Origin of the sequence: Polaromonas sp. AET17H-212, from assembly GCF_002379085.1 — a bacterium.
Taxonomy (GTDB): Bacteria; Pseudomonadota; Gammaproteobacteria; order Burkholderiales; family Burkholderiaceae_C; genus Polaromonas.
Genome location: NZ_NBZW01000002.1, coordinates 1 through 56,441, shown reverse-complemented (window position 1 = coordinate 56,441; position 56,441 = coordinate 1). Strand labels below are relative to the sequence as shown.

Genomic DNA, 56,441 nt, shown 5'->3' with positions numbered 1-56,441 from the left:
CTGGGTCCTTCCGCTTCGCTCCAGGCAACCTGCGGTGCTCGACAAAAGCGGGGTCTCGCTCGAACTCGCTTCGCTCAGACAATCGCGAGCCCTGATCCGCTTTTGCCTGCGCTCCTCGGCCCAGCCCGACGGGTTGGGGGGAACGGATACCGAAAACCAATACCGATACGGGGAGGCGAGGACGCGCAAAGCGCGTCCTCGCCGGAGCCCGATTCCGTACCCGAACCCGCTTCCGGTCCCACCACCCTTCTGGCTGCGCCGAGGAGCGGAGGTCCAGACGGATCAGGACGGGCGATTGTCTGAGCCGAAGGCGAGTTCGAGCCCGGCCCCGGCTGGACCGAGCACCGCAGGTTGCCCCCGTAGCGCAAGCGAAGGGGGACGCAGACAGCAGGGTCGCCTTTTCTTTGCTTACTTTCTTTTGGCGAAGCAAAAGAAAGTGAGTTGCCGCCGGGCAACCCCCGGCTTGTTGGCGGACCACGGAAGCGCGGACAGACTCGCTCCGGGCGTTGGCGAAATCAACGCCCAAGGTACACCTCGATCACGCGTTCATCCGCCTGCACCTGATCCAGTGTCCCCTGCGCCAGAACCGATCCGTCACACAACACCGTGACGATCTCCGAAATCGTCCGGATGAAACTCATGTCATGCTCCACCACCATCAGCGAATGTTTGCCCTTCAGGGTCAGGAAGAGCTCGGCGGTACGTGCCGTCTCCTCATCGGTCATGCCTGCCACCGGCTCGTCGAGCAGCAGCAGTTTCGGGTCCTGCATCAGCAGCATGCCGATCTCCAGCCACTGCTTCTGCCCGTGGCTCAAATTGCCGGCCATGCGACCCACACTGTCGGCCAGGTGAATCGTCACCAGGATTTCGGCCAGCCGGTCGCTTTGCGCCGAGTCGAGCCGGAAGAACATCGACGACTTCACGCCCTTGTTGGTCTTGAGCGCAAGTTCGAGGTTTTCAAACACCGTGAGCTGCTCGAACACCGTGGGCTTCTGGAACTTGCGGCCGATGCCGAGCTGGGCGATCTGCGGTTCGGTGTGGCGCAGCAGGTCAATCGTGCTGCCGAAGTAAACCGTGCCTTCGTCGGGCCGGGTCTTGCCGGTGATGATGTCCATCATCGTCGTCTTGCCGGCGCCGTTGGGGCCGATGATGCAGCGCAGCTCGCCCGGTGCAATGTCGAGCGAGAGTTTGTTGATGGCCTTGAAGCCGTCGAAGCTTACGCTCACATCTTCCAGGTACAGGATGCGGCCGTGGGTCACATCGACTTCGCCTGGGGTGGCGATGCGGCCCGTGCTGGCGTTGCGCCCGCCTGACTCGGTGTTGGACTTGCTCGCCTCCAGCGCCGCGCGGCGTTGTTCAATACGTGCGGCACCCTGCTCCAGAAGATCTGGCGTCATTTCTCACCCCCTTTGCGGAGTTTTTTGACCAGGCCAACCACTCCATTGGGCAGGAACAGCGTGACCGCGATGAACAGCATGCCCAGGAAATACAGCCAGTACTCGGGATAGGCCACCGTCAGCCAGCTCTTGGCGCCGTTGACAATGAAGGCGCCGAGAATGGGGCCCACCAAGGTGGCACGCCCGCCGACCGCCGCCCAGATCGCCATCTCGATCGAGTTGGCCGGGCTCATTTCACTCGGGTTGATGATGCCCACCTGCGGCACATACAGGGCGCCGGCAATGCCGCACATCACGGCCGACAGGGTCCAGATGGTCAGCTTGTAGCCGATCGGGTTGTAGCCCGAGAACATCACACGGGTCTCGGCGTCGCGGATCGCCTGCAGCACCCGGCCAAACTTGCTGCGCACCAGCCACCTGGCAAACAGGAAGAAACCGAGCAAGGTCAGACCGGTGATGACGAAGAGCCCCATGCGCATGGTGGGTGTGGCAATCGGTGTGTCGAGAATGCGCTTGAAGTCGGTGAAGCCGTTATTGCCGCCGAAGCCGGTTTCATTGCGGAAGAACAGCAGCATGGCCGCGAACGTCATGGCCTGCGTGATGATGGAAAAATACACACCCTTGATGCGCGAGCGGAAGGCAAAGTAGCCAAACACGAAGGCCACCACGCCAGGCACCAGCACGATCAGGAACAGCGTGGCGACAAAGCTGTCGCTGAAGGTCCAATGCCAGGGCAACGCTTTCCAGTCGAGAAACACCATGAAGTCGGGCAAGTCGCTTTTGTAGTTGCCGTCGCGGCCGATCTGGCGCATCAAATACATGCCCATGGCGTAGCCGCCCAGCGCAAAGAACAGGCCGTGCCCCAGCGACAAGATGCCGGTGTAGCCCCAGATCAGGTCCATGGCCAGCGCCACAATGGCGTAACACATGATCTTGCCGAGCAGCGCGACCGCGTAGGTGCTCATGTGGAACATGTTGGTCTCGGGCACCATCAGGTTCAGCACCGGCGCCAGCGCGCAAACCAGGAGCAGCGACACGATGAAGGCGCTCCAGCCAGCCCGTGTGAGCAAGGGGTCCTTGGCCGGCAGTGTGATCGAAGGTATGGATGGGGTCATGTCATGCTTCCGCTGAGCGGCCCTTCATTGCGAAGATGCCCTGCGGACGTTTTTGAATGAAGATGATGATGAGCACCAGCACCGCAATCTTGGCCAGCACCGCGCCGGTCCAGCCCTCGAGGAATTTGTTCAGGATGCCCAGGCCCATGGCGGCGTACACGGTGCCGGCCAGCTGGCCCACGCCGCCCAGCACCACCACCATGAAGGCATCGACAATATAGCCCTGGCCCAGGTCCGGGCCGACGTTGCCGACCTGGCTCAGCGCGCAGCCGGCCAGGCCCGCAATGCCCGAACCCAGCGCAAAGGCATAGGTGTCCACCCGCGCCGTGTTCACGCCCATGCAGGAGGCAATCGGCCGGTTTTGTGTGACGCCGCGCACAAACAGGCCGAGCCGCGTCTTGCTGATCAGCCAGGCCATGCCCAGCAGCACGGCAATCGCAAAACCGATGATGACCAGACGGTTGTAGGGCAAGGACAAATTGCCCAGCACCTGCACGCCGCCGCTCATCCACACCGGGTTTTCGACACCGACGTTTTGCGCACCGAAGATGGAGCGCACCAGCTGCTGCAGCATCAGGCTGATGCCCCAGGTGGCCAGCAGCGTCTCGAGTGGACGGCCGTAGAGAAAACGGATCACGCCGCGCTCCAGCGCCGCACCCATCAACGCCGATGCCATGAAGGCCGCAGGCACCGCCGCCAGCAAATACCAGTCAAACAAGCCGGGCAAATACTTCTGGAACAGGCCTTGCACCACGTAGGTGGCGTAAGCGCCAATCATCATCAGCTCGCCGTGCGCCATGTTGATGACGCCCATCAGCCCGTAGGTGATCGCCAGGCCCAGCGCCACCAGCAGCAGGATGCTGCCCAGGCTGACGCCGCTGAACACCGCGCCCAGCTTGTCGCCCCAGGCCAGCGCGGACTCGACTTTGCGCAGCGAGGCCTGCAGCGCGCTCTTGACTTCGGCGTCGTCCTCTTCCGCCAGGCGCGCGATCAAAACGGTCTTGCTGATCGGGTTGTTGCTGCCCGACAGGCGTGCAGCCGCTTCCAGCCGTTTGGCCTTGTCGCTGCTGCTCAACAATATGGTGGCGCGCACCATCTCCAGCTCGGTCTTGAGCGCAGCGACTGTTTCAGCTGCGTAAGCTTTTTCGATGAGCGGCAGGCGCGATTCATCACTGCCGCTGGCCAGCACCTTGATGGCATCAGCTCGCACCTTCTCGTCTTTGGAGAACAGCTTGAGCGCAGCCAGCGCCGTGTCCAGCTCGCCGCGCATCATGTTGTTGTTGATCACGTCTTCGGCGCCTTCGGGTACTTTCACTTCTGCGCCGGTGACGGGGTCAAAACCCTTGTCGTCCTTGATCACAAACACCTTGTCCCCGGCGGTCTTGACAGCATCGTCAGCCAGCGCCTGGATGAAGGCGGCGGTTTTGTCATCGGGGTTGGCAGCGGCCTTGTTCAATGCCTCGGCGCGCGCCTCTGTCTCGCCGAGTGCCATGCCTTTTACCTCGTCCGCGCTCAAGGCATGGGTGCCGGCAGCTATAAAAAACGTAGCAAACAAAAGGAATGTGCGAATCATCATGAGAAGAACCTGTAGGTTGGGCACAGCAGCCAGCCGATACTTGCTTGGCGTTGTGCCCAGGCTGCAACTTCCTTGAAAACCATGCACCGGAGTAGTGCAAGAAGTGGGCCAGACCACAAAAAAGCCGCACCTGTTCTGCAAGACCAGGTGCGGCTCGCACCGCAGGCCCCAAAACCTGCGGCGGCGACCTTACTTGGAAGCCACCTTGGCTGGCTCGTCAGGCTTCTTGTCGTTGCCTTCGATGTACGGGCTCCATGGCTTGGCTTTCACCGGGCCGGGCGTCTTCCACACCACATTGAACTGGCCGTCGGCCTTGATCTCACCGATAAACACCGACTTGTGCAGGTGGTGGTTCTTCTCGTCCATCTTGGAGACGATGCCCGACGGTGCCTTGAAGGTCTGGCCGGCCATGGCGGCGATCACCTTGTCGGTGTCGGTGGACTTGGCTTTCTCGACCGCCTGCTTCCACATGTTGATGCCGATGTAAGTGGCTTCCATTGGGTCGTTGGTCAAAGGCTTGTCCTTGTGGCCGGCAATGCCCTTGGCCTTGGCGTAGTCCGACCACTTCTTGATGAACTCGGTGTTGGCCGGGCTCTTGATCGACTGGAAATAGTTCCAGGCCGCCAGGTGGCCCACCAGCGGTTTCGTGTCCACGCCACGCAACTCTTCTTCACCCACGGAAAAAGCGACCACCGGCACGTCCTTGGCTTTCAGGCCGGCGTTGCCGAGTTCCTTGTAGAAAGGCACGTTGGAGTCACCGTTGATGGTGGAGACCACCGCCGTTTTACCGCCGGCAGAAAACTTCTTCACGTCAGCCACGATGGTCTGGTAGTCCGAGTGGCCGAACGGTGTGTATTTTTCGTCGATGTCGCTGTCCTTGACACCCTTGCTTTTCAGGTAGGCGCGCAGAATCTTGTTGGTCGTCCGTGGGTAGACATAGTCGGTGCCCAACAGGACCCAGCGCTTGGCACCGCCGCCGGCCTTGCTCATCAGGTAGTCCACCGCAGGAATGGCTTGCTGGTTGGGGGCCGCACCGGTGTAGAACACGTTTTTGGACAGTTCTTCACCTTCGTACTGCACAGGGTAGAACAGCAGGCCGTTCATTTCCTCGACGACTGGCAGCACCGACTTGCGCGACACCGAGGTCCAGCAGCCGAAAATCACGGACACCTTGTCCTGGCCGAGCAGCTGCTTGGTTTTTTCAGCAAACAGCGGCCAGTTGGAAGCCGGGTCCACAATCACCGGCTCGAGCTTCTTGCCCAGCACGCCGCCCTTGGCATTGATTTCGTCAATCGCCATCAGCACCGTGTCTTTCAACACGGTTTCCGAAATGGCCATGGTGCCCGACAGGCTGTGCAGAATGCCCACCTTGATGGTACCGCCCGACTGGGCATGGGCTGGCAGAACCGAGAGGCCCGCCAGGGCGACGGCGGCGCTCAGCGCCTTGAGGGTAAAACGACGTTGCATGTGTGCTTCTCCGGTAGGTAGGTAGTTCGCGTTTCGCCTCGCACAACCGCCGGACGGAGGCTTTTGCGAAGCGATGAAGCGATTCTGGAGACCGGAAAAGGATTGGGGAATACGCCGGGTGGCGTATGCCGGCGAGGATCACAACGCGTGCTGGTTCGCCGCCAAACGTGGTTCCGGGGGCTGACGCCGGTTGTGGCGCAGGAACTGGGGCCCTCCACCCGGCGCCGGCCTGGCCTTCCCGGACAGGGCGCCCAGGCACCGGCAGCAGCCAGCCACGCGGGAACGGGCGTATCGTCTTTTCCATTGGCCAGTCGCACCCCGCCTTTGACATTTATCTTCATCCGGTTCAGGATGGGACAATGCTCATCAAATTTTCACCCTCACTGTTTGCGGCGATTGCTGTTTCCATTTTTTTGCCCGGTTGCCAATCCATGGGGCAACCCGCCAACCAGCCGCCCTTCGGTTCGTTGGCGCAAATCACCTCCATCTCACCCGACACCAGCCAGGTCCTTCACCCGGGTCAGCAAGTCAGGCTAAAGATCGACGTCAGTTATGTGCTGACCTCGGCATCGGGAACGATCAAGCTTCTCGTTCTGGCGGCCGACAGTTCGGAGCTTGGCCAGGATGTCAAGGCGATCACGAAGGGAAACGGGAAATCCACGCTGGAAACCCAATTCACCGTGCCGGTCACGACCGAGATTCGCGTGTTTGCGCCGCTGGTTGTTCAGGGAGAAAGCTCGGGCTCCGCAGCGGACGGCCGGTCCTACAAGGTGCTCCCCCGTTGAGGGTGGTTCCGGCATTTCCCGGCACCTGACCCTGCGAATTATTTTTCCGTCAGGGCTGCCGCCAGGCCGAGGTCAAGGTGCCTCGGGCGGCTCCGGATCCTCCGCCTGCCGCGCCCTGGCAAACAGATCCCAGGCCGCCATGAACATCGCCGCGATGGCAGGGCCGATGACAAAGCCGTTCAGGCCAAACAGCGCCATGCCGCCCAGCGTGGACACCAGCACCACGTAGTCGGGCATCCGCGTGTCTTTGCCGACCAGCACCGGGCGCAGGATGTTGTCGACCAGGCCGATCACCAGCACGCCGAAGGCGATCAGCACCACGCCCTTGACGATCGCCCCCGTCGCCAGGAAATAAATCGCGACAGGCAGCCACACCATGGCCGCTCCGACAGCCGGCAGCAGCGACAAAAAGGCCATCAGCGTGCCCCACAGCACCGGCGCATGCACGCCCAGCACCCACAGGATCAGGCCGCCCAGCGCGCCCTGGATCAGGGCCACCACGATGTTGCCCTTGACCGTCGCGCGAATGACAGTGGTGAATTTGGTCGACAGCTTGCGCTTGACATCCTCATTGAGCGGCACGGCATCCTTGATGCGCATGACCAGGGCCGAACCGTCGAGCAACAGGAAGAACAGCAGGTAGAGCATGACAAAAAAACTGACGAAAAAATCGAAGGTGCCTTGCCCGATGTTCAGCGCCTGCGTGGCGAAAAACTGGCTGCCCTTGGTCAGCCCTTCGGTGATCCGCTGTTGCACCAACCCGAAGTTGTTCATGCCGAAGCGGTCGAGCAGGCCGGTGATCCAGGCCGGCAAGGCCTCATAGACCTGCTGGAAGTAACGCGCCACACTGAGTTCACCCGACTGCATGCGCTGGTAGACGCTGCCGCCTTCCTGGATCAGCAGCCCGGTCACGATGCCCACTGGCAGGATGACCGCCACCAGGATGATCAGCAGTGTCAGCAGCGCAGCACCCACACGCCTGGCCGGCATCGCCCTGAGCACGCGCAGGTACAGCGGCTTGAACATGATGGCCAGCACCGCGCCCCAGAACACCGCGCCGTAAAACGGCCAGAGTATCCAGAGGAAGGCCACCGAGACGGCCAACAGCAGAAGCAGGAAGGTCTTGTCTTCAAGCGCGGTGGATTTCGCTGCGTCGGGGAGGTTCATGGGTTCACGGTTCCTGGCTGGGTAAATGAGTGCCGCCTGCCACTCAGGTGGCACCGGGAAGGCCGGTTTCCGTTTGCGCGGTGACGCTCTGCCTGATGATCGCCTCCATCGAATGGCTCGCTCGCCAGTCCAGAGGTTTGCAGCCTGTGGGACAGGCCGGACAGCTGCTGTCAGCGGGCAACCCGAACCGCCTGATCAGCGCAAAGAAATGTGTCCCGCTCCTCCAGCGATGTAAAGTCACGCAACACCGTGCAACCTTGCTGGCGCCGACACGTCGATTGGCGTTCAATGGAGTTCATGTTTGCCACTATCGTCAGGAAACCGATGACTTTGACCACAACCTCACGGGGTGCATCCCGTACCCTTTTCGCCCTCGCCACCGCAGCGGCGGCCCTGCTGGCGCCCGTGGCGCACGCCCAACCTGCCGCGACTACGCCAGCCGCTCCGACGGCGGTGCAGGTGCAGTCTGCGCCGTCCACCTCCATGGTCTCGACGGCCTCGGCCGCTACCGAACCCAGATACACCGCCGGAGACATTGCACGGGCCTTCAGCTTCATGGACACCAACAAGGACGGCAAGATCAGCCGCGAAGAGGCCTCCGGCTTTCGCGGCGTGGCCAGGCACTTTGATGAAGCCGACACGAACAAGGACAGCGCCCTGTCGCATCAGGAATTCGAAAGCGCGTTGAACCAGGCCAAAAGCCGCTGACAGGGGACCACGGCGAGAACGCTATTTTATTGATAGCACTTACTGATTATCTGTATGGGGCTGCAGCCGTTTTTGGCATAACGTTCCACGGCCTGCGGCGTACCCGCCAGAACAAGCCTCATTGACGCCCTAGGCCAAAAGACCTAATCTTTCCCCGTCGCGCACAACGCCGCACCAGCGCGCTTGCCGACCCCTGCCGCGGAAAGAAATCCATGCCGTCTGACGCTCCGCACGCCGAAGAAACGCTCAATCAGAAGCTGGAGCCCATCGTGTTGCGGGCCCTGCACCGCTTTCGCGCCCTGCTTCCCCGCGAAGTCGAACTGGCACTGGAACTCTCCCATGAAGACCCCTGGCTGCGCGCACACGCCGACCGGCTCGAGCACGCCCTGTTGAGCGCCTGTATCGTCGCGTGGCAGTCGATGGTGGGCCTGGCAACGCAGATCGTTGTGGAGATGACCGAGATACTGCTCGATGACGTGGTGCTGGACCCCGATGCCGACAAGCTGCAGGGCGGGCTGCCGCCCCGGCGTTACGCACGGCTGGTCATCAGCAACAGCAGCCGGGCGGCCACCGGTCCCTTCCACACACTGGTGCCGGCGCCGGCGCAGACCGACGAGAGGCCTGCCAGCGCACGCCGCCTGCCGCTGCCGGAAGTGCGCGACATCATTGAGCGACACCAGGGCATGATCAACGTGTCACCCGAGCCCGGTCGCGGCACAGCCTTCGACATCTACCTGCCGGCCGCCGTGCCGCTGGAAACCGCGGCCGGTATGGACGCTGGCAAGGAAACGCCCCAAGTCGTCTATGTCGACGACTACGAAGCCATGCGGGCGCTGGTCAGCGACACGCTGCCCCAGGCGGGCTTTCGCGTCACCTGTCACGAAAGCGCCCGGCAGGCGCTGGCCGCCCTGCAGGCCGACCCTTTCGGCTGTGATGTGCTGGTGACCGATTACCGGCTGCAGACTCACACGGGGATAGACCTGCTCAGGCAGGTCAAGCTGCTCCGGGCCGACCTGCCCGTCATCATCATTTCCGGCTACATGGACAGCGCGCTCGAAGCCCGGGCGTACGAGGAGGGTGCAGCGCTTGTGATCAACAAGGGCGACGATCTCAGCAGCCTGTGCGTCGCGCTGCACCGACTGCTGGGCCATGCGCCACGCCCGGCCCTGGTCAGCTATTCCGACTGGGCCAGGCTGTAAATCCTCGGGAGCGCCTGGCGCGACGGGCGGCCCGGCCGGGCTGTAGGACAATATCGCCGGAAGGCGCCCTGTCAGCCAAAAGGACAACGAAATCGAAGGTGACGCGTTATAAAGTAGTTAACCAAGCACCGGACCCAGGCCCGGCCGATTACCTAGCTCCCAAGGTCACATCATGAACATGAAACAATTGCGTCAACTTCGTGCGCTGCCCCTCGTTTTGGCGTTTGCTTTCGCGGCAGGCTCCACCTGGGCCGAGAAACCCGAATGGGCCGGCCAAGGCAAAGGCAAAGGCGGCAAGCAGGAACAAAATGAACGTTCCGATGGCAAGTCGGACAAAGCTGGCCGGGGCGACAATGGAAACGGCAGCAACAAAGGTGCCCAGCAGGCCCGTCCGGCGCAACAAGACGTCCGCGTAGGCGCTTACTTCGGCGACCAGCAGCGCGTGGTGATCCGCGAGTACTACGGCAAGCAGTACAACGCCGGTCGCTGCCCTCCCGGCCTGGCCAAGAAAAACAATGGCTGCATGCCCCCGGGCCAGGCCAAAAAATGGGCCATGGGCCAGCCGCTGCCGCGTGACGTGGTGTTTTACCCGGTGCCCAATTCCGTGCTGATCCAGCTGGGTACCCCCCCTGCCGGCCACAAGTATGTGCGCGTGGCCAGCGACATTCTGCTGATCGCCGTGGGCACCAGCATGGTGGTGGACGCCATTCAGGATCTGGGTCGGATGTAAACGCCCCGAGGCGGGCTTGCTGCTGCAGGCCCGCCGCCCGAAGGCGCGCCCCTCGATCAGCGCGCCTGGCTGAGCACCCGCTGCAGCGTCTGCAGCAGTTCGTCGTTCGAGGTTTGCGCCTTGACCAGCACGGCAGCGGCCCGGGTTCCCTGGGCGCGGTCCACCTCGCTGGCCGAAAAAACCACAACCGGCGGCGGCCGCTCCAGCGCTTCGATGTCGGCCAACAGATCCCAGCCTGATTCACCGGGCAGGGTCAGATCGAGCAGGACCAGGTCGTAGGTCTGCGCCAGCAGGCACGCGCGGGCTTCCTGCAGCGTGGCGGCAAATTCAAAGGTGGCGAAGTCCTGCACGATCGCTGCCGTGATGCGCTGGATATCCAGATCGTCCTCCACATGCAGGATGCGGGGCTTGCCCTCGGCCATGCCGTCCATCGCATGGCGCAGACTGCGGATCAACAGGTTTTCATCAATCGGTTTTTCGAGCCAGCCAGACACCGTCAGCGGCTGGTTGTTGAACTGAATCTGGCCCTCCCCGGCCATGGCCGACACCACCACAATCGGCAGGTCACGCGTGCCGTCCTGGCTGCGCAGGGTACGGATCAGCGAGATGCCATCCTGGTCGGGCAGCTTGAGGTCCAGCGTCATCGCGGCATACCGGTTGACCGCCAGATGAGCCATCACCTCGGAGGCGCTGTAAACCATGTCGCTGTCAAAGCCGCCCTTGTCCAGCATCATCGCGATCAGGCGGGCAATGTCCCGGTCGTCTTCGCAGATCAGCACGCATGGCCGGGTGCAGACCCGGGCCTGGGCTGGAAGACGCGGCGCTGCCTCTTTCCATTCGGGCAGTTCAAAGAAAAAGGTGGATCCGATTCCGGCTTTGCTGTCAAAACCCATGCTGCCGCCGAGGCGTTCGACAATCGCCCTGGAAATATTCAGGCCCAGCCCGGTGCCGCCCTTCTGGCGCGTGTCGGACGAATCCGCCTGGGAGAATTTCTGGAAGATGCGCTTGCGGAATTCTTCCGGAATACCCGGCCCGTGGTCACGCACTTCCACCCGCACGCCGAGGCCGGCGCGTTTGACATGGACCTCCACCATCCCGCCCGGCGGTGAAAATTTCACCGCATTGGACAGCAGGTTGGTCACAACCTGGGCCAGGCGGTCGCTGTCCACCTGGACCCGCAGCTCACCCTCCGGGAAATCCAGGCTCAGACTGACGTTCTGCGCCGCCCCAAAACCTTCGTTGGCCGCCAGCACCTGTGCCAGCAAGGGCTGGAAATCCACCACCTGCAAGTCCAGGCGCATCTTGCCGGACTCGATTTTTTCGATGTCCAGGATGTCGTTGATCAGACGGATCAGCCGCTCGCAGTTGTTCCTGGCAATGTCCACCAGGGTCTTGACGGACGCCGGCAACTCGCCGGCCACGCCGCCGGAGATCAAACCCAGCGAACCGCGGATGGAGGTGAGCGGCGTGCGCAGCTCGTGACTGACCGTGGAGACAAACTCGCTTTTCATGCGGTCGATGCGCTTGAGCTCGGTCACGTCGGTCGCCAGCGAATAAAACCCGATGACCTCACCTTCTTCCTTGCCGTCGCCGTAACGCGGGAAATAATTGACCACGTAGTCGCGGTAGTCGCCGCGCGCGGTCTTCTGGGTGCGTTCGTAGACCACCGGGTAACCCGACAGGACCTCGTCGACCCGGGCGCGCACGACCTGGTAAAACTCCTCGCCCATGACCTCGAGCAGGGTCTTGCCGTCGATCTGCGCATGCGACAGGCCGAAGCCTTCTTCATAGGCCCGGTTGTGAAAGCGAAAGCACTGCGCCTTGTCGACATAGGCGATCAGGGCCGGCACGGTGTCCGTGATCTCGCGCAACTGCATCTCGCTGGCACGCAGCGCGTTGCTGACGCGGTGCATCTCGGTGGTGTCGCGGCCGGTTCCGCGGTAGCCGGTGAAGCGGCCGGAGGCGTCGAAAACAGGGACACCGCTGATGCACACATGGCGGATCTCACCCTGGGCGTCGAGCCGCGTGACTTCAAAATCACGAAAAACTTCGTGCCTTTCCAGCTGCGCCCTGTGTGCGGCCCAGACGCTGTCGTCCATCTGCACATAAGGCAGTTCCCAGCGCGTTTTTCCGGTGGACTTGTCACCCTTGAACGCCGCCGTGTGGGTGCGGCGCCCTTCCGCGGAAATCCGCACGAAGCGGAAATCCGCATCCTGCTCCCAGAACCAGTCCGACGACAGCTCGGTCAGGGCGCGAAAACGTTCCTCACTCTCGCGCAGGGTGTGTTCGGCCTCTTTTCGCTCGGTGATGTCCTGCACCTGGGAAATGAAGTGCAGCGGCTTGCGATCGGGGTCGCGCACCAGCGAACACGTCAGATAGGCCCAGACAATACGCCCGGACTTGTGGAGATAGCGCTTTTCCCACTGGTAGGTTTCAATCTCGCCGGCCAGCGCCCTTTTTCGCTGCAGCAAATCCCATTCGACGTCCTCAGGATGGGTGATGTCTTGAACGGTGCGGGCCAGCATCTCGGCCTCGGAGTAACCGAGCATCTGGCAGAAAGCGCTGTTGACCTTGATCCGGCGCGAATCGACGGCGATCAGCGCCATGCCGATCGCCGCATGTTCGAAAGCACTGCTGAACTGCTGGTCGCCGGCGGAGAAGATATCGTTGTCACTGCTGATCAGTGAACCCGCCGAATCCCGGGCTGCCCGGCCGGTGTCCCTGAACAGATGGCGTGAGCGGGGAAGGGCCAGCGCAATGCCCGCGTCTTCTGCGGAAACATCTTCCCCCGGCAAGGCATGGCCCTGGTCGCTTCCGAGCGTGAAATAAAACGTGCTGCCCTCACCCAACACGGAACTTGCCCAGATCCGCCCGCCGTGACGAATGATGATGCGCTTGACCGTGGCCAGGCCGATGCCGCTGCCGGCAAACTCTTCCGGCGAATGCAGGCGCTGGAAGGTGCCGAACAGCTTGTCGGCGTAAGCCATGTCGAATCCCGCGCCCTGGTCCCGGACAAAATACACCGGCGGCTGGTCGGCCACGGTTTCACGGCCGACCACGATCTCCGTGCGGGTCTTTTTCGCGCTGAACTTCCAGGCGTTGCGGATCAGGTTCTCAAGAACCTGCCGGATCAGCGCGACGTCCGCCCGGGCCAGCATGCCGGGCTCGACCGTCACCCGAACGTCGCGTCCGGGCTCGCTTTCTGACAATTGCGCGACGACCCGGGTCGCCTCGGCACCGAGGTCCACGCTCTGCCAGTTCAGGCTGGTGCGCGACAACTTGGCCAGCAGCAGCAGCCCGTCGGTGAGTTCGCCCATGCGGCGCACACCACCGCGTATCCGGCTCAGGTAGTGACCCGCGCGTTCGTCGGCCTGCGGCGACACCGCCTTTTGCAGCAAGGCACAGTAGCCGTCGATGGAACTCAGCGGGGAACGCAGGTCGTGCGCCACGGAATAGGAAAACGCCTCCAGTTCCGTGTTGGCCGCCTCCAGCTGGGCCGTCCTGCGCGAGACCCGGTTTTCCAGGTCGACGTTGAGCCGGACAATTTCGATCTCGGCGCGCTTGCGCTTGCTGATGTCGGTGATGGTGCTGACAAACCCGGACGGAGCGTCGCCGGCCCGGTCAAACAGCGGCCTCACATTGATCAGGGCCCACAAATCACTGCCGTCGGGCTTGCGGTAACAGAGCACCACGTTCGACTGCGGCAAGCCCGTGCGCCTGGCCACCATACTGGGCCGTTCGTCCTCGGTCATCAACGAACCGTCTTCGCGCAGCGTCTGCCATGTCGGCCCGAGTAGCGTCTCCCCTCTCATCTGGGCCAGAGTCAGGCCAAGAATGCGCTCGGCACTGGCATTGCAGTCGAAGATGCGTCCCTCGGCATCGCGCATGATGATACCTTCGGCCAGCGCACCAACCACGCTGCGAAAGCGGGCTTCACTGGCCACCAGCGCAGCTTCAGTCTGCTTGCGGGCGGTGATGTCGGTGCCCACGCCGCGGTAGCCCTTGAACTTCCCGTCCATGTCAACCACAGGCTCACCGCTGATGGAGAAAAAGATGTGCTGGCCGTCCAGGTCCACGCGTTCGTATTCGAAATCGCGGAAGGTTTCATGGTTTTCCAGCTGCGCACGATGCACCTTCCAGGCCGCCTTGTTGCGCGGGTTGTCGTCAATGTCCCAGCGCCTCCTGCCGATGTAGTCGCTGATCTGGGCCTGGCCTCCCGCATCGGCGGGTAGCCTGCCAAAGCGGGTCGCGCCGCTGGACATCCGGGTGAAGCGGAACTGGTCGTCCAGTTCCCAGTACCAGTCGGAGGAAAGCTGGGTCAGGCTGCGAAAACGTTCCTGGCTGTAGCGCAGGCGGGCCTCGGCGGCAAGACGTCCCGTGACGTCCCCGCTGGTGACCAGGATATGGGTGACGGCGCCGCTGGCGTCCTTCAGCGGGACCTTGCGCATGTGAATGCGGATGGCACCGCGGTGTCTTGTCGCGGCCAGACGGTCGGGCAGGTCCTGCATGACGCCCGCGGCGATCAGCTCCAGGTCGGCGGCGTGCATGCGGTCTGCATCCTCTTTAGGCCAGAGGGCGTGCACCGTGCGGCCCATCGCCTCTTCGCGGGTCACCCCGTACAAAGCCTCGGCCGCCTTGTTCCAGCCCACTATCCGGAACCCGTCCTGCACGGACTTCAGTTGGAAGGCGATAGGAAGGTTGTCAACCACTTCATCGAGAAAGCCGGCGGCTTGCCGCTCGGCTTCCTCCGAGCGCTTGATCGCGCTGATGTCGTGCACCGTCCCCCGATAACCGAGGAAGCGGTTCTGCTCGTCAAAGACCGGGATGCCACTGACCGATAGGTAGTGCGGCAGTGCGTCGCCGAGCTTGCGCATGTATTCGAAATTCCGGAACGGCTGATGGGCATCCAGCAAGGCGCGGTGCGCCTCCCAGGACCCACTGAGAGGCACCGCACCGGCAAGCTCCCAACGGCACTTTCCGATGTGATTGTCCCGTTCAATATCGAGCTCAACGGCCGCCTGCTCGCCGGAAAACCTGACGAAGCGATACGCCGCATCCTGTTCCCAGTACCAGTCCGCCGAGATCGTGGCCAGATCGCGCAATCCCTGCGCGCTGCTCCTGAGTAAATCGGCCTCGCGCTTTTGTTCGGCAAGCGCCCGATTCAGCAGGTCGTGGGCGCTTTCAAGTTCAAGCAGCCGCGCCTTTAGGCGACGGTTTTCTTCGGCAAGGTCTGCGTTACCCTTCACGCCGGAGCCTCAGGGTGGCCAGCAGCCTGCTGCAGGCAAGCTGGCGCGCCCCGCGCCGCCGGTGCGACCGGATAACCATTGGTTCACGAACAGAGTTGTTCCTCATGCCTTGTCTGCGCCTTTCATTACAAGGTTTGAGCGTATTGCGGGCTGTGTGCCAGCCGTGCAGGAGAGTGTGCGCCTCCGCGGGGGATTTGAAATAGGGATAAGTCCGTGGTGTGTGTCGGCCACGCCGCGCAAAGGCCGCCGCAGACTTCGCGGAAAAGCCCTTCCCGCAGCTCCTGCATCAAGGCTGCAGCGGAATCTTCATGGCGCGATCAACCGGAACCGCCGCGACGCTGTTTTGCGGCGAGCCTTCAATCACCCGGTCCGAGTACGTCAGGTACACCAGGGTGTTGCGGGCGACATCGACCATGCGCACAATCCGTATCTTCTTGAAGACCAGCGATATCCTCTCGCTGAAAACCTCTTCCTGCTGCGGCAGCGATTTGACAAACGAAACCGGCCCCACCTGGCGGCAATCAATGGAGGCCTCCGACTTGTCCTCGGCCAAACCCACGGCCCCCTTGATGCCGCCGGTTTTGGCCCGCGAAACGTAACAGGTGACACCCCTGACCTTGGGGTCATCGTGGGCATCGACCACGATCTTGTGATCGGGCCCGATGAACTTGAACACGGTATCCACCTCGCCAATGCCCTGAGCCTGGACGGGTGAGAAGATGCCGAGCAACAACGCGGACAGGACGGACAGGGTGGACTTCTTCATGGGATTTCCTTCAGCGTGAACATCCCCGACTATAGCCACGCCCCCTCCGTGGCGGCGCGGGCTGTCCGGCCGGCGCCCGGGTGACCAGGGCCAGGCTGCCAGGGAGTAGCATTGGCCCTTGCGCCCCCTCCCACCCTTGCCTCTGAGGAAGTCCCGATTGCAAAAGCTGCTTTTCATTACCTGCCTGCTGATCACCGCGCCCCTGCTGCAGGCTGCCGGCGAACCCGCACCGGCGAACGCCCACCCCCTGACGGGCACCTGGTCCTGGTCGCTGTTCGGCGGCAGTTGCACCGAGACGTGGCATTACCGCAGCAACCGCACGGTGCTCAGCACCAGCGGGCAGGAAGTGGCCGAAAAAACATACGAGGTCGCGAAAGTGGCCGACGCCAGCGGTTTCTACAAGCTGGTGGAGACCGTGGTCCGGCAAAACGACAAGAAGGACTGCTCCGGGGCGCTGCTGGAAGGGCCGGGTGAACAGATCACCCGCTTCATCCAGTTCAACCCGCAACGCAACAAGATGCTGGTCTGCGAAAAGGCGTCACTCAAGGCCTGCTTTGGGCCCGTGTCAAAAATGGAGTGATCGCCGGCCGGCAGTGGAAGGCCAGGTGAGACCTGCCCCGACTCGACCCGGCAAGCCGGAGCCAGGCCTCAGACCTGATCGCTGCGGACGCGCCAGCGCGCCGGCGCCGCGTCGCCGCTGGCCGGACCGGCGTCACAGGCGGGCTGCGCCTGCTGGCATAGCGGCGATAAAGCCTGGCCGCCAGACCGGAGGTGATGGCGAAAACAAGCAGCTTACGAAGCATGAAGTACCTCCCGGATTTAAAAAACGCCGAACAACATCAAGAGGAGGATGACGCTGATCGGCACACCGAGTAACCAGGCAATGATGGGCATGTGATTTCTCCTTGTTAAGCAAGAAACACAAAGATAAACACCTCTCGCCGCCGCGAGTGCCGGAAGCGGACCCCAACAAAGGTAGGGCCAGACCTACATTGCCGCGTTGAACAGCACACCCGGGCGCGGGACACATGCCTCAGAGCTTCGGTATATTGGGGCCTTGCTCACTACCCTGCCCGGCCAGACTTTCCTTTTTGAAGCCACCATGAAAAAGCTCTCCAAATATTTCTTCCGCGGACTGATCACCATCCTGCCGCTGGCCCTGACCCTGTACCTGCTCTTCGTCATGCTGGCATGGATGGAAACTGTGGCGCTGTGGATCCTGCGGCCGCTGTTCGGCGACTTCTACATTCCGGGCATGGGGCTGGTGGTCGGCATGCTGGGCATTGTGCTGATTGGCTACCTGGTGTCCAACCCGCGCGTGCGCAAGGCGTTGCTGTTGGTCGAGCTGCCGTTCACCAACCTGCCGGTTGTCAAAAGCATTTACTCGTCGCTCAAGAGTTTTGCCGACTACTTTTCACCGACGGGCAAGCAGGGCGAACAAAGCGTGGTGATCCTGCGCATGCCGGACAACGGTCTCGAAATTGTGGGGTTGATCACGCGCCGCAGTTTTGCGGATCTGCCCGCGGGCTTTTTGCCGGGGGAACGGGTGGCGGTGTATCTGCCGATGGGCTACATGATTGGCGGCTACACCGTCTTTGTGCCTGTCGAATGGGTGCAACCGATAGCGATGACGGTTGAGGAAGCGATGCGCTCGTCGATGTTCGCATGGATGGCGCGGCCGCCGAGTTCTGCGGACAACGCGCCCCGGCCTTGAGCCGGCTTCTGACTGCTATCAATAAAATAGCTGTTGGCGCCCGCCCCTCAAGGGCTGGCGGCCAATATGATCTAAAAAAAAACTTAGTGGCTGCGCGAAGGGCCTGGGCCGCGGCCGGCAATGTGCCGGAACGTGATGCGGCCCTTGCTCAGGTCGTAAGGCGACAGTTCCAGCGACACCTGGTCGCCCGCCAGAATGCGGATGTGGTTCTTGCGCATCTTGCCGGAGGTGTAAGCCACCAGCTTGTGGCCGTTGTCCAGCGTCACGCGAAAGCGCGAGTCCGGCAGCACTTCGTTGACCAGTCCGTGCATTTCAATCAGTTCTTCTTTGGCCATGATGAAAACTCCTTGCGAATTTGAAAATAATCTGTGGTGCAGGCGATCGGGCTGAGCCTGTCAGGCGCAAACCGGCGACGTGCGCTCGTGAATCCAGCCCAGCGCGTGTTCGGTAGCGTAATGCACGGCACCAGCCGCGCTGTCAAAAAGCCCGTTGAACCGCAGCACGCGGTCGTGCGTGGCACTGCCGCGCCCGGAGCGGATGGAGACCGACGCCGCGTAAAGGCCTTCGCCCTGCGGTTTGGCGAGCGGCGAGACAAGGTACTTGCCCACCGCGATGTTGGTGTGATCGATGTTCATAAAATCCGTGCCGGGTATTTTTCCCGGCTTGATAAATAAGGAAATAACGGCTTGCAAGCAAGCCCGCGCGTGTTCGGGTCCTGACCGCCAGGCTTTACAACATAAAGGACTGGCTGGTTGAGCCTTGCGTGGGCACCGTTGGGGGAGGTGCTCGCCGGAAATGGAACAGTGTTTGAGAGGGTTCAGCGCTGTAGGGGCACTGAAAACACTGTGAATTCGGGCTCTTGGAAGCGCCGCATTTGAGAAGGAAGCCGCGTGGTAAGGGGGCTTCGATGTAAAAAGCTGATGCTTTACCGAATCACGTATTGTAACCGTTACCACGCCTGCATGCACAAAGCCAGCCCAAGGGCCGCACACCAACATGAGTGGGAGGATCTTCTCCCGACCAGCCGGGGCCGCGGAACCGGCTTTGCCGGGCCGCAGGCGCAGCGGCCCTCCTGGGGCAGGGAGTTACACGCAGTGAACAACCGTGGGGGCGACTCAGTCTTCAAACTGCGGGTGCAGCAGCCGGATCCGGCTCATGGCCATGCCGGCCGCCGCGGTGCGGGTTTCGACCCCGAGTTTGGCAAACACCCGCTCCAGGTGTTTTTTCACCGTCATCGGGCTGGTGCCCAGGATGTCGCCGATATCCCGGTTGATCTTGCCCTTGACCACCCAATACAGCACCTCGGCCTCGCGCGCCGTGAGTTTGAAGCTCAGGCTCATGGCCTGGATCACGGATTCATCGGACTCCTCGCGCATGATGATCAGCCAGTCGTCGTCTCCGGTTTGCTGGTGCAGGCGAAAGGTCAGACGCCGCGCGCCGGGCGCCGGGCTCGGGCAGGTCAGGCGCGGCGGCTCGATCTGGCGTTCGGCATCGGCCAGATGGCGGCGCAGCCAGTTCTGCACCGGCTCGGGCGTCTGCGGCGCGCTGGTGCCGTAATACTGCTGCAGCAGCTCGCGCGCCAATGGCGTCTGCCACATCAGCCTGCCGTCACTGGCGCGCACCGTGATGGTGGCGTAGCCAAAGGCGTCCAGGGCGTTGCGCGCCTGGCGCTTTTCGCGCGCGCTCTGCAGGTGCACACCGATGCGCGCCAGCACTTCCTTGGGCTTGATCGGTTTGGTCACATAGTCGACGCCGCCCGATTCCAGCGCGGCGACCAGGTATTCGGTCTCGGTCAGCCCGGTCATGAAGATGATGGGAATGTGCGCGGTGCGGGCATCGGCCTTCAGGCGCTTGGCCACCTCGAAGCCATCCATGCCCGGCATCATCGCGTCGAGCAGCACGATGTCGGGCAGGGCCTGGGCGGCACGCTGCAAGGCGGCCTCGCCGTGGGTGGCCACCAGCACGGTGTAGCCTGATTCATCGAGCGCGTCGTGCAGCACCGACAGGTTGTCCGGCACGTCGTCGACGATCAGCACCACGTCGCTGTTGGCGCGGTCCAGCGTCTGCGCGAGGGTGCGGTCGCTCATGTCGGCACCTGGCGGAGCTGCTGGCTCATGGTCTCGAACTGGAACTGGCGCGCCAGGCCACGCATCTCGGCGGCAAACCCGGCGCTTTGCGGCTGTGATTTCTCGATCTCGTCCAGGGTGTTCATGATGCCGCGAAAATAGCCGAGGTTGACCACCTCGCGCAAGGCGTCAAGCTGCGCCGCCGGCGGGTAGATGCGCGGCAGCGTAGGAGCGGGCGGTGCCGCCGGGGCCGGCAACGGCGCTTCCAGCCAGACCAGCGCCAGGCGCCGCTCCAGCCAGTCCAGCAGCTCGCTGTGGCGCACCGGCTTGAGGATAAAGTCCTCCAGGCGGATGCCCACATCGTTGTCCAGCCCCTTGTCGAAGGCGTTGGCCGACACGATGGCCAGGTGAATCCCGGCATGGCCCGCGGCACGCACGCGGCGCAGCGTTTCCCAGCCGTCGATGCCCGGCATGGCCAGGTCCATCAGGATGATCTCGGGCCGGTAGCCGGCGGCCAACAGGTCCAGGCAGTCATGGCCGCTGGCGGCCGTGCGTATCTCGAAACCCAGCGGCTGCAGCACATTGACCAGCAGCTCGCGGTCGGCCTCCTCGTTGTCCACCACCAGCACGCGCCGGCGCGGGCCGGCGTAGCCGTAACGCGCCTTGTGCGCGCGCGACGACGGCGCCGGCAGCGCCGCACCGGGCGCCAGCCGCACCTCGGGCAAGAACAGCTTGACACGAAACACCGAGCCGACATCGGGCGTGCTGGCCACCGTGAGTTCGCCGCCCATCAGGTCGGTCAGCATCTTGGCAATCGTCAGGCCCAGGCCCGCGCCGGGCGCCGCAGGACCGGGTGTGGCCGCCCGCGTGAAGGGTTCGAAAATGCGCTCGATCTCCTGCGCCGACAGGCCGGGGCCGGTGTCCTCGATCTCGATGCTGGCCATCTCGCGCGCGTATTTCAGCCGCAGGCTGATGCGCCCCCGGGCCGTGAACTTGACGGCGTTGCCCAGCAGGTTGATCAGGATCTGGCGCACACGTTTTTCATCGGCGCGCACCACCACCGGCAGCGTGCCTTCGGACTCGAAGTGAAAGGACAGGCCCTTGGCCTGGGCCTCGAGTTCGAACATGCCGGTCATCTCCTGCACAAAGTCGGTGAAGTGCATGGGTTTGACGTTGAGCGTGAGTTTGCCGCTTTCGATGCGCGCAATGTCCAGCGTGCCTTCGATCAGCGAGAGCAGGTGTTCGCCGCCGCGCTTGATCACGCCCACCGCCTGCTGGCGGTGCAGCGGAATCGACGTGTCTTCGCCCATCAGCTGCGCATACCCCAGGATGCTGTTGAGCGGCGTGCGCAGTTCATGGCTGATCGCGCTGATGTAGCGGCTCTTGGCCTGGTTGGCCAGGTCGGCCACCCGTTTGGCCTGCTGCAGCGCCTCGTCGGTCTGGCGGTGCGACTCGATTTCCTTCATCAACAGATGGGTCTGGCGGTTCGACTCTTCCTGCGCCACCTGCCGGCTCTTGTGCGCCAGCACCAGCCACCAGGCCACTAAGCCGGCGATCACCAGCAGCGCCATGTAGGCCTTCAGGAAGCCGGAGCGCAGCGCCGATTCGGAGGCGGCCTGCAGGTCCAGCAAGGCGCGCATTTCCTGGTGGTACAGCAGGCCGAACACGCTCGCCAGCAGCGGCACGATGACCAGCATCAGCAGCAGGAAGTGCCCGAGCCCGGTGTCCAGGTACGGCCAGATGCGGCGCGGCAACAGCCAGCGCAGGGTGGCCGACCATTGCGCCGACAGGCTGGCCTGCGGCTTGCACAGATCGCCGCAACGCGCGTCCAGTGTGCAGCACAGCGAACAGATGGGCCCCTGGTAGGCCGGGCAATGCGCCATGTCCGGGCCTTCGTAGTCGCGCTCGCAGATCACGCAGCGCTTGAGTGCACAGGGTGTGGAATGGCCCTGGGCATCGGCCCCCGGCGCTTCGCCCTGGCGGGCAATGTAATAGCGCCCTTGCGTGGCCCAGGCAATCAGCGGCGAGGTGATGAAAGCCGTGCCCAGCGCAATGACCGCAGAAAAAGCCTGGGCCAGCGGGCCGAACAGGCCCAGATGCGCGGTGACCGACAGCAGCGAGGCCAGCGCCATCGCCCCCACACCGACTGGGTTGATGTCGTAGAGGTGCGCGCGCTTGAACTCGATGCCCTTGGGCGACAGGCCCAGCGGCTTGTTGATGACCAGGTCGGCCACCACCGCCATCATCCAGGCGATCGCGATGTTGGAGTACAGGCCCAGCACATCGCCGAGCGCCTGGAACACATTCATCTCCATCAGCATGAAGGCAATCAGCGTGTTGAACACCACCCAGACCACACGACCCGGGTGGCTGTGCGTCAGGCGCGAAAAGAAATTGGACCAGGCCAGCGAGCCCGCGTAGGCGTTGGTCACATTGATCTTGAGCTGCGAGATCACCACGAACAGCGCGGTGGCGGCCACGGCCCAATCGTAATGCGGAAACACGTATTCATAAGCCGCCAGGTACATCTGGTTCGGGTCGACCGCGCGCTCCAGCGGCACCATGTGCTGGATCGCCAGGTAGGCCAGAAAGGCGCCGCCCAGCATCTTGACCACGCCGAGCAGCACCCAGCCCGGTCCTCCGGCCAGCACGCCGGCCCACCAGCGGCGGCGGTTGGCCGCCGTGCGCACCGGCATGAAACGCAGGTAGTCGGCCTGCTCGCCCATTTGCGTGATCAGCGCGATGCCGACCGTCAGGGCGGCACCAAACAAGTGCAAATCGAACCCTGAACTCGTGCCTCTTTCACCTTTGTAGTGCGTTATTCCGGCGAAGGCACCGGGATCACGCACCAGAACATACACAAACGGCACCACCAGCATGATCAGCCAGAGCGGCTGCGTCCAGACCTGCAGCCGGCTGATGGCCGACACCCCGTGGGTGACCAGGGGAATCACCACCAGCGCGCAAATCAGGTAACCCCAACTGGGCGGAATACCCAGCGCCAGTTCCAGCGCATAGGCCATCACCGCCGCCTCCAGCGCAAAAAAAATGAAGGTGAAGGACGCGTAGATCAGCGAGGTCAGGGTCGAGCCGATGTAGCCGAAGCCGGCGCCGCGCGTCAGCAGGTCCATGTCCACGCCGTAGCGGGCGGCGTAAACGCTGATCGGCAGGCCGGCCATGAAGATGATGAGGCCGGTGGCGACGATGGCCCAGAAAGCGTTGGTGAAGCCGTATTTCACCAGCAGGGTGGCACCCACCGCTTCCAGGATCAGGAAGGAAGCCGCGCCAAACGCGGTGTTGGCGACCCGCCACTCGGACCACCGGCGAAAGCGCTGCGGCGTGAAACGCAGCGCGTAGTCTTCCATGGTTTCGCTGGCGACCCAGCTGTTGTAGTCGCGCCTGACCTTGATGATGCGCTGCACCGGCGCCTCGGCCTCCCCGGCCGGCAGCGGCGCAGGCGCCCAGGGCGGCACCGCCTGCGCAGGCAGGGGCAGCGGAGCGGCCGGGGTGTCCATGGGGCGGGGGCATCAATAGGTCATAAGGCGGAACCTCTGCAAGTGCAGATTCCATGCCACAGAGGGAAAACCAGCGCCGCGCGCCTTGCGCCTGTGGCACCATTCTTGCACCCAGGCGGAGCGTCCACTGCTGCAGCCGACACCGGAGAACCCATGGAACTGACCCCCCGAGAAAAAGACAAGCTGCTGATTTTTACCGCTGCGCTGCTGGCCGAACGCCGCCAGGCCCGCGGCCTGAAACTCAACTATCCCGAAGCCGTCGCGCTGATCAGCGCCGCCGTGATGGAAGGTGCACGCGATGGCAAAACCGTGGCCCAGCTCATGAGCGAAGGCCGGACGATTTTGACCCGCGCCGACGTGATGGACGGCATCCCCGAGCTGATCCCCGACATCCAGGTCGAAGCCACCTTTCCCGACGGCACCAAGCTGGTCACCGTGCACCAGCCGATTGTCTGACCCTTCACCCACACCCACACCATGGCCCGCCTCATGAACATTCGAAATGCTCTTAAGACAGTAGCTACTCTCGCAATAACGGCGGGGGCTGGCGCCTCATTTGCCCATGAAGGTCACGCGATGGCGGGCACGCACTGGCACGCCACGGACGTCTGGGGTTTTGTCGCCATGGCAGGCGTGCTTGCGGTCGCCATCTGGCTGCACAACGGCGACAAGTGAGGCCCCCATGATTCCAGGCGAACTGTTCACCGAAGGCCCCGAGCACGTGCTCAACGCGGGCCGGCGCACCCTGACCCTGGTGGTGCAAAACACCGCCGACCGGCCCATCCAGGTCGGCTCGCACTACCACTTTGCCGAGACCAACGGCGCGCTGGCCTTCGACCGCGCAGCCGCGCAGGGCATGCGGCTCAATATTGCCTCTGGCACGGCGGTGCGTTTCGAACCCGGACAACAACGCACGGTGGAGCTGGTGGACTATGCCGGTGAACGAAAAATTTACGGCTTTCGCGGCTTGGTGCAGGGAAAAGTCTGATGCCCCCACATTCATCACTTTGTGTATTCACTGCCCCCCGAGGGGGTGCTGGCCTCCCTTGGGGCGGCCCTACGGGAGTCCGTTGATGGCAACGATTGGCAGACGCGCTTACGCAGAAATGTTCGGCCCCACCGTGGGCGACCGCCTGCGCCTGTCCGACACCGATCTGGTGGTCGAGGTCGAGGCCGACTACACGCTGCGCGCCGGCAGCTACGGCGAAGAGGTCAAATTCGGCGGCGGCAAGACGATTCGTGACGGCATGGCGCAGTCCCAGAAAACACGCGCAGAGGGCGCGATGGACTGCGTGATGACCAACGCGCTGATCATCGACCACTGGGGCATCGTCAAGGCCGACATCGGCCTCAAGGGTGGTCGCATCGCGGCCATCGGCAAGGCCGGCAACCCCGACACCCAGCCCGGCGTGGACATGATCATCGGCCCCGGCACCGAGATCATCAGCTGCGAAGGCATGATCGTCACCGCCGGCGGCATCGACTCGCACATCCACTTCATCTGCCCGCAGCAAATCGAGGAAGCGTTGACCTCGGGCGTGACCACCATGCTGGGCGGCGGCACCGGGCCGGCCACCGGCACCTTTGCCACCACCTGCACACCCGGGCCCTGGAACATCGAACGCATGCTGCAGGCGGCCGATGCCTTCCCGATGAACCTGGGCTTTCTCGGCAAGGGCAACGCCAGCCTGCCGGCCGCGCTGCATGAGCAGATCGATGCCGGCGTGATCGGCCTGAAGCTGCACGAAGACTGGGGCACCACACCCGCCGCCATCAGCAACTGCCTGGACGTCGCGGATGAGACCGACACACAGGTCGCCATCCACAGCGACACGCTCAATGAAAGCGGTTTTGTCGAGAACACGATTGCCGCCACCCAGGGCCGCACTTTGTGTGCCTTTCACACCGAAGGCGCGGGCGGCGGCCATGCCCCCGACATCCTGAAGGTCGTCGGCGAGCAGAACTTTTTGCCGTCGTCGACCAACCCGACCATGCCCTACACCGTCAACACGCTGGACGAACATGTGGACATGCTGATGGTCTGCCACCACCTGGACCCGGCGATTGCCGAGGACCTGGCTTTTGCCGAAAGCCGCATCCGCAAGGAAACCATTGCCGCCGAAGACGTGCTGCACGACCTCGGCGCCATCAGCATGATGAGCAGCGACAGCCAGGCCATGGGCCGCGTCGGCGAGGTCATCATCCGCACCTGGCAAACGGCGCACAAGATGAAGCTGCAGCGCGGCAAGCTGCCGGGCGACAACGAGCGCAACGACAACTTCCGCGCCAAACGCTACATCAGCAAATACACCATCAACCCGGCGATTGCACACGGCATCGCGCATGAGGTTGGCTCGATCGAGCTCGGCAAGTGGGCCGACCTGGTGGTGTGGAAGCCGGCCTTCTTCGGCATCAAGCCGGCGCTGATCCTCAAGGGCGGCTTCATCGCCATGGCCGCGATGGGCGACCCGAATGCGTCCATCCCGACGCCACAACCGGTGCACTACCGCCCGATGTTCGGCGGCTTCGGCGGCGCGATTGCCAAAGGCTCGCTGACCTTTGTCTCGCAGGCCGGTCTGGCCGGCGGCATCAAGGAACGTTTCGGCTTGGCCAAAAACCTGGCTGCCGTGAAAAACATACGCGGCGTGCAAAAGCGCCACATGGTCCACAATGACTACGCGCCGAAAATGGAGGTCGATGCACAGACCTACTCGGTGCGCGCCGACGGCCAGTTGCTGACCTGCGAACCAGCCGTCAGCCTGCCCATGACCCAACGCTACTTTCTTTTCTGAACTGAATTTTCTCCATGCTCCAGGTTTCCAAAATCATGCCGCAGGGCGCTGGCCTCGCCCCCGTGCTGCACAAGCGCGCGGCCACCGTCGAACTCGACTGGGACATCCGCCAGAAAAGCCGCTTCGAAGCCACCGACTCGCTGGGCCGGCAGCTCGGCATCTTTTTGCCGCGCGGCACGCTGGTGCGCGGCGGTGACGTGCTGGTGGCCGAAGACGGCTCCATGGTCAAGGTGATCGCCGCGCCGCAAACCGTGCTGCGCATCACCGCTTGTCCCACCCACGGCTCACCGTTCGACCTGACACGCGCGGCCTACCACCTTGGCAACCGCCATGTACCCATCGAACTCAAGCCCGACCACCTGAAGATAGAGCCCGACCATGTGCTGGCCGACATGCTGCGGTCCATGCACCTGATCGTCAACGAAGTCAGCGAGTCCTTCGAGCCCGAAGGCGGCGCCTACACCGCTGGCGGCCACGGTCACGCGCACTCACATGCACCGGCGGCGGCCCCCGCGCCGCATGTGCACGGCCCGGACTGCAGCCATGGCCACGACCACGGCCATGAGCACACGCACCACGAAGTGCAGCCGGTGGCGATCCAGATCCACAAACGCAAGCCGCACAACCATTGAACGCAACGGCCCAGTCCCTGCCGGCCACCAGCCTGCTGCAGCTGATCTGGCTGGCCTCCCCGGCCCTGCCGGTCGGCGGATTTTCATACTCGGAAGGGCTGGAAGCCGGCGTAGAAAGGGCGGGAGTAGCTACTGAAAGCATAGCATCCGACTGGCTCAGCGACCAGTTGCAGCTGAGCCTCACGCGCGGCGACCTGGCGGTGATCGCGCAGGCCATACCCGCCTGGCGCAGCGGCGACCTGCAGCGCATCGCCCAGCTCAACGCCTGGGTGCTGCAGACCCGCGAAACCAGCGAGCTGCGGGCGCAGGCCGAGCAGATGGGCCGTTCGCTGCTGGAATGGCTGCGCAACCACCACAGCGTCAGCGCGGCGAATATGGACGCCTGCGCGAAGTTACCGCCCACCTACCCCGTCGCCTTTGCGCTGGCCGCTTCGCCGCTGGCGGCGGGTGTGCCCGATTGCCTGACCGCCTACGCCTTTGGCTGGGCCGAAAACATGATGCAGGCCGCACTCAAGTCGGTGCCGCTGGGCCAGAGCGCCGGCCAGCGCATCCTGGCCCGGCTGGCCGCAGAAATCCCGGCGGCCATCACCACGGCCATGGCACTTGAAGACCACGAACGTCAGGCCTTTTCGCCCATGCTGGCGATTCTTTCCTCGCAACACGAAACCCAGTACTCCAGATTGTTCCGCTCCTGAGTCCGCGACCATTCACCTTCAAGGCAAGCTCCATGAGTTTTCATCACATCGCCAACCGCACCAAGAAACTGCCGCCGCTGCGCGTCGGCATAGGCGGACCCGTCGGCTCCGGCAAAACCACCCTGCTCGAGATGTTGTGCAAGGCCATGAAGGACAAGTACGACCTGGTGGCGATCACCAACGACATCTACACCAAGGAAGACCAGCGCATCCTGACCGTCAGCGGCGCGCTGGCGGCCGAACGCATCATGGGTGTGGAAACCGGCGGCTGCCCGCACACCGCCATCCGTGAAGACGCGTCCATCAACCTGGAGGCGATCGACCGCATGCTGGAAGACTTCCCCGACGCCGATATCGTGTTTGTCGAATCCGGCGGCGACAACCTGGCCGCCACCTTCAGCCCCGAACTCAGCGACCTGACGATTTATGTGATCGACGTCGCCGCCGGCGAAAAAATCCCGCGCAAGGGCGGCCCCGGCATCACCAAAAGCGACCTGTTCGTCATCAACAAGACCGACCTCGCCCCCTACGTGGGCGCCGACCTCGCCGTGATGGAAGCCGACACCATCCGCATGCGCACCACGGCCAAAGGCTTGAAGCCTTTTGTCATGACCAATCTCAAGACCAACACAGGGCTGGCGGAGGTGGTGGCGTTCATTGAAAGCAAGGGCATGCTGCAGAGCGCCTGAAAGAGAGTTTTCTCACCCTTCCCCGTCCGGCAAGAAGGCGAGGCTAAAATACCCCACTTGGAAGCGTGGCAGAGTGGTCGATTGCACCGGTCTTGAAAACCGGCAAAGGGAAACCTTTCGTGAGTTCGAATCTCACCGCTTCCGCCAAACAGCAGCCACCGACAGCCTACGCTCTCGGTGGCTTTTTTATACCCGCGCGCAGCGCCCCGGGCTGGAAACCGCTGATTTACCTGCGCAACTGAACGCAGTAGCATTTGTGCCTTCACCGAACTGTCCCCTTCCCAAAAGGAGTTCCGGCCATGAATCACTTCACACGACTTCTGGTGACGACCTGCCTGTCTGCGTCTGCCGCAGCGTTTGCGGCCGGCGACGTCAGCGACTATGGCAACTCTTCGGCCGACCCTGTGCTGGCAACCACCCAGGCGGCCTTCGCGAAGAAGGACTGGGCCGCCGCCCAGGCCGGCCTGCAGCAGGCCCTGGCGGCCTCGCCGCAAAATGCCGATTACCACAACCTTTACGCCTACTCGATCCGCAAGGGACCCAGCCCCGACATGGCGCTGGTGTTCAAGCACTACGGAGAGGCGCTGCGGCTCAACCCGAAACACCGCGGGGCGCATGAGTACGTGGGCGAGGCCTACCTGATGGTCAATGACGCGACCAAGGCCAAGCAGCATCTGGCCGCGCTCGACAAGCTCTGCTTTCTGCCCTGCGAGGAATACAGCGACCTGAAAAAGGCGATTGCCGCCTACGAGGCCAGGCGCAAGCCTTGAGCCCTCGCAGCGCCGGCTGTGATCTGGACGGGTCGTCCGCAGCGTTGATAGCCGCTACTGCGGCCCTCGAATGCGCGACGGATTATCTGGCGCTGGCGTCACCTACCGGAGCGAGCCGGGCTGAGGCCTGATTGCGCGAAGCATCCTGAACATCGTACGAGCCGAAAACTTCGCGGGCCGAGCGGGTTTCCGGCAGGATATAGACGATGCCATTGGTCCCGGTGAACGACGGGCTCACCACGGTCTCATAGAACTTGACCGGCACATTGATGCAGCCAAAGGAAATGCGGTTGTCCAGTGGACTCGGTGTGGCCAGGCGTTCCGCCCGGCGCTCCTTGGGCTGCCCCGTCACGACCCGGTGCAGCGAAAGGGCAGAGTCGTAGTCGACCCAGAGAACCTCCTGGCCGTGGACATCCCGGTCCAGTGAAGCCACGAAACGACCGGCAGGCGTGGTGCGCTCCGCGGGAAGAATGCTCGACAGCTTGCGCTGGCCAATACCGGGAACGGTGTGGTCGCCCACGGCCAGACCCAACAGCGCGGAAGCAGCGCCTCGAAGTTGTCCCTGTGCATCGAACATATACACACGGGCCTGCACCTTGTCGATGATCATGAAAGGCAGTTTGCCGTTGTTGGCCGAGTCGATCACCCAGTCGGCCAGTTTGCGTGACTCCGGCGAAGCGGCTTCCTGCCCGAAGTTGGCCAGACTGACAAGCTGAGCCGGTGCAAGCTGCGGTTCGACGGGTGCCGGAGCCGAGATGTCGCGCGCGCCTGCGGCGGGTTCTGGCGCGATCAGGGCGGGGGAATTTGTTGCAGCGGTGGCTGGAAGTATCAATGCGCTGAGCGCTACTGCGCCGAGCAGAACGGATCGCGCCAGAAAGACAGACACCGGGCGTGTGAATCCGGCTTGGAGCAGTCCGGCACCAAAACTGTGTTGATCTATATTTAAGGGGCTTGGCATGGTGGTGTTCCTGTGCGCAATACGGGAGCCTGTGGAGGGCGGCATTACGTTCGGATTATGCAGGTTTGAGTCTGGCACATCGGGGCATTTTGATGGCATGGTCTCTGTCTCGCCAGCCCTTGACCGAGGAACCGACACGACCGCAAGGGTCGTGACGGTTCTCGTTCGAGTTATCCCTCTGACCATGGCTGAATGAGAACCCCATTCGACCATTGGACATCGAGGAAGGGGTTGCGGAAGTATTTAACCCCCTCACCCCTCAACTGACTTTAGTTGCGACCCTGTTTGGCCGGACGGACTGGCGGCTCGTAGGCAGGCATTGGCGCGACGGCGGGCGCGACGACAACAGGAGCAGGCGGCGGTGGCGCGACATACACCGGAGCTGGTGCAGGCGCGACAACGGCTGGTGGTACGTAGGCTTGCGCAACAGGGGTCTGGGCTTTGGGGCCAAAACGGTAGACCAGGCCAACTGAGGCCATGTCGATGTGGCCGCGGTTCCTGACCGGGTCATTGATGCGATAGCGCTCCAGTTCGGCACGCACAGCCAGCGCTTGCGTGATGGCGTACTGCATGCCAATACCGACTTTGAGGTTGGTGTCGTTCTTACGCGTGTTGGAAGTGTTCACAGGCACGGCGCCGGTGCTGTTGAAGCTGGCCCTGCTTTGCGCATAAGCCGCACCAACGCGACCGAAGACGGAAAAGCGATCCGACACCGGCAGCATGCCCACCAGATCGAGGTTCAGGCCGCGAACGCGAGTTTCACCGTTGAAGGTGCCGGCTGCGTTATCGATAATTCGGTTGGCGTTAACCGTGTAGCTGGACTTGCCCAAATCAAAATAACCACCTTCCAACGCAAAATTGCGGTTCAGCTGGTAGCCGCCGAAAAGCTTGTAGCCGGTGCCGCTGTTGTCCTCAGTCGCGGAACCAACCCTCAAGCCCTGACCGACCAGCGTTTGGTTGATGGAATCGTTGTTGAAGTTGGCGCGGGTGGCACCGATGTTGCCGCCAATGTACGGACCGGTGGTCTCGTCTTGCGCAAAGGCGCCGGAGCTGGAAACAGTTGCCAGTACCGCCAGAGCGATAAGCCCTAGTCCGCGCCTGGCTGCTGGAAATTTTGATGTCTTCATGATGTCGTCCTAAGGATTGAGACTGGTTAAAAAAGGAGCCGATGATTCACTGCTGGCCTGATTCGTATTGACAAATACAACTCAGACCAGGAGTGCAATCAGTGACTAATATGGGTGGGCATCCGTCGTCGATTTGTAGGAAGATAGCAACAATCACCGTCATTTCGCAAAAAAGCAACACTACAAATTCACGAGGGAATGCCGACCGAGTCTTGGGTCCGTATCCCTGGGCATGCAATGCCTACCTGAGAGAGACTGCTTGCGTCAAATGCCGGCCGCTGCCCAAAAAGCGAACAGCCGGTTTATGACTGGTCAGGATCCAGAAACAGCATCTGCAGATCGTTCAGGAAGTCAAAGCCACGCTCGGTTGGCCTGACCCGCGCAAAGTCGCGCTCGATCAGGCCCCTGCGTTCGGCCTCGTCCAGCCCGGCCTGGATGGCCGTCAATGGCAGGCCGGTTCTGTCTGAAAAGTCCTGCAGCTTGAAGCCCTCGCGCAGGCGCAGGGCGTTGAGCATGAACTCAAACGGCAGCTCGGCGCGGCTGACTTCGTGGTCCTGCGCCACCGGGGTTCCGGCGAGCGCCTTGTCCATGTAGAGCCTGGGCTCGCGAAAGCGCACCTGGCGCACCACGCGGTGCGCAAAACTGAGCTTGCTGTGGGCACCGGCGCCTATGCCGAGGTAGTCGCCGAACTTCCAGTAGTTCAGGTTGTGCAGGCAGCGGTGGCCGGACTTGGCGTAGGCCGAGATTTCGTACCGGTCCATGCCGGCCACCCCGGTCAGTTCGGTGATGCGGTCCAGCATCGCGTAGGCGACGTCCTCTTCAGGCAGCGCTGGCGGGTACTTGGCGAAATACGTGTTGGGTTCGACCGTCAGGTGGTAAATCGAGATATGTGGCGGCTGCAGCGCCAGCGCCTGCCGCATGTCCTGCTCCAGGTTCTCCAGCGTCTGGCCCGGCAGCGCATACATGATGTCGAGGTTGAAGGTGTCGAAAGCCTGCGCGGCCTCTTCAACGGCGGCCAGCGCCTGGGCGCGGTCATGCACGCGGCCCAAAGCTTTCAGGTGCCTGTCGTCAAAGCTCTGCACGCCAACCGACAGGCGCGTGACACCGGCGCTGCGAAAGGCCTTGAAACGGTGTTTCTCAAACGTGCCGGGGTTGGCTTCCAGCGTGATTTCGCAGTCGGGCTCCAGCCGCAGCCGCGCGCGGATGTCGCCCAGCAGGCGGTCGATGGCCTGCGGCGAAAACAGGCTGGGTGTGCCGCCGCCAATGAAGATGCTGTGCACCGTGCGGCCCCAGATCAGCGGCAGCGAGGCTTCGAGGTCGGCCATCAGCGCATCGAGGTAACGCTGCTCGGGCAGCTCGCCCTGCGCCTCGTGCGAATTGAAATCGCAGTAGGGGCACTTCTTCAGGCACCAGGGCAAGTGCACGTACAGCGACAGCGGCGGCAAGGCGCTGAGCTGCAGCGTGCCGTCCCGCATGTAGTGCTGGATGTCCTTGAGCCCCGCCCCGGTTTCCTCCCCGGGTGGCGCGCTGACAACAGGAATGGGGAAAGTCATGAGAAGAAAACGAACATGTTCACAACCAGCGCTCGCGCATCAGGTCCATCATCTGGCGCGCCGCCATGCCGCGGTGGCTGTTGGCGTTTTTGACGTCGACCGGAAGCTCGGCAAAGGTCTTGCCGAAGGCCGGGATGAACATCACTGGGTCAAAACCAAAACCGTTGCTGCCGGCCGGCGCGCGCGCGATCTCGCCGCTGACACGGCCCACCGCAATCAGCGGCTCCGGGTCGTCGGCAGACCGCAGCGCCACCAGCGTGCTGACCAGGGCGGCGCGTCGATCGGTTAGTCCGGCCATCTGCTCGAGCAGGGCGCGCACATTGTTGTCGTCGCCTTTGTCGTAGCCGAATTGCGTGGCATAAAAAGCCGTGTCCACGCCCGGCAGGCCGCCGAAGGCATCGACACACAGGCCGGCGTCGTCGGCCAGTGCCGGCAGGCCGCTCAGGCGCGACGCGTGACGCGCCTTGGCCAGGGCGTTTTCGACAAAGGTTCGAAAGGGTTCCTCGGCCTCGGGAATGCCCAGGTCGGCCTGTTTCACCAGCGTCACGCCCAGCGGCGCCAGCATGGCCTGCAATTCGGCCAGTTTTCCGGGGTTGTTCGATGCAAGGACGATTTTCATAAACAAAATATGGCCTCAGCCCAATCAATACGTACGCAAGCAGCTATCAATTCAGGAGCGACTGCTGCTGCAGCGCAACCAGCTCGCTGATGCCTTTTTCAGCCAGCAGCAGCAGCGCGTCCATTTCCTGGCGCGAAAAGGCCGCGCCTTCGGCGGTGCCCTGCACCTCGACGTAATGGCCGGCGCCGGTCATCACCACGTTCATGTCGGTATCGCAGCTCACGTCTTCAATGTATTCGAGGTCGAGCAAGGGCGTGCCCTGCACGATGCCGACGGAAATCGCGGCCACGTGACCGATGATCGGCGTTTCCTTGAGCTTGCCTTCGGCCAGCAGCTTGTTGACGGCGTCCTGCGCCGCAACAAAGGCGCCGGTGATGCTGGCCGTGCGGGTGCCGCCGTCGGCCTGGATCACGTCGCAGTCCAGGTGAATGGTGCGTTCGCCGAGTTTTTTCAGGTCAAACACCGCGCGCATCGAGCGGCCGATCAGGCGCTGGATTTCCTGCGTGCGCCCGCTCTGCTTGCCGCGCGCGGCTTCGCGGTCGCTGCGGGTGTGGGTGGCGCGCGGCAGCATGCCGTATTCAGCCGTGACCCAGCCCTCGCCGCTGCCTTTTTTGTGGCTCGGCACTTTTTCCTCGACCGAGGCGGTGCACAACACCCGGGTCGCGCCAAACTCGATCAGGACCGAGCCTTCGGCATAAGCGGTGTAGGCGCGGGTGATGCGCACCGGGCGCAACTGGTCGGCGGCACGGGCGCTGCTTCGCGAAAATGAACTCATGGTCAGGGCTTTCTGGCGTCGCTACGCCCGGGAGACAAAAAAAGAGGGAGGAAAGAGGGAAAGAAGGGGAAAGTCAGGCTCAAGGCAGCACCTGGGCCCATGGCGGCCAGGCCGGGAACTCAGGCCTTTTTTGCCGCAGAGCGGCGTATCGCCTCGTTGATTTCGGCGATGGAGCGTTCGATCGCTGCATCGTCAAGGTCTTCGACGCTGGAGTCGAGCACGCCGGCCTGGATGGTTGATGCGAACACGCCGTCCATGATGCTGTCGGTCGAGACGCCGCGCGTCGATTCGAAGGCGTCGGGCGTTTCCCACTCCATGGCCAGCACGGTGACGTTGTCGCTGTGCTCGCCGCCATTGCGCAGCGCATGTTCGACCATGTCGGGCACGGCGTCAGACACGCTGTTGCCCGCCATGTGGCGCACAATTTCAGCGTCGGTCAGTGTGCCCCACAGGCCGTCGGAGCAGAGCATCAGCTTGTCGCCCTGCTGCAGGACCACCGGGCCGGCGATGTCGAACACCGGCTTGGACGGGGAGCCCAGGCAGGTGAACAAAATGTTGCGGTTCAGGCGCTCGAGTTTGATGATGCCGGCGTTTTGCTGCTCCAGGTAGGAGTGGTCGCGTGTGCGCGTCAGCAGTTCGCCGTCACGCACCACGTAGAGCCGCGAGTCGCCGCAATGGACCCAGGTCGCGCCCGAGCCCTGCAGGATGGCCGCCACCACCGTGGTGCGCGGCGTGTCAAGCATGCCTTTTTCGCTGGCATAACGGATGATCTGGTGGTGCGCTGCCATCAGGGCCGACGAGAGGAATTCGGTGGTGTCCCTGACCAGCGGCCGGGCTTCCTTCTGGTACAGCGCAGAAATGGTCTGCAGCGCCAGCTGGGCCGCGACCTCGCCTTCAGGGTGGCCGCCCATGCCGTCGGCCAGCACAAACAGGCCTGACTCGCGGGTGTAGCAGTACCCCATGCGGTCTTCGTTTTTCTCGCGACCGCCCTTGCGACTGACCTGAAAGACCGAGAATTTCATTTGAATTTCGTCGCAAAGCCAGTGGCCTTGCGCGCGGTTTTCTTGGTGTCTGACACCATGTTGTCAAACTGCAGCCGCATTTTTTCGCCGACGGTCAGCTTGGTGTAGCGCCGCTCACCCTCGCGGCTGAGTTCTTTCTGCAGGGCAAAAACCGATTGCGGCCGCGACAAGGGATCGAGTGACATGCACCATTCAACCACTTCGATGAGGTTGTCGGAATACACACCGCGCAAGCGGGACAGTGCAAGCGACAGACGGTCTTTTTCAAGCCGCTGCGGCGCGTCGTTGGGCGGATAACCCTGCATGGTTGCGTAAATACAGGCGCCGATCGCGTAAATGTCGGTCCACGGCCCCATCGACGAATCACGCCGGTACATCTCGGGCGCAGCAAACCCCGGGGTGTACATGGGGCGGATGAAATTGCCTTCCTTGCTCAGCACCTCGCGGGCGGCGCCAAAGTCGATCATCACGGCCTTGTTGTCGTCGGTCACGAAGATGTTGGCCGGCTTGATGTCCAGGTGCAGCATCTTGTGCTGGTGCACGATGCGCAGCCCGCGCAGGATCTCGTCGAACAGCGAGCGGATGGTCGACTCGCGAAACACCTTCTGCTTTTTGAGCTCGCGTGCGGTGATGATGAAATCCTGCAGGGTGCCGCCCTCCAGGTAGTTCATCACCATGTAGACGGTTTCGTTTTCGCGGAAGAAGTTCAGCACGCTCACCACGGACGCGTGCGAGATCTGGGCCAGCGACCGGCCTTCCTCGAAGAAACTTTTCAGGCCCAGCCGGTACAGCGACAGCTTTTCGGGCTGCACCTGGGGCAGCAACTCGCCCGGCGGGCGGCTGGCCAGCGAAGACGGCAGGTACTCCTTGATGGCGACCTGCTGGCCCTCATTGTCAACAGCCAAGTAAACTACCCCAAACCCGCCGGCCGACAGCTTGCGCACCACGCGATAGCCACCAATGACGGTATCGGGTGGAAGTGACGCGGGCTTGACCTTTGACATAATTCGGGATTAAGCAAGGTGACGGGATCACCAAGTCCTGTTTCTCTACAAAAGCGTATTACTAAATGTCAGTTTACAGCATGACTGGCTATGCAGCCGTCCAATCCACCCCTGCGCGAAATGCCCCGGAAACGGACGCCGGGACGGACGCCAGCGCACGCCTGGGCGTGGAGATACGCTCGGTCAACAGCCGCTTTCTGGATCTGGCCTTCCGCCTGCCCGATGAGCTGCGCCAGACCGAACCCGCCCTGCGCGAACTGCTGACCGGCAAGCTCAAGCGCGGCAAGATTGAAATGCGTGTCTCGCTGGAGAGCAGCTCCGGCAGCAGCCTGCGCGCCCCGGCGGCCAGCACGCTGCAGCGACTGGGTTCGCTGGAAGACACGGTGAAATCCTGGCTGCCCCACGCCGCGGCCCTGAGCGTGGCCGATGTGCTGCGGCTGGCGAGCGGCGAAGACAAGACCACCCACGACTACAGTGACGAGTTGCTCAAGCTGTCCAAAAAAGCCCTGAAGGACCTGCTGGCGGCCCGGGAGCGTGAAGGCGCCCGGTTGGCGCAGATGCTGCTGGACCGCACGGCGCAGTTGCGGGCGCTGGCAGCCTCGGCCGTGCCCATGGTGCCCAAGCTGGTCGAGCAGCAAAAAATCCGCTTCATGGAACGCTGGCAGGAAGCCATGGCGCTGGGCGGCGGCAGCACCCTGCCCGAGGCGGCACAGGACCGGGCCCTGACGGAAGCCACCTCCTTTGCGATACGCATCGATGTGGCGGAGGAAATCACGCGGCTGTCGTCCCATCTGGACGAAATCGACCGGCTGCTGGCCGCTGGCGGCGAAGTCGGCAAACGGCTCGACTTCCTGATCCAGGAGCTGCACCGTGAAGCCAACACGCTGGGCTCCAAATCCGGGTCGCTGGAGCTCACCCATGTCTCGGTGGACATGAAGGTGCTGATCGAGCAGATCCGCGAGCAGGTCCAGAACATCGAATGAGGCCCGCCCGGCCCTGAATCAACCCATCTACAAGAACCTGACGCCATGGACTATCCCGGAAACCTGTTTGTTGTCGCTGCACCCAGCGGGGCCGGAAAATCCAGCCTGGTCAAGGCCCTGATGGAGCTCGATGCGCGGGTGCAGCCGGCGGTGTCACACACCACCCGGCCGCCGCGCGGACAGGAGAAACACGGCCGCGAATACTTCTTCATTTCGCCCGAGGAGTTTGACGGCATGGTGCTGCGGGACTCCTTCCTGGAGTGGGCGCATGTGCATGGCCACCGCTACGGCACCTCGCGACAGACGATCGAGGAACGCGTGGCGACCGGTGCCGATGTCATCCTGGAAATCGATTTTCAGGGCGCGATCAACATCAAGCGTATTTTCAACAACGCGGTGCTGATCTTCATCCTGCCGCCGAGCTGGGAAGAGCTGCGCTCACGGCTGGAGCGGCGCGGCGAGGATACGCCGGAAGTGATCGAATTGCGGCTTAAAAACGCGGCCGTCGAGATGGCCCAGGCCCATGAATTCGATTTCGTTATAATCAACGAGTTATTTGAACGAGCCGTTTTCGACCTGAAAACCATTGTTCATGCCCAGCGGCTCAAGTTTGCAGCCCAAAGACGTGCCCGCGCCGAGACCTTCCAGGCCCTGCACATTGCCTGACCTGCTGCTGCTTCATTCCCCCTATTGCATCTAACCCGGAGATCATCATGGCCCGCATCACTGTTGAAGACTGCCTGGAAAAAATCCCCAACCGCTTCCAGCTCGTTCTGGCCGCGACCTACCGCGCGCGCATGCTCAGCCAGGGCCATGCCCCCAAAATCGAGAGCAAGAACAAGCCTGGCGTGACCGCCTTGCGCGAAATTGCCGAGGGCAAAATCGGCCTCGAAATGCTGAAAAAAGTCCCCAGCTGAGGCGCCCGCCCTCTCCTCCAAAAAGCACCGCCTGCGGTGCTTTTTTGTTTTCCCAAGGTCGTGTAATGCCCGCTTTTTGCACGTTTTACCGGCACCACGATACATTTAAGGCATGAGCGCCCTGGATTTCCCCATCGCAAACGTCAAGTCCACCCCGGCTGCCGCCAACGCAGCCGCGGCGAGTTTTGCTGCGCTCACGGCCAAGCTGGACTACATGAGCGCCGAGGACGTCAACAACGTCCGGACCGCCTACCGCTTTGCCGATGAAGCGCATCTGGGCCAGATACGCAACGGCGGCCTGCCCTACATCACCCATCCGATCGCCGTGGCGCAGCAGTGCGCCGAATGGAAGCTGGACGCACAGGCCCTGATGGCCGCCCTGCTGCACGATGCGATCGAGGACTGCGGCGTCACCAAGCCGGAGCTGATCGAGCGTTTTGGCGCGCCGGTCGCGGAACTGGTGGACGGCCTGACCAAGCTGGAAAAGCTGGAGTTCAACACCCGCGAGGAAAACCAGGCCGAATCGTTCCGCAAGATGCTGCTGGCGATGGCCCGCGATGTGCGCGTCATCCTGATCAAGCTGGCGGACCGCAGCCACAACATGCGCACGCTCAGCGACGTGCCGCGCAGCAAGTGGAACCGCATTTCGCGCGAGACCCTGGACATCTATGCGCCGATTGCGCACCGCCTGGGCCTGAACGCCACCTACCGCGAGTTGCAGGACCTGGCCTTCCAGCACCTGTACCCCTGGCGCTACGCCACGCTGACCAAGGCCCTGGCCCGCGCCCGCGGCCGCCGGCGCGATGTGATCAAGCGGGTGCAGTCCGAAGTGGAAGCAGCGTTTGCCAGCGCCGGCATCCAGGTGCATATCTACGGGCGCGAAAAAGCGCTCTATTCGATCTATCGCAAGATGGACGAAAAACACCTGTCGTTTGCCCAGGTGACGGACATCTACGGCTTTCGCGTCATTGTCGCCAACGTCACGGCCTGCTACACCGCCATGGGCGTGTTGCACCAGCTCTACAAGCCGCTGCCGGGCAAGTTCAAGGACTACATCGCGATTCCCAAGGTCAACGGCTACCAGTCGCTGCACACCACGCTGGTCGGTCCCTTCGGCACCAACATCGAATTCCAGATGCGCACCGAGGCCATGCACATCGTGGCCGAATCCGGCGTTGCCGCACACTGGCTCTACAAGGCCACCGACCCGGACAGCGATGCTTCGCAGCGGCTGGGCACCCAGTGGCTGCAGTCCCTGCTCGACATCCAGCACGAAACCCGCGATGCCGCCGAATTCTGGGACCACGTCAAGATCGACCTGTTTCCCGACGCCGTCTATGTGTTCACGCCGAAAAGCCAGATCATGGCCATGCCGCGCGGCGCAACGATTGTCGATTTTGCCTACGCCATCCACAGCGACGTGGGCCACCGCGCCGTGGCCGCCAAAGTCAACGGCGAGCAGGTTCCGCTGCGCTCGGAGCTGCACAACGGCGACGTGATCGAGATCATCACCGCATCGGTCTCCAGCCCCAACCCCGCCTGGCTGGGTTTTGTGCGCACCGGCAAAGCCCGATCGAAGATTCGCCATTACCTCAAAACCATGGCCCTGAGCGAGTCGCAGGACCTGGGCGAAAAAATGCTGGCGCAAGCCCTGCGGGCCGAGGGCATAGACCGCGAGCGGCTGTCCGAGGACGACGACGCCCACCACGCCACTTGGGAAAAAATCCTGCGTTTCAGCGGCAATCGCACACGCGCCGAGTTGCTCACCGATATCGGCCTGGGCAAACGGATTGCCAGCATGATCGCCAAGCGCATCGTCACCCTGCTGGCTGAAACCGGCGAAAAACCGGACCCCTTGCTGATGAGCCGCGAGCGTTACACCGCGCACGAGTCGATTTCGCAGGGTGCGCTGGTGCTGGACGGCAGCGAAGGCGCCTCGGTGAAGTTTGCCGCGTGTTGCCGCCCCATTCCGGGCGACGCCATCGTGGGTTATCTGGGCCGTGGCGAAGGGCTGGTGGTCCACACGGACGACTGCGCCATCGCCAAAAAGCTGCAGCACCGCGACAGCGAGCGCTTCATTGCGGTCGATTGGTCGGACGAACCCACCCGTACCTTTGAAACCGGCCTGCTCGTCACGGTCACCAATGGCAAAGGCGTGCTTGCCCGCGTGGCTTCGGCGCTGGCCAGCGCTGAGGCCGACATCACGCATGTGGACATGGGGCAGGATCCGGCGCAGGATGCGACCGACCTGCGCTTTGATGTGGCGGTGCGTGACCGCATCCACCTGGCGTCCGTCATGCGCAGCGTCAAGCGCACCCCGTCGGTGTTGCGCGTCCAGCGCGCCAAACCAGGCGTCTGAGCGGACCCCCCAGGGCTGTTTAGTTCATGTCAGCGCGGCCCACCGGGGGCGTCTGGCGCCGGATAACTGACCTGCACCACCTCGATGTCCTTGAGTCCGCCCGGGGTCGCCAGCTTCACTTCGTCGCCGACCCGCGCCTTGAGCAGTGCACGGGCAATCGGTGAAATCCAGCTGACCTGGTTGCGCGCACTGTCCGCCTCGTCAATGCCCAGGATGGTCACCGTCTGCTCGGAACCGCTGCTGTCGATGTAGCTGACGGTGGCACCAAAAAACACCTGGTCGCTGCTATGGTGCACGGCAGGGTCGGAAATTTCGGCAATTTCAAGCCGCTTGGTCAAAAACCGGATGCGCCGGTCGATCTCGCGCAGCCGCTTCTTGCCGTAGTGGTAGTCGCCGTTTTCGGAGCGGTCGCCGTTGCTGGCGGCCCAGTGAACCACCTCCACCACCTTGGGGCGCTCGTTGTCGATCAGGTCCAGCAGCTCGGCCTTGAGCCGGGCATAACCCTCGGGCGTGATGTAGTTTTTGCCGCCCGCAGGCAAAGGCGGCAGCGACAACTCGTCATCGTCGTCCGTGTCGGTTTCTTTGGTGAAGGCTTTGCTCATGAGTGACTGAGGCAGTCAAAACGTGTCCATATCGGAACATCGTAACGAAAAAGCCCTGGAACCTCGCGGTTCCAGGGCTTGACGTTTGGTGCGGCTGGCAGGAATTGAACCCACGACCCCTTGGTTCGTAGCCAAGTACTCTATCCAACTGAGCTACAGCCGCTAAGCCTCGAATTATAGCCTATTAATTGGGTGGTAGGGCGTCACAGACTTGAACTGTGGACCAAAGGATTATGAGTCCTCTGCTCTAACCAACTGAGCTAACGCCCCACGTCGCCACTGCGGATTGTACCGGCCCTACTTGCTGTGGCTCAGTGCGCTGCTGACCATCTTGGCGGTGATGTCGACGATCTGGATCATTTTTTCATAGGGCATGCGCATGGGCCCGATCACGCCCAGGGTGCCCACCACCTTGCCGTCCACCTCGTAGGGTGCGGTCACGATGGACAACTCCTGGTAGGGCACGACCTGGCTTTCGCCGCCAATATAGATGCGCACGCCCTCGGCCCGGCTGGACACGTCGAGCAGGCGCATGAGCTGGGCCTTCTGCTCGAACAGGTCGAACAGCTTGCGCAGGTTGCCCATGTCGCTGGAAAAATCGCTGACCGCCAGCAGGTTGCGTTCGCCCGAGATCACCACCTCGTCGCGCGACTCGATCGCCTCGCTGCTGACCTGCACCGCCGCCTGCATCAGGCTGGCGATCTCGCCGCGCAATTCTTCCACCTCGTTGACCAGCCGCTCGCGCACTTCCTCGATCGCCATGCCGGCGTAGTGCGAATTGAGGAAGTTGGCCGCTTCGATGAGCTGGCTCTGGGTGTAGTCGGTCTCGGTGAAGATCACGCGGTTCTGCACGTCGCCGTCGGGCGAGACGATGATGACCAGGATGCGTTTTTCGGACAGGCGCAAAAACTCGATATGGCGGAACACGGACGTGCGGCGCGGGGCCATCACGACACCGACAAACTGCGACAGGTCCGACAGGATGTTGGCGGCGTTGCTGAAGACCTTTTGCGGCTGGTCCGGTGCCAGGCGGGGTGTACCCAGCGCGCTGAGCGACGAATACTGGTCGCGCTGCATGGTCAGCATGGTGTCGACAAACAGGCGGTAACCGCGGGCGGTCGGGATGCGGCCGGCCGAGGTGTGCGGGCTGACGATCAGGCCCAGATCCTCCAGGTCGCTCATGACATTGCGTATGGTCGCCGGCGACAGGTCCAGCCCGGAGGCCTTGGACAAGGTGCGCGAACCGACCGGTTGACCGTCGGCGATGTAGCGCTCCACAAGCGCTTTTAACAACAGTCGGGCACGTTCATCAAGCATGAAGCCATTCTACGAAGCTTGGCAAGGATGTTGTGATGTAATTTGGCGATGAAGTCGCAATTTCGTCACGTCGCCCTGATCGGGAAGTACCACGCACAGGGTTCACGCTCGGCGCTGGAGGAAATTGCCGGCTTCCTGCACACGCAGGGTTGCGAGGTCACGCTGGAAAAGGACACGGCCAGCAACACCGGCCTGACGCAGTACCCGGTCCTCGATGTGGCCGGCGTCGGAGCGCATTGCGACCTGGCCCTGGTGGTCGGCGGCGACGGCACCATGCTGGGCATAGGCCGGCAGCTGGCCCAGTTCGGTGTGCCGCTGGTCGGCATCAACCAGGGCCGCCTGGGCTTCATCACCGACATCGCCTTCGAGGATTTCCAGACGGCGCTCGCGCCCATGCTGCGCGGCGAATACGAAGAAGACCGGCGCTGGATGATGCGGGCCGAGGTCATGCGTGACGGCCGCTGCGTCTTCAACGCCACCGCCATGAACGACGTGGTCGTCAACCGCGGCGCCACAGCCGGCATGGTCGAACTCAGGGTCGAAGTCGATGGCCGTTTTGTGGCCAACCAGCGTGCCGACGGACTGATCATCGCCACGCCAACCGGCTCCACCGCCTATGCGCTGTCGGCCGGCGGCCCGTTGCTGCATCCGTCGATTTCCGGCTGGGTCATGGTGCCGATTGCGCCGCACACGCTGTCGAACCGCCCCATCGTGTTGCCCGACACCGGCGAGGTCACCGTGGAAATTGTCGCAGGCCGCGATGCCAGCGCCAATTTCGACATGCAGTCGCTGGCCACCCTGCTGCACGGCGATCGCATCACGGTGCGGCGCTCGGAATACCAGATGCGCTTTTTGCACCCCAAGGGCTGGAGCTACTTCGACACCCTGCGCAAAAAACTTCACTGGAATGAAGGTGCGGTATGAGTCTTAAAAACATCGCCCTGCGCGACTTTGTCATCGTGCGCGAACTCGCGCTGGACCTGGACAGCGGCTTCACCGTCCTCACCGGCGAGACCGGCGCCGGCAAATCGATCCTGATCGACGCCCTGCAACTGGCCCTGGGCGCACGCGCCGACGCCGGTGTGGTGCGCGAGGGCGCCCAGCGCTGCGAGATCAGCGCCACCTTTGACGCGCCGGCCCAGCTGGGTCCCTGGCTGGACCAGGCCGGCTTTGCCGCCGAAGACGACTTGCTGCTGCGCCGCACGATCGATGCCCAGGGCAAAAGCCGGGCCTGGATCAACGGCAGCCCGGCCACGGCCACCCAGCTGCGCGAGATCGCCGACCTGCTGGTCGATATCCACGGCCAGCATGCCTGGCAAAGCCTGACCCGGCCCGATGCGGTGCGCGGCCTGCTCGATGCCTACGCCGGCGTGCCGGCCCAGGCCCTGGCGCCGCAGTGGCAGGCCTGGCGCAGTGCGCACAAGGCCCTGCTTGACGCGCGTGAGGCGCAGGACAGCCTGCAGCGCGAGCGCGAGCGCCTGGCCTGGCAGATCGGCGAACTCGACAAGCTGGCGCCGGGCGAGCACGAGTGGGAAGAACTCAACACGCAGCACAGCCGGCTGTCCAATGTGCAGGCCCTGCGCGACGCGGTGCAGACGGCGGTCGATGCGCTGCAGGAGTCCGACGACAACGCCAGTGCCCTGCTCGGCCGCGCCCTCACAGCGCTACAGAATCAGGAGCATATCGAGCCCGAATTCAAAGGGCTGACAGAGGTTTTGGGCAGTGCCCTGGCGCAGATTGAAGATGCCGTGCATTCGCTGCATGGCTACGCGCGGCATGCCGAGCTGGAGCCGCAGCGGCTCGCCGAACTCGATGAGCGCCTCTCGCTGTGGGTCAGTCTGGCACGCCGCTACAAACGCACGCCGGCCGAGTTGCCGGAACTGCTGGCCACCTGGCGCAGCGAGCTGCAAAAACTCGATGCGGCAGCCGACCTCGTGGGTCTGGAAAAAGCCGAGCAACTGGCCCAGGCCGCCTACCGGGACGCAGCACGCCAGGTGTCGAAAGCGCGCAGCAAGGCCGCGCCCCTGCTGGCCCAGGCCATCACCCAGGCGATGCAGGGCCTGGGCATGCAGGGCGGCAAGTTTGAAGTGGCCCTGGGCAAGCTGGAGCAGCCCGCGCAGCACGGCCTGGAACAAGCAGAATTTCTGGTCGCCGGCCACAGCGGCAGCACACCGCGGCCGGTCGGCAAGGTCGCCTCCGGCGGCGAGTTGTCGCGCATTGCACTGGCCATCGCGGTGACCACCAGCCAGCTCGGGCAGGCGCAAACCCTGATTTTTGACGAAGTGGATTCCGGCGTCGGCGGCGCCGTGGCCGAAACCGTCGGTCGCCTGATGAAACAACTCGGCAAGGACCGGCAGGTCATGGCCGTCACCCACCTGCCCCAGGTCGCAGCCTGTGCCGACCATCACCTGATGGTGGCCAAACGCCCGGACAAGGGCCAGACCGTGAGCACCGTCGAACTGGTCCACAGCGAGCAGCGGGTGGCCGAGGTGGCCCGCATGCTGGGCGGCGAAAAGCTCTCTGGCACCACACTGGCCCACGCCAAGGAGATGCTGGGCCAATGAACGCCGCCGCCGACCCCACTCCGGACATGGCTGCGGACATGGACATGGTGCTGATCACCGGCATGTCCGGTTCCGGCAAATCCATCGCGCTGCATGCCCTCGAAGACGCGGGCTACTACTGCGTGGACAACCTGCCGCCGGAGCTGCTGCTGCCTTTTGTCGCGCTGGAAAAGCAGCACGGCGCCCGCAAGGTGGCGATCGCGATGGACGTGCGCAGCGCCATCTCGCTGCCGCTGGTGCCGCTGCAACTGGCGCAGATGCGGGAACAGGGCGTGGCCGTGCAATCGGTGTTTCTCGACGCCAGCACCGACACCCTGGTGCGGCGCTTCTCGGAAACCCGGCGCATGCACCCGCTGTCGCGGCGGGAAGACCTGGACCAACAGCGCGCCCTGATCGATGCAATTGACGAGGAGCGTGAGCTGCTCGGCGAGTTGCGCGAACATGCCCATGTCATCGACACCAGCATGATCCGGCCGTCCCAGCTGCAGGGCTATGTGAAAGCACTGATTTCCTCACCGGCCACCCAGCTGACCCTGGTGTTTGAATCGTTTGCCTTCAAACGCGGCGTGCCGGTCGATGCCGACTACGTGTTCGACGTGCGCATGTTGCCCAATCCGCACTATGAGCCGGAATTGCGCCGCCTGACCGGCCAGGACGAAGCGGTGGTGCGCTACCTGCAAGGCTATCCCGAGGTGGGCGACATGTTCCGCCATATCGAGCAGTTCATCGGCCACTGGCTGCAGGCGCTGGCCCGCGACCACCGCAGCTATGTGACGGTGGCCATCGGCTGCACCGGCGGCCAGCACCGCTCGGTGTACCTGGTCGAGCAGCTGGCGCAGGCCTTCGGCCCGCACTGGGTCACGCTCAAGCGCCACCGGGAACTCGACGCCATCCCGTGAGCCTGGCCGTCGCGGGCCGATTTACTCTGATTTTGATAGCTGCCTGCGCCCGCCCTTCAAGGGCTGGAGGCCAATTTCATCACAAACCACAGGCAATCAGGCGTCGCGCTGCGCGAGCAACTTTCTGACCGGTGCCGGCAATCCCAGCGCTTCCCAGGCGTCGCGCGCAAACCAGGCACCGGTGCCCGGCAGGCGGGTGCTTCTGGCCTCCCGGGCCGACAGCGCCAGCACCAGGGGCGACAGGCGCAAGTCCTTGTGCGTCAACACATGCACAAAGGGCGGAATCGCCGTCAGCCGGGGCTGCAGGGGCGCGGGCAAGGCCGCCAGCAAGTCCTCTTCGCTGTCGAACACCGGAAAACAATAAAGGCCACCCCAGATGCCGGGCGCAGCGCGCCGTTCCAGCCACACGCTGCCGTCGGCTTTTTCGGCCCACAGCAGCGCGAGCGACTGCGCGCTGCGCTTGAGCTTGCGGGTCTTGACCGGAAAGCGTTCCGGCGTGCCGCCAGCCAGGCCCCGGCACATGCCCTGCACCGGGCACAGCAGGCAGGAAGGCTGGCGTGTCGTGCAGATCGTGGCGCCCAGATCCATCAGGCCCTGGGTGTAACGTGGCATGGTCTCGGGCAGTTGGCGGCGCGGCAACAGCTCGGTGGCGATGGCCCACAGTTCCCGCTCCTGCGCGCTGGAGGCCAGATCGCCGGAAAACGCGGTGACCCGCGTCAACACCCGCTTGACGTTGCCGTCCAGAATGGCGACCCGCTGCGAAAAGCAGAACGAGGCGATGGCCGCTGCGGTCGAAGGCCCGATGCCGGGCAGGGTTTGCAGCAGTTCCGCCGTCTGCGGAAACTGCCCGCCATGCAGACGCACGACGTCCTGTGCACAGCGGTGCAGGTTTCTGGCCCGGCTGTAATAACCCAGACCGCTCCACAAACCCAGCACATCGTCCTGCGCGGCAGCGGCCAGATCGGCCACCGCCGGGAACCGCGCCAGGAAGCGTGCGTAGTAATCAAGCACCGTGGTCACCTGCGTTTGCTGCAGCATGATCTCGGACAGCCAGACGCGGTAAGGGTCACGCGTGTTCTGCCAGGGCAGGCTGTGGCGACCGTGGCTTTTCTGCCAGCGCACCACCTGGGCGGAAAAACGGCTCCCCAGTTCCGCCGCCTGCAAACCGGTCCCGGTCGCCCCGGAAAGCAGCGGGGACACACCGGTGCCGGGCGTGGAGCTTGGGGTCATCCCCGCGCTCAGGCGGCCCGGATCATGGCGGCGGCAGGAGCCGCCAGCGCCGGGTCATGCGGACTTGCCGGCGCATGCACGAGCTGGTCCGTCAGTTCGTCGAGCTTGCTGTCGAGTTCATCGAGCGCCCGCTCATGGGCGGCAATTTCAGCAATGCGTTCGTCCAGGCCGGTGGCCGCCTGCTGGATGCGTTCGATCGCCTCGATGCGGCGGCTGAAGTTGCGCCGGCGCTCCTTGAGCTGGGCATCGAGCTGCGAGGCCGCCGACTTGTTCCACAACTCGACCTCGCCCAGTGCGGTCTCGTAAACCACGCGCAGCCGCGTGGCCAGCGCCCGCACCAGCCGTTCGGAAAAATCCGGCCGTGCCAGCTTGAGGATGTTGGCCACGCCCAGGTATTGCAGGTGGCTGCGTTCGATCTGCTCCAGGTCCACCAGGAAACGGCCCATTTCGGGCTCTTTGGGCGCCTGCAGGGAAAAACCAAACTCGGCATTGAGCTGCTTGAACGATCCGCCCAGCATGCGCTGGATGTCAGCGCTGGTGGTCTGGGCTTTCTGCAGGCCTTCGCGCAGCCGCGCAAAGGTCTGGCCATAGGCTTTCTTGACGCCGAGCTTGATGCCGGGCTGCTTGAGTGCGTGGGTCAGTTCCGCCAGCTCCGTCTTGAGGGTCGGCGTGCCGAGCAGGTGGAACACTTCCCTGAGCAGTTTCAGGTGGATGGAACGCACGGCCTGTATCTTGGCGCCGCTGGCATTGAATTCGACCTGCTCCTGCTCAATGCGCGAACGCATGTGCTTGATGACCGAGTCGTTCTTGCCGCGCAGGCCGCGCAGCTCGATCATCTGCTCGGCCAGGTCGCGGCGGCGGATATGGATGACACGGCCGGCTTCGGCACGCAGCTCGACAATGCCGGCGGCCACCGCCGAGCGCAGGATTTTCTGCCGCTGCCCCATCACGCCCTGCGCCAGCGCCAGTTCCAGCCCGGGCAGGCAGCTGGCCTGCAGCAGCTTGTCATCGCCTGTGACTTTGGCGACCAGGCCTTTCTGGGCCGAGACCGGAATGACCTGGGCCACCGGCAACCCGAGAATCTCCGCCGAGCTGGCACGCTGGCGGTCGATCTGGGCCTGGATCTGCGCGGGCGAACTCAGGGCGTCCCACAGGGTGTCGATCTTGTTGAGCACCACCAGGCGGGCATCGTTGTCGTCACCCTCGGTGATCAGGTGTTCACGCCAGATGGCCAAGTCGGATTTGGTCACGCCGGTGTCGGCCGCCAGGATGAAAACCACCGCATGGGCTTGCGGAATCAGGCTCACCGTGAGTTCCGGCTCGGCGCCGATCGCGTTGAGCCCCGGCGTGTCGAGAATCACCAGCCCCTGCTTGAGCAGCGGATGGGCGATGTTGATCAGCGCATGGCGCCACTTGGGCACCTCGACCAGACCGGCGGCATTGACCCGCGGATTGTCCTGCGGCGCGTCGTCATGCCAGAAGCCCAGCGCGCGCGCCTCGTCCTGCGTGACATGGCTGACTTCGGCCACCTTTTCGAGCGCCTTCGAGAGCTTGACCGGGTCGTTCACATCGAGGTCGACCCGTGTCCATTTCTCGGGAACCATGCGCCACTCCATCAAGGCCTGCGGCTTGAGCCGGGTCTCGATGGGCAGCAGGCGCAGGCAGGGCGGCGCGTCCGCGTCGTAACCCAGCTCGGTCGGGCACATGGTGGTGCGGCCGGCACTGGCCGGCATGATGCGCCGGCCGTAACCGGCGAAAAAGATCGCATTGATCAGCTCGGACTTGCCGCGCGAAAATTCGGCAACAAAGGCCACCATGACCTTGTCCGAGCGCACCTGCGACTCCAGCCGGAGCAGGCGCTCTTCCACGGCGGCATTGAGCAGATCGTGGCCCTTCATCCATTCGGACAAAAGCTTGAGGCGCAAGGCAAACGCGCGCCGCCAGGCGCCGTGCTGGTCAAATTGTTGGTTAAAAGACATGGTGCGCCGTGGACATAGATCGGTCAATATAGCATCGCCCACCGGAAACGGTCAGCCCCGGGCGGGACGGGTGTTCAGGGTTTCTGGCAGTTGACACAGTAAAAAGTGGAACGCTGGCCCTGCCGGAGCATGCGGATCGGCGCCGCACACAGCTTGCAGGGAAGGCCGGCCCGGTCGTACACCATGGTTTCGAGCTGGAAGTAGCCGCTCTCGCCCATGGCGTTGGAAAAATCCTTCAGGGTGCTGCCGCCTTTTGCAAGCGCTTGCGACAACACGCTGCGGATCGCCGCATGCAGCCTGGCGGCGCGGGGCTTGCTCAGCCGCCCCGCCCGCACGGTCGGACGGATGCCGGCCATGAACAGCGCTTCCGAGGCATAGATGTTGCCGACACCGACAACGATCTCGCCGGCCAGCAGCACTTGCTTGATCGCCGTCTGCCTGCCTTGCAGCGCGCGGTAAAAGGCCAGCGCGTCAAACGCATCCGTCAGCGGTTCCACGCCCAGCCGGCCCAGAAGCTTTTGCGCAGCAGCGTCGTGCTCGGCAGGCGCGTACACCACGGCACCAAAGCGGCGCGGGTCGTGCAGCCGCAAGGTGCCTGCCGTGGTACGCATGTCGAAATGGTCGTGTTTTCCGGGCGGCGGCAAGTCCGCCCCGAATCCCAGGCTGCCGGACATGCCCAGATGGATCAGCAGCAGGCCGCCGGTGGTGTCGAGCAGAAGGTATTTGCCGCGCCGGCGGACCTCAAGCACGGTGCGCCCGGTCAGGTGCGCAGCATCGCAGCCCAGGGGCCAGCGCAGCGGCTTGCCCATCTGCAGGTCCAGTATTTTTGCGCCGGCAATGCGGCTGGCAAAACTCAGGCGGGTGACTTCGACTTCAGGCAATTCGGGCATGGGCAACTCGGGTCAATCACGGAACACACCTACATGGGCGCAGGGCTTCAATTATCATGGTCTGATGAAACAACTTATCAGCGTTTTCAGTGCAGTTTTCCTGGCAGTGCCGGCGCTGTGGGCCCAGCCCGCCCCGGCCGTGCCACCCGCCGCCCAGCCTGAGGCGCCGGCGGCTGCCCAGGACGCCACCCCCGTGCCCTCCCGCCTGGACGGGGAACTGTTCTACGAGGTGCTGCTCGGCGAACTCACGGCCCGGGAAGGTGATGCCCCGACCGGTTTTTCACTGATGCTGGACGCTGCCCGCAAAACCAACGACGCCCAGCTGTACCAGCGCGCAGCCGACATTGCCCTGCAATCGCGCTCGGGCGACGCAGCGCTGCAGGCCGCACAGGCCTGGCGCCAGGCCCAGCCAGCCTCGCGCGAAGCCAACCGCTATGTGCTGCAAATCCTGCTGGCACTGAACCGCATCACCGAGACCACGGAGCCGCTGAAAGATGAAGTGAAGCTCACGCCCCAGGTCGAACGCCCGCAGGCCATCATCACCCTGCCACGATTTTTTGCCCGTGTCGGCGACAAAAAACTCGCCGCCAGCGTGCTCGAGCAGGCGCTGGCCGACGAGCTCAAGGCCCCCGCCACGGGCGCAGCCGCCTGGACCGCCGTCGGGCGCATGCGGCTGGCCGCCGGCGAACTGCCTGGCGCGCTGGAGGCTGCCGAACGTGGACAGGCGCTCGACCCCGCGGCGGAAGGGCCGACCTTGCTGGCACTGGAATTGATGGATCCCAAACTGCCGCGTGCCGAGGCCCTGGTCCAGAAATACCTGGCGGGCAACCCCAAGACCGCGCCCGAAATACGCATGCTCTATGCCCGCGTCCTGCTCGATGTCCAGCGTTATGCCGAAGCCAGCACGCAACTGCAGCTGGTCACGCGCGACAAGCCCGACTACCCCGAAGGCTGGTTGGTGCTGGGCTCCCTGCAGCTGCAGGACAACCAGTTGGCGCCAGCGCAGACGTCGCTGCTGCGTTATATCGAACTGGCCAGCCAGGGTGAAGCCCAGCCACAGACCAGTCGCGGCCTGTCGCAGGCCTACCTGTCGCTCGCGCAGATTGCAGAAAAACGCCGGGATTTCGCCGCAGCGGAAAGCTGGATCGCCAAGATCCCCGACGCGCAGGAACTGGCCCAGGCGCAGGTGCGCCGCGCTTCGCTGCTGGCCCGACAGGGCAAACTCGCCGAGGCCCGCCAGCTGATCCGGAAATTGCCCGAACGCAACCCCGATGACAAACGCATCAAGCTGATGGCCGAGATCAACCTGCTGCGCGAGCAGAAGGAATACCGCAGCGCTTACGAGTTGCTGGCGCAAGCCGTCACGCAATTCCCGGACGAACCCGAACTTCTCTACGACCAGGCCATGATGGCCGAGAAGCTCGATGCCCTGCCGGAAATGGAACGCCTGCTGCGCCAGGTGGTGGAGCGCAAGCCCGACTACCACCACGCCTACAACGCGCTGGGGTACTCGCTGGCCGATCGCAACGTGCGCCTGCCCGAAGCCAAACAGCTGATCCTCAAGGCACTGGAGTACGCACCCGAGGACCCCTTCATCAAGGACAGCCTGGGCTGGGTGGAGTTCCGCCTGGGCAACAAGGCCGAAGCCCTGAGCATTTTTGAAGCTGCCTACAAGGCCAAGCCCGACGCCGAGATCGCCGCGCATTTCGGCGAGGTCCTCTGGAGCCTGGGTCAGCGCGACAGGGCACTGGCCGTCTGGAAGGAAGGCATGCTGCTCAACGCCGAGAACGAGACGCTGCTGGAGACCCTCAAGCGCCTGCGGGTCAGGCTGTAAACCGCCCATGACCGTCACGTTCACCCCCTTGCGCCGGCGCGCCGCCCTGCTGGCAGGCTTGCTGATGGCGACAGCTTTCATGGCGGGCTGCGCCAGCCCGCCCAGGGCGGTCGGCCCGAATGACACCAAAATTTCGTTCTGGTCAGGCCGCCTCAGCCTGCAGGTGCAAAGCGAGCCGCCTCAGGCCTTTTTTGCCGGCTTCGAACTCAAGGGCAACCCCACGCAGGGCGAACTGACGCTGAACAGCCCGCTGGGCAACAGCCTGGCCGTGCTGCGCTGGTCGCCGCAGGAGGCCGTGCTCGATTCCGGCAACCAGATCCAGCGCTTTGCCAGCGTCGACGAACTGATAGAAAAAGCCACCGGCGCAGCCGTGCCGCTGCCCGCGCTGTTTGACTGGCTGGACGGCAAAAACACCGTCGCGGACGGCTGGAATGCCGATCTGTCGCAACAGGCCGAGGGCCGTATTTCGGCCAGCCGGACCATGCCGCAGCCGCGCTCCGACCTGCGCATCGTGCTGGCGACGCCTTGATGCAAGCCGGCCTGCCGCGCCCTGCCTCGGCCGCGCCGCTGAAGGCGATCTACGATGTCGCGGCGCCGGCCAAACTCAACCTGTTTCTGCACATCACCGGGCGCCGCCCCGACGGCTACCACCTGCTGCAGTCGGTGTTCATGCTGATCGACTGGTGTGACACCCTGCATTTCGAGCTGCGCCAGGATGGCCGGATCACGCGCACCGACCTTGGCAGCGAGGCCAGCGAGGCGCTGCCCGCCGAAGACCTGGTGGTGCGTGCCGCACGGGCACTGCAACACGCGTCCGGCACCGCGCTGGGCGTGCACATCGGTCTGAAAAAACGCATTCCGTCGCAGGCTGGCATGGGCGGCGGCTCGTCCGATGCCGCCAGCTGCCTGCTGGCGCTGCAACGCCTGTGGGGCGTCAGGCTGCCCGCCGCGCAACTGCAGGCCATCGCCCTCGGCCTCGGTGCTGACGTGCCGTTTTTCCTCAGCGGCGGCCACGCCTGGGTCGAAGGTGTCGGCGAAAAAATCACGCCCTTGGCCCTGCCCGCCGCCCGCTTTGTGGTGGTCAAACCCGCCGCCGGGCTGCCGACCGACGCCATTTTCCGCTCGCCCGGGCTCAAACGCGATACAGAAACTGCTACAATCCGAGGCTTTGCTGCAAACGCAAATGGCTCTGTTTACGAATTCGGCCATAACGACTTGCAGCCAGTCGCGCAGGCCTTGTGTCCGCAGGTTGGTCAATCCCTCGATTGGCTCTCCATGCAGCATTTGCAAGGCCGCATGACTGGCTCGGGAAGTGCTGTATTTGCGCATATGCCGCACGAGATGGAACTAGCGGTCGCCCCGGGCGACTGGCAAGTCCGCAAGTGCAGCAACCTGGATGCACATCCTCTGGCCGGTTGGTAAGATAAGGGCCATGGAATGTGTTTCCAGAAACAACGATTAAAGGGTTGGTTGCTGGTCCCCTGACAGCTGTCTTTGACAGTTTTCAGCTCCGACAATCTACCTGTGTAGGGGTGTCGCCAAGTTGGTTAAGGCACCGGATTTTGATTCCGGCATTCGCAGGTTCGAATCCTTCCACCCCTGCCAAAATTTTCGGGTCCCATGGGGGTCCGAGTTTTTAGGCCACCCGACAACGGGGGCCGTGCTCGCTGACTGTTGAGTGTCTCCGGTGAAGGCGCTGCCTGCGCAATTCAGACGCTGAATTGGCCGGGCAGGAAATGGCCAGAAGCCGCATTGACATGGGACGGACACAGGGCGTCCGTGTTTTCAGTGCGTTTATTGCTTTTATCCATTCGGCAACGTTCCCCCTCCTAGACACCCGCTGGGCCACACATGCAACCGCACCACTCCGACTTCATGCTTTTCACGGGCAATGCCAATCCGGCCATGGCATCCGAGATCGCCCAGCATCTGGGCATTTCGCTGGGGGCCGCCCATGTGGGACGTTTCTCCGACGGAGAAGTGACGGTCGAGATTCAGCAGAATGTGCGGGCGCGTGACGTGTTCGTGGTGCAGTCCACCTGCGCGCCGACCAACGAAAACCTGATGGAACTGCTGATCATGGTCGACGCGCTCAAGCGTGCTTCGGCCGAACGCATTTCCGCCGTGATTCCTTACTTCGGCTACGCCCGGCAGGACCGCCGTCCGCGTTCGGCGCGCGTTCCCATCAGCGCCAAGGTGGTGGCCAACATGCTGCAGGCCGTCGGCGTCTCGCGCGTGCTGACGATGGACCTGCATGCCGACCAGATCCAGGGCTTTTTCGACATCCCGGTAGACAACATCTATGCCTCGCCGGTGCTGCTGGGCGACCTGCGCCAGAAAAACTACAACGACCTGATGGTGGTCTCGCCCGACGTCGGCGGCGTGGTGCGTGCCCGCGCGCTGGCCAAGCAGCTCGGCTGCGACATGGCCATCATCGACAAGCGCCGGCCCAAGGCCAATGTGTCCGAAGTCATGCACGTGATCGGCGACATCGACGGGCGCAACTGCGTCATCATGGACGACATGATCGACACGGCCGGCACGCTGGTCAAGGCGGCCGAGGTGCTCAAGGAGCGCGGCGCCAAAAAGGTGTACGCCTATTGCACGCACCCGATTTTTTCGGGCCCCGCGATTGAACGCATTGCGCAGGGCGAAGCCCTCGACGAAGTGGTGATCACCAACACCATTCCCCTGAGCCAGGCCGCGCAGGACTGCAAGAAAATTCGCCAGCTCTCCGTGGCGCCGCTGATTGCCGAGACAATCCAGCGCATCGCCAACGGTGAGTCGGTCATGAGTTTGTTTTCGGACCAGGACAACCTGTTCTGATCCGGAGCGAAAAGCCGGCTGCATTCGTGCAGCTTTTTTATGTCGGGGTGAGCTGGTCGCGGCCCACCTCTTTTGGAGAAGATTATGAAATTCGTCGCTTTTGAGCGCGCCAAGCAGGGTACGGGTGCGAGCCGCCGTCTCCGCATCACCGGCCGCACGCCCGGTATCGTTTACGGTGGCACCGGTGAACCGTCGCTGATCGAACTCGATCACAACGCACTGTGGCACGCCATCAAGAAAGAAGCTTTCCACGCTTCCGTCCTCGAGATGGAACTGGGCGGCAAGACACAAAAGGTCTTGCTGCGCGATCTGCAGATGCACCCGTTCAAGCAACTGGTCCTGCACATCGACTTCCAGCGCGTCGACGCGAAGACCCGCCTGACCATGAAAGTGCCACTGCACTACAGCGGCCAGGAAGAGTCCCCCGCGGTCAAGGCCGAAAACTGCCTGGTCAACCACGTGCTGACCGAGCTGAGCATTTCCTGCCTGCCCAAAGACCTGCCTGAATTCATCGCCGTCGATCTGAGCGGCCTGAAAAAAGGCACGTCGCTGCACGTCAAGGACATCACGCTGCCAAAAGGCGTGAAGTTTGTCGCCAAAGGCGGCATGGACAACCCGGTGCTGGTGTCGGTCTCTGCCGTTTCGGAAGAAGCTGAAGCCGATGCTGCCGCCGCCGCTGCCGCTGCCGTGCCTGTGGATCCCAAGGCCGCCAAGGCCGCTGCCGCCAAGGAAGCCAAAGCCGGCGCCAAGGCTGACGCTGCCAAGCCTGCTGCCAAGAAGTAATTCATGACGGCATCGGCCTGAAAAGGCCCGCGGCCCTTGTCCTCCCCGGAGGTCAAGGGCCGTTTTTCTTGGGGGAAGGTCCTGCTGCACCCATAATCCGGTGGCGGGCCCCACCTGCAGACCGTTTTCCCCTCTCATCACACCGCATGATCAAACTTTTTGTAGGCTTGGGAAACCCCGGCCCTGAATACGAGGCGACCCGCCACAACGCCGGTTTCTGGTGGACCGAGGCGCTGGCGCGCGAGCTCAAGCTGAGCCTGGCCCTCGACAAGAACTACCACGGCCGCGTCGCCCGCACCACCATCAGGGGCCAGACCGTCTGGCTGCTCGAGCCGATGACCTTCATGAACCTGTCGGGCAAATCGGTGGCGGCGCTGGCACGTTTTTTCAAGATCGCCCCCGAAGAGATCCTGGTGGCCCACGACGAACTCGACATCGTCCCCGGCCAGGCCAAACTCAAGTTCGGCGGCAGCCACGCCGGGCACAACGGCCTGCGCGACATCCATGCCCAGCTGGGCACGGGCGACTACTGGCGCCTGCGCATCGGCGTCGGCCATCCGGGCGTGAAGTCCGAAGTCATCAACTGGGTGCTGAAGAAGCCGTCCCAGGAACACCGCGCGGCGATCGAGGACAGCATCGCGCGCGCACTCAAGGCCGTGCCCGAGCTGCTGGCCGGCGAGATGGAAAAAGCCACCATGCTGATCCACACCAGCGCGCCGCCCCGGCCCAAGCCGCCGCGCAAGCCCGAGGCTGACGACTCCGTCAACGATTAGCGGCTTCACGCTGCGACAGCAGTCTGCCCCGGACAGTAGTTCCAACTCCCCACCCCACCCCTAACCCCTGCCCTCGCCCCGCTGGGCGATGGAGGGGGACTTCATTTGGCCGCGTGTGCTGCCCGCCGCGTGCAAACATGACGGCCGCTCGACGCTGACATGACGCGCTTTGCGCGTCATGTATCCCCGCACCCGACCCCGAACCCGCATTTCTTACCCACCCGTCGGGCTGGGCCGAGGAGCGCAGGTAAAAGCGGATCAGCAACTGTGTTCAAAGTCAAATCCATTTTGAGGTTTTTTCAAGCGTTGGCAAGCTGTGCACAACCGAAGGTGGCCTGCCACGGCCTGCCTGACTTGATGACCGCATTCAGGATGGTCAACAACTTGTGCATGCAAGC

The 56,441-nt window shown here is 63.4% G+C and carries 50 protein-coding genes and 4 tRNA genes; 29 read left to right on the top strand and 25 right to left on the bottom strand.

Going from position 1 to position 56,441, the window contains the following annotated elements:
• Nucleotides 1-515 precede the first annotated feature (515 nt).
• From urtD to urtA, 4 genes are all read right to left on the bottom strand, one after another.
• Entirely contained in the window at nt 516-1,397 is an 882-nt protein-coding gene (gene urtD, locus B7G53_RS02435; protein ID WP_096663023.1) for an urea ABC transporter ATP-binding protein UrtD, read from the bottom strand.
• Complete coding sequence (gene urtC, locus B7G53_RS02430) at nt 1,394-2,512, bottom strand: urea ABC transporter permease subunit UrtC (RefSeq protein ID WP_176491259.1); 1,119 nt, start codon at nt 2,510-2,512, stop codon at nt 1,394-1,396. Before urtC ends, urtD begins: the two co-directional genes overlap by 4 nt.
• 1 nt (nt 2,513) lies before the next feature.
• Nucleotides 2,514-4,088 (bottom strand): urea ABC transporter permease subunit UrtB, encoded by a 1,575-nt coding sequence (gene urtB / locus B7G53_RS02425; RefSeq protein WP_096663020.1) that lies wholly within the window; start codon nt 4,086-4,088, stop codon nt 2,514-2,516.
• A 189-nt stretch (nt 4,089-4,277) separates the two neighbouring features.
• Complete coding sequence (urtA, locus tag B7G53_RS02420) at nt 4,278-5,555, bottom strand: urea ABC transporter substrate-binding protein (protein WP_096663017.1); 1,278 nt, start codon at nt 5,553-5,555, stop codon at nt 4,278-4,280.
• Nucleotides 5,556-5,914: 359 nt separating this feature from the next.
• On the opposite strand from urtA, the gene B7G53_RS02415 reads away from it, so the two are divergent.
• Entirely contained in the window at nt 5,915-6,340 is a 426-nt protein-coding gene (locus tag B7G53_RS02415) for a hypothetical protein (RefSeq protein WP_096663014.1), read from the top strand.
• 72 nt (nt 6,341-6,412) lie between these two features.
• Here the strand turns inward: B7G53_RS02415 and B7G53_RS02410 are convergent, their stop codons facing one another.
• The gene (locus tag B7G53_RS02410) at nt 6,413-7,507 is read right to left on the bottom strand and encodes an AI-2E family transporter (protein WP_096663011.1); all 1,095 of its coding nucleotides are present in this window, start codon (nt 7,505-7,507) and stop codon (nt 6,413-6,415) included.
• A 324-nt stretch (nt 7,508-7,831) separates the two neighbouring features.
• On the opposite strand from B7G53_RS02410, the gene B7G53_RS02405 reads away from it, so the two are divergent.
• The 3 genes from B7G53_RS02405 (at nt 7,832) to B7G53_RS02395 (ending at nt 10,144) form a co-directional block, all read left to right on the top strand.
• On the top strand, nt 7,832-8,215 hold the full coding sequence (locus tag B7G53_RS02405; RefSeq protein ID WP_176491258.1) for an EF-hand domain-containing protein: 384 nt from the start codon (nt 7,832-7,834) through the stop codon (nt 8,213-8,215).
• A 212-nt stretch (nt 8,216-8,427) separates the two neighbouring features.
• Complete coding sequence (locus tag B7G53_RS02400) at nt 8,428-9,414, top strand: response regulator (protein ID WP_096663005.1); 987 nt, start codon at nt 8,428-8,430, stop codon at nt 9,412-9,414.
• Nucleotides 9,415-9,586: 172 nt separating this feature from the next.
• On the top strand, nt 9,587-10,144 hold the full coding sequence (locus tag B7G53_RS02395) for a hypothetical protein (RefSeq protein WP_096663002.1): 558 nt from the start codon (nt 9,587-9,589) through the stop codon (nt 10,142-10,144).
• Between the two features lie 56 nt (nt 10,145-10,200).
• Here B7G53_RS02395 and B7G53_RS23110 read toward each other — a convergent pair whose 3' ends face one another.
• Together B7G53_RS23110 and B7G53_RS02385 are read right to left on the bottom strand one after the other, a co-directional pair.
• The gene (locus B7G53_RS23110) at nt 10,201-15,390 is read right to left on the bottom strand and encodes a PAS domain S-box protein (protein ID WP_096662999.1); all 5,190 of its coding nucleotides are present in this window, start codon (nt 15,388-15,390) and stop codon (nt 10,201-10,203) included.
• Nucleotides 15,391-15,676: 286 nt separating this feature from the next.
• Nucleotides 15,677-16,156, bottom strand: coding sequence for a CreA family protein (locus B7G53_RS02385; protein WP_096662996.1), 480 nt, complete (start codon nt 16,154-16,156; stop codon nt 15,677-15,679).
• A gap of 157 nt (nt 16,157-16,313) precedes the next feature.
• Between B7G53_RS02385 and B7G53_RS02380 the strand changes: the two genes are divergently transcribed.
• Both B7G53_RS02380 and B7G53_RS02375 read left to right on the top strand, forming a co-directional pair.
• Nucleotides 16,314-16,736: a hypothetical protein gene (locus B7G53_RS02380; protein WP_096662993.1), complete on the top strand. Its 423-nt coding sequence runs from the start codon at nt 16,314-16,316 to the stop codon at nt 16,734-16,736.
• A 522-nt stretch (nt 16,737-17,258) separates the two neighbouring features.
• Complete coding sequence (locus tag B7G53_RS02375; protein ID WP_096662990.1) at nt 17,259-17,870, top strand: DUF502 domain-containing protein; 612 nt, start codon at nt 17,259-17,261, stop codon at nt 17,868-17,870.
• An 83-nt stretch (nt 17,871-17,953) separates the two neighbouring features.
• Here B7G53_RS02375 and infA read toward each other — a convergent pair whose 3' ends face one another.
• The 4 genes from infA to B7G53_RS02355 all read right to left on the bottom strand — a co-directional run bounded on the left by infA (nt 17,954) and on the right by B7G53_RS02355 (nt 23,451).
• Nucleotides 17,954-18,205 carry a translation initiation factor IF-1 gene (gene infA / locus B7G53_RS02370; RefSeq protein WP_096662987.1) on the bottom strand — a complete coding sequence of 84 codons (252 nt, stop codon included), beginning with the start codon at nt 18,203-18,205 and terminating at the stop codon, nt 17,954-17,956.
• A gap of 60 nt (nt 18,206-18,265) precedes the next feature.
• Nucleotides 18,266-18,505, bottom strand: a complete 240-nt coding sequence (locus B7G53_RS02365; protein WP_096662984.1) for a hypothetical protein — start codon at nt 18,503-18,505, stop codon at nt 18,266-18,268.
• A gap of 480 nt (nt 18,506-18,985) precedes the next feature.
• Complete coding sequence (locus B7G53_RS02360; protein WP_096662981.1) at nt 18,986-19,957, bottom strand: response regulator; 972 nt, start codon at nt 19,955-19,957, stop codon at nt 18,986-18,988.
• Nucleotides 19,954-23,451 carry a hybrid sensor histidine kinase/response regulator gene (locus tag B7G53_RS02355; protein WP_096662978.1) on the bottom strand — a complete coding sequence of 1,166 codons (3,498 nt, stop codon included), beginning with the start codon at nt 23,449-23,451 and terminating at the stop codon, nt 19,954-19,956. The genes B7G53_RS02360 and B7G53_RS02355 overlap by 4 nt, the downstream gene beginning before the upstream one ends.
• A 153-nt stretch (nt 23,452-23,604) precedes the next feature.
• On the opposite strand from B7G53_RS02355, the gene B7G53_RS02350 reads away from it, so the two are divergent.
• The 9 genes from B7G53_RS02350 to B7G53_RS02315 all read left to right on the top strand — a co-directional run bounded on the left by B7G53_RS02350 (nt 23,605) and on the right by B7G53_RS02315 (nt 29,029).
• A complete protein-coding gene (locus B7G53_RS02350; protein WP_077592967.1) occupies nt 23,605-23,907 on the top strand; it encodes an urease subunit gamma in 303 nt (100 codons plus the stop codon).
• Nucleotides 23,908-23,928: 21 nt separating this feature from the next.
• On the top strand, nt 23,929-24,126 hold the full coding sequence (locus B7G53_RS22415) for a hypothetical protein (protein WP_141396276.1): 198 nt from the start codon (nt 23,929-23,931) through the stop codon (nt 24,124-24,126).
• A 7-nt stretch (nt 24,127-24,133) separates the two neighbouring features.
• A complete protein-coding gene (locus B7G53_RS02345; RefSeq protein ID WP_096662975.1) occupies nt 24,134-24,439 on the top strand; it encodes an urease subunit beta in 306 nt (101 codons plus the stop codon).
• Nucleotides 24,440-24,524: 85 nt separating this feature from the next.
• Nucleotides 24,525-26,243, top strand: coding sequence for an urease subunit alpha (gene ureC, locus B7G53_RS02340; protein ID WP_096662972.1), 1,719 nt, complete (start codon nt 24,525-24,527; stop codon nt 26,241-26,243).
• A 14-nt stretch (nt 26,244-26,257) separates the two neighbouring features.
• Nucleotides 26,258-26,875 carry an urease accessory protein UreE gene (gene ureE / locus B7G53_RS02335; RefSeq protein WP_096662969.1) on the top strand — a complete coding sequence of 206 codons (618 nt, stop codon included), beginning with the start codon at nt 26,258-26,260 and terminating at the stop codon, nt 26,873-26,875.
• Nucleotides 26,872-27,570, top strand: coding sequence for an urease accessory protein UreF (locus tag B7G53_RS02330; protein WP_096662966.1), 699 nt, complete (start codon nt 26,872-26,874; stop codon nt 27,568-27,570). Before ureE ends, B7G53_RS02330 begins: the two co-directional genes overlap by 4 nt.
• 32 nt (nt 27,571-27,602) lie before the next feature.
• Nucleotides 27,603-28,259 (top strand): urease accessory protein UreG, encoded by a 657-nt coding sequence (gene ureG, locus B7G53_RS02325; RefSeq protein WP_096662963.1) that lies wholly within the window; start codon nt 27,603-27,605, stop codon nt 28,257-28,259.
• A gap of 59 nt (nt 28,260-28,318) precedes the next feature.
• Nucleotides 28,319-28,406 (top strand) — tRNA-Ser (locus B7G53_RS02320).
• Nucleotides 28,407-28,558: 152 nt separating this feature from the next.
• On the top strand, nt 28,559-29,029 hold the full coding sequence (locus B7G53_RS02315) for a hypothetical protein (protein ID WP_096662960.1): 471 nt from the start codon (nt 28,559-28,561) through the stop codon (nt 29,027-29,029).
• 82 nt (nt 29,030-29,111) lie between these two features.
• Here B7G53_RS02315 and B7G53_RS22750 read toward each other — a convergent pair whose 3' ends face one another.
• The 7 genes from B7G53_RS22750 to B7G53_RS02280 all read right to left on the bottom strand — a co-directional run bounded on the left by B7G53_RS22750 (nt 29,112) and on the right by B7G53_RS02280 (nt 36,087).
• Nucleotides 29,112-29,987: a hypothetical protein gene (locus B7G53_RS22750; protein WP_176491257.1), complete on the bottom strand. Its 876-nt coding sequence runs from the start codon at nt 29,985-29,987 to the stop codon at nt 29,112-29,114.
• A 269-nt stretch (nt 29,988-30,256) separates the two neighbouring features.
• Nucleotides 30,257-31,114, bottom strand: a complete 858-nt coding sequence (locus B7G53_RS02305; RefSeq protein ID WP_096662957.1) for an outer membrane beta-barrel protein — start codon at nt 31,112-31,114, stop codon at nt 30,257-30,259.
• Nucleotides 31,115-31,416: 302 nt separating this feature from the next.
• Entirely contained in the window at nt 31,417-32,667 is a 1,251-nt protein-coding gene (gene hemW, locus B7G53_RS02300) for a radical SAM family heme chaperone HemW (RefSeq protein WP_096662954.1), read from the bottom strand.
• Nucleotides 32,668-32,686: 19 nt separating this feature from the next.
• A complete protein-coding gene (rdgB, locus tag B7G53_RS02295) occupies nt 32,687-33,286 on the bottom strand; it encodes an RdgB/HAM1 family non-canonical purine NTP pyrophosphatase (protein ID WP_096662951.1) in 600 nt (199 codons plus the stop codon).
• Nucleotides 33,287-33,332: 46 nt separating this feature from the next.
• Complete coding sequence (gene rph, locus B7G53_RS02290; protein ID WP_096662948.1) at nt 33,333-34,061, bottom strand: ribonuclease PH; 729 nt, start codon at nt 34,059-34,061, stop codon at nt 33,333-33,335.
• A 119-nt stretch (nt 34,062-34,180) separates the two neighbouring features.
• Entirely contained in the window at nt 34,181-35,083 is a 903-nt protein-coding gene (locus B7G53_RS02285; RefSeq protein ID WP_096662945.1) for a PP2C family protein-serine/threonine phosphatase, read from the bottom strand.
• Nucleotides 35,080-36,087 carry a serine/threonine protein kinase gene (locus B7G53_RS02280; protein ID WP_096662942.1) on the bottom strand — a complete coding sequence of 336 codons (1,008 nt, stop codon included), beginning with the start codon at nt 36,085-36,087 and terminating at the stop codon, nt 35,080-35,082. Before B7G53_RS02280 ends, B7G53_RS02285 begins: the two co-directional genes overlap by 4 nt.
• A gap of 65 nt (nt 36,088-36,152) precedes the next feature.
• Here B7G53_RS02280 and B7G53_RS02275 point away from each other — a divergent pair, with 65 nt between their 5' ends.
• The 4 genes from B7G53_RS02275 to B7G53_RS02260 all read left to right on the top strand — a co-directional run bounded on the left by B7G53_RS02275 (nt 36,153) and on the right by B7G53_RS02260 (nt 40,346).
• Complete coding sequence (locus B7G53_RS02275) at nt 36,153-37,070, top strand: YicC/YloC family endoribonuclease (protein WP_096662937.1); 918 nt, start codon at nt 36,153-36,155, stop codon at nt 37,068-37,070.
• Nucleotides 37,071-37,115: 45 nt separating this feature from the next.
• Complete coding sequence (gene gmk, locus B7G53_RS02270; RefSeq protein ID WP_096662934.1) at nt 37,116-37,736, top strand: guanylate kinase; 621 nt, start codon at nt 37,116-37,118, stop codon at nt 37,734-37,736.
• A gap of 47 nt (nt 37,737-37,783) precedes the next feature.
• Nucleotides 37,784-37,987: a DNA-directed RNA polymerase subunit omega gene (gene rpoZ / locus B7G53_RS02265; protein WP_096662930.1), complete on the top strand. Its 204-nt coding sequence runs from the start codon at nt 37,784-37,786 to the stop codon at nt 37,985-37,987.
• A 112-nt stretch (nt 37,988-38,099) separates the two neighbouring features.
• The gene (locus B7G53_RS02260; protein ID WP_096662925.1) at nt 38,100-40,346 is read left to right on the top strand and encodes a RelA/SpoT family protein; all 2,247 of its coding nucleotides are present in this window, start codon (nt 38,100-38,102) and stop codon (nt 40,344-40,346) included.
• 29 nt (nt 40,347-40,375) lie between these two features.
• Here the strand turns inward: B7G53_RS02260 and greB are convergent, their stop codons facing one another.
• The 4 genes from greB to hrcA all read right to left on the bottom strand — a co-directional run bounded on the left by greB (nt 40,376) and on the right by hrcA (nt 42,265).
• Nucleotides 40,376-40,948 carry a transcription elongation factor GreB gene (gene greB, locus B7G53_RS02255; RefSeq protein WP_096662922.1) on the bottom strand — a complete coding sequence of 191 codons (573 nt, stop codon included), beginning with the start codon at nt 40,946-40,948 and terminating at the stop codon, nt 40,376-40,378.
• Between the two features lie 86 nt (nt 40,949-41,034).
• Nucleotides 41,035-41,111, bottom strand: a tRNA-Arg gene (locus B7G53_RS02250).
• Between the two features lie 30 nt (nt 41,112-41,141).
• Nucleotides 41,142-41,218 (bottom strand) — tRNA-Ile (locus B7G53_RS02245).
• A 27-nt stretch (nt 41,219-41,245) separates the two neighbouring features.
• Entirely contained in the window at nt 41,246-42,265 is a 1,020-nt protein-coding gene (hrcA, locus tag B7G53_RS02240) for a heat-inducible transcriptional repressor HrcA (RefSeq protein WP_096662919.1), read from the bottom strand.
• Nucleotides 42,266-42,313: 48 nt separating this feature from the next.
• On the opposite strand from hrcA, the gene B7G53_RS02235 reads away from it, so the two are divergent.
• The 3 genes from B7G53_RS02235 to rapZ are packed head-to-tail and all read left to right on the top strand — an operon-like array spanning nt 42,314 to nt 45,728.
• Nucleotides 42,314-43,189, top strand: a complete 876-nt coding sequence (locus tag B7G53_RS02235) for an NAD kinase (RefSeq protein ID WP_096662916.1) — start codon at nt 42,314-42,316, stop codon at nt 43,187-43,189.
• The gene (gene recN, locus B7G53_RS02230) at nt 43,186-44,829 is read left to right on the top strand and encodes a DNA repair protein RecN (RefSeq protein WP_096662913.1); all 1,644 of its coding nucleotides are present in this window, start codon (nt 43,186-43,188) and stop codon (nt 44,827-44,829) included. The genes B7G53_RS02235 and recN overlap by 4 nt, the downstream gene beginning before the upstream one ends.
• A gap of 26 nt (nt 44,830-44,855) precedes the next feature.
• Nucleotides 44,856-45,728 (top strand): RNase adapter RapZ, encoded by an 873-nt coding sequence (rapZ, locus tag B7G53_RS02225; RefSeq protein ID WP_096663802.1) that lies wholly within the window; start codon nt 44,856-44,858, stop codon nt 45,726-45,728.
• 96 nt (nt 45,729-45,824) lie between these two features.
• Here the strand turns inward: rapZ and mutY are convergent, their stop codons facing one another.
• From mutY to mutM, 3 genes are all read right to left on the bottom strand, one after another.
• Nucleotides 45,825-46,958, bottom strand: coding sequence for an A/G-specific adenine glycosylase (mutY, locus tag B7G53_RS02220; RefSeq protein WP_096662910.1), 1,134 nt, complete (start codon nt 46,956-46,958; stop codon nt 45,825-45,827).
• 8 nt (nt 46,959-46,966) lie between these two features.
• Complete coding sequence (locus B7G53_RS02215) at nt 46,967-48,937, bottom strand: dynamin family protein (RefSeq protein WP_096662907.1); 1,971 nt, start codon at nt 48,935-48,937, stop codon at nt 46,967-46,969.
• 74 nt (nt 48,938-49,011) lie between these two features.
• Nucleotides 49,012-49,827, bottom strand: a complete 816-nt coding sequence (gene mutM / locus B7G53_RS02210) for a bifunctional DNA-formamidopyrimidine glycosylase/DNA-(apurinic or apyrimidinic site) lyase (RefSeq protein WP_096662904.1) — start codon at nt 49,825-49,827, stop codon at nt 49,012-49,014.
• 64 nt (nt 49,828-49,891) lie between these two features.
• Here mutM and B7G53_RS02205 point away from each other — a divergent pair, with 64 nt between their 5' ends.
• From B7G53_RS02205 to pth, 7 genes are all read left to right on the top strand, one after another.
• Nucleotides 49,892-51,661 carry a tetratricopeptide repeat protein gene (locus tag B7G53_RS02205; protein WP_096662901.1) on the top strand — a complete coding sequence of 590 codons (1,770 nt, stop codon included), beginning with the start codon at nt 49,892-49,894 and terminating at the stop codon, nt 51,659-51,661.
• A gap of 7 nt (nt 51,662-51,668) precedes the next feature.
• Nucleotides 51,669-52,190 carry a lipoprotein insertase outer membrane protein LolB gene (locus B7G53_RS02200; RefSeq protein WP_096662898.1) on the top strand — a complete coding sequence of 174 codons (522 nt, stop codon included), beginning with the start codon at nt 51,669-51,671 and terminating at the stop codon, nt 52,188-52,190.
• A gap of 38 nt (nt 52,191-52,228) precedes the next feature.
• Complete coding sequence (ispE, locus tag B7G53_RS02195; protein WP_096663799.1) at nt 52,229-53,083, top strand: 4-(cytidine 5'-diphospho)-2-C-methyl-D-erythritol kinase; 855 nt, start codon at nt 52,229-52,231, stop codon at nt 53,081-53,083.
• A gap of 106 nt (nt 53,084-53,189) precedes the next feature.
• A tRNA-Gln gene (locus tag B7G53_RS02190) sits at nt 53,190-53,266 on the top strand.
• 246 nt (nt 53,267-53,512) lie between these two features.
• The gene (locus B7G53_RS02185; RefSeq protein ID WP_096662895.1) at nt 53,513-54,487 is read left to right on the top strand and encodes a ribose-phosphate pyrophosphokinase; all 975 of its coding nucleotides are present in this window, start codon (nt 53,513-53,515) and stop codon (nt 54,485-54,487) included.
• 84 nt (nt 54,488-54,571) lie between these two features.
• A complete protein-coding gene (locus B7G53_RS02180; protein ID WP_096662892.1) occupies nt 54,572-55,270 on the top strand; it encodes a 50S ribosomal protein L25/general stress protein Ctc in 699 nt (232 codons plus the stop codon).
• A gap of 146 nt (nt 55,271-55,416) precedes the next feature.
• Nucleotides 55,417-56,043 carry an aminoacyl-tRNA hydrolase gene (gene pth, locus B7G53_RS02175; RefSeq protein ID WP_096662889.1) on the top strand — a complete coding sequence of 209 codons (627 nt, stop codon included), beginning with the start codon at nt 55,417-55,419 and terminating at the stop codon, nt 56,041-56,043.
• Nucleotides 56,044-56,441 lie beyond the last annotated feature (398 nt).

Coding starts and splice junctions, on each gene's coding strand:
- urtD (WP_096663023.1), bottom strand. CDS start 1,397: ATGACGCCAGATCTTCTGGAGCAGGGTGCCGCACGTATTGAACAACGC.
- urtC (WP_176491259.1), bottom strand. CDS start 2,512: ATGACCCCATCCATACCTTCGATCACACTGCCGGCCAAGGACCCCTTG.
- urtB (WP_096663020.1), bottom strand. CDS start 4,088: ATGATGATTCGCACATTCCTTTTGTTTGCTACGTTTTTTATAGCTGCC.
- urtA (WP_096663017.1), bottom strand. CDS start 5,555: ATGCAACGTCGTTTTACCCTCAAGGCGCTGAGCGCCGCCGTCGCCCTG.
- B7G53_RS02415 (WP_096663014.1), top strand. CDS start 5,915: ATGCTCATCAAATTTTCACCCTCACTGTTTGCGGCGATTGCTGTTTCC.
- B7G53_RS02410 (WP_096663011.1), bottom strand. CDS start 7,507: ATGAACCTCCCCGACGCAGCGAAATCCACCGCGCTTGAAGACAAGACC.
- B7G53_RS02405 (WP_176491258.1), top strand. CDS start 7,832: ATGACTTTGACCACAACCTCACGGGGTGCATCCCGTACCCTTTTCGCC.
- B7G53_RS02400 (WP_096663005.1), top strand. CDS start 8,428: ATGCCGTCTGACGCTCCGCACGCCGAAGAAACGCTCAATCAGAAGCTG.
- B7G53_RS02395 (WP_096663002.1), top strand. CDS start 9,587: ATGAACATGAAACAATTGCGTCAACTTCGTGCGCTGCCCCTCGTTTTG.
- B7G53_RS02385 (WP_096662996.1), bottom strand. CDS start 16,156: ATGAAGAAGTCCACCCTGTCCGTCCTGTCCGCGTTGTTGCTCGGCATC.
- B7G53_RS02375 (WP_096662990.1), top strand. CDS start 17,259: ATGAAAAAGCTCTCCAAATATTTCTTCCGCGGACTGATCACCATCCTG.
- infA (WP_096662987.1), bottom strand. CDS start 18,205: ATGGCCAAAGAAGAACTGATTGAAATGCACGGACTGGTCAACGAAGTG.
- B7G53_RS02365 (WP_096662984.1), bottom strand. CDS start 18,505: ATGAACATCGATCACACCAACATCGCGGTGGGCAAGTACCTTGTCTCG.
- B7G53_RS02360 (WP_096662981.1), bottom strand. CDS start 19,957: ATGAGCGACCGCACCCTCGCGCAGACGCTGGACCGCGCCAACAGCGAC.
- B7G53_RS02355 (WP_096662978.1), bottom strand. CDS start 23,451: ATGGACACCCCGGCCGCTCCGCTGCCCCTGCCTGCGCAGGCGGTGCCG.
- B7G53_RS02350 (WP_077592967.1), top strand. CDS start 23,605: ATGGAACTGACCCCCCGAGAAAAAGACAAGCTGCTGATTTTTACCGCT.
- B7G53_RS22415 (WP_141396276.1), top strand. CDS start 23,929: ATGGCCCGCCTCATGAACATTCGAAATGCTCTTAAGACAGTAGCTACT.
- B7G53_RS02345 (WP_096662975.1), top strand. CDS start 24,134: ATGATTCCAGGCGAACTGTTCACCGAAGGCCCCGAGCACGTGCTCAAC.
- ureC (WP_096662972.1), top strand. CDS start 24,525: ATGGCAACGATTGGCAGACGCGCTTACGCAGAAATGTTCGGCCCCACC.
- ureE (WP_096662969.1), top strand. CDS start 26,258: ATGCTCCAGGTTTCCAAAATCATGCCGCAGGGCGCTGGCCTCGCCCCC.
- ureG (WP_096662963.1), top strand. CDS start 27,603: ATGAGTTTTCATCACATCGCCAACCGCACCAAGAAACTGCCGCCGCTG.
- B7G53_RS02315 (WP_096662960.1), top strand. CDS start 28,559: ATGAATCACTTCACACGACTTCTGGTGACGACCTGCCTGTCTGCGTCT.
- B7G53_RS22750 (WP_176491257.1), bottom strand. CDS start 29,987: ATGCCAAGCCCCTTAAATATAGATCAACACAGTTTTGGTGCCGGACTG.
- B7G53_RS02305 (WP_096662957.1), bottom strand. CDS start 31,114: ATGAAGACATCAAAATTTCCAGCAGCCAGGCGCGGACTAGGGCTTATC.
- hemW (WP_096662954.1), bottom strand. CDS start 32,667: ATGACTTTCCCCATTCCTGTTGTCAGCGCGCCACCCGGGGAGGAAACC.
- rdgB (WP_096662951.1), bottom strand. CDS start 33,286: ATGAAAATCGTCCTTGCATCGAACAACCCCGGAAAACTGGCCGAATTG.
- rph (WP_096662948.1), bottom strand. CDS start 34,061: ATGAGTTCATTTTCGCGAAGCAGCGCCCGTGCCGCCGACCAGTTGCGC.
- B7G53_RS02285 (WP_096662945.1), bottom strand. CDS start 35,083: ATGAAATTCTCGGTCTTTCAGGTCAGTCGCAAGGGCGGTCGCGAGAAA.
- B7G53_RS02280 (WP_096662942.1), bottom strand. CDS start 36,087: ATGTCAAAGGTCAAGCCCGCGTCACTTCCACCCGATACCGTCATTGGT.
- B7G53_RS02275 (WP_096662937.1), top strand. CDS start 36,153: ATGTCAGTTTACAGCATGACTGGCTATGCAGCCGTCCAATCCACCCCT.
- gmk (WP_096662934.1), top strand. CDS start 37,116: ATGGACTATCCCGGAAACCTGTTTGTTGTCGCTGCACCCAGCGGGGCC.
- rpoZ (WP_096662930.1), top strand. CDS start 37,784: ATGGCCCGCATCACTGTTGAAGACTGCCTGGAAAAAATCCCCAACCGC.
- B7G53_RS02260 (WP_096662925.1), top strand. CDS start 38,100: ATGAGCGCCCTGGATTTCCCCATCGCAAACGTCAAGTCCACCCCGGCT.
- greB (WP_096662922.1), bottom strand. CDS start 40,948: ATGAGCAAAGCCTTCACCAAAGAAACCGACACGGACGACGATGACGAG.
- hrcA (WP_096662919.1), bottom strand. CDS start 42,265: ATGCTTGATGAACGTGCCCGACTGTTGTTAAAAGCGCTTGTGGAGCGC.
- B7G53_RS02235 (WP_096662916.1), top strand. CDS start 42,314: ATGAAGTCGCAATTTCGTCACGTCGCCCTGATCGGGAAGTACCACGCA.
- recN (WP_096662913.1), top strand. CDS start 43,186: ATGAGTCTTAAAAACATCGCCCTGCGCGACTTTGTCATCGTGCGCGAA.
- rapZ (WP_096663802.1), top strand. CDS start 44,856: ATGGCTGCGGACATGGACATGGTGCTGATCACCGGCATGTCCGGTTCC.
- mutY (WP_096662910.1), bottom strand. CDS start 46,958: ATGACCCCAAGCTCCACGCCCGGCACCGGTGTGTCCCCGCTGCTTTCC.
- B7G53_RS02215 (WP_096662907.1), bottom strand. CDS start 48,937: ATGTCTTTTAACCAACAATTTGACCAGCACGGCGCCTGGCGGCGCGCG.
- mutM (WP_096662904.1), bottom strand. CDS start 49,827: ATGCCCGAATTGCCTGAAGTCGAAGTCACCCGCCTGAGTTTTGCCAGC.
- B7G53_RS02205 (WP_096662901.1), top strand. CDS start 49,892: ATGAAACAACTTATCAGCGTTTTCAGTGCAGTTTTCCTGGCAGTGCCG.
- B7G53_RS02200 (WP_096662898.1), top strand. CDS start 51,669: ATGACCGTCACGTTCACCCCCTTGCGCCGGCGCGCCGCCCTGCTGGCA.
- B7G53_RS02185 (WP_096662895.1), top strand. CDS start 53,513: ATGCAACCGCACCACTCCGACTTCATGCTTTTCACGGGCAATGCCAAT.
- B7G53_RS02180 (WP_096662892.1), top strand. CDS start 54,572: ATGAAATTCGTCGCTTTTGAGCGCGCCAAGCAGGGTACGGGTGCGAGC.
- pth (WP_096662889.1), top strand. CDS start 55,417: ATGATCAAACTTTTTGTAGGCTTGGGAAACCCCGGCCCTGAATACGAG.